Source organism: Bradyrhizobium sp. Kon56, assembly GCF_055807635.1.
On sequence record NZ_JBVVOU010000007.1, the window covers coordinates 53,690 to 108,671 of the forward strand.

The following is a 54,982-nucleotide window of genomic DNA, read 5'->3' on the forward strand; positions in this document are numbered from 1 at the left end:
GAGATGAGCACGTTGAAACCGCTTCAGATCGACGTCGTTTCCGACGTGGTGTGCCCCTGGTGCTATATCGGCAAGCACCGGATCGAGAGTGCGCTGGCGCTGGTGCCAGATGTTCCGGTCAAGCTCAATTTCCGTCCCTTCTTCCTCAATCCCTGGGTGCCGTCCGAGGGCATCAGCCGGGAGGAGTATCTCACCAAGAAGTTCGGCTCGGTCGAGGCCTACAAGGGCATTGCGGGACGCGTCGTTGCGGCCGCGGGCGAAGAGGGGCTCGTCTATCGGCCCGAGCTTGTCGCGCGTCAGCCCAACACCACCGACTGCCACCGCCTGATCCTCTGGGCCGAGGCGATCGGCAAGGCGCCCGAGATGAAGCAGCGCCTGATGGAGCTCTACTTCCGCGACGGCGGCGACCTCACCGATTTGAACGTGCTTGTGCAGGCGGCTGCCGATGTCGGCCTCGATGCCGACGACGTGCGCCGGCGCCTCGCCACCGACGAGGACGTCGCGCGCGTATCGGCGGACGCGCAGGAAGCCGCCGAGAAAGGCATCTCCGGCGTGCCGACCTACGTGTTCGCGCAAAAATACGCCGTCTCCGGCGCGCAGGATCCCAACATGCTCGCGCGCGCCATCCGCGAGGTCTCGGCGGAGATCAACGCCCAGGCGGCGGAGTAGGAGCCATCCTATTTACGAAGCAGGCGAACTGCGCGACGCGCCGCCGCGTAGGCGATGCCGTGCGCCGCGAGCGCTCCGTGAACCAGCGCCACGATGGGGTCGTTCCGCCGCAACGGTATCAGCACGTCGCCGACGGCGAAGCGCCCGCGCCAGATCGGATTGATCATGGGGTGATCGGCGCTCGCCGTGGAATCCGCGCTGGCGATGGCTGGATCGGCGCAGAGGCGGCGGGTGAGCTCGAGCGTGAGCTGCACGCCCGGCGAATATCTTGCAAAGCGCTCGTCGATGCCGAGCTTGAAGAAGAAAGCGCGATCCTGGTGGCGCAGCACGATGCCGGCGGCCACCGGCGTCGCGCCGGCGCGAAGGGTGACGATCTCGCATTGCGCGGTTTCTGCCAGCGCGGAAACGGCGCGGCGGATGAAGGTTGCATCGCCGGCATGCTGGACCAGCGCGGTTCCGCGCTTCCCCTTCCAGCCACTGGCTTCGAGCTGCAAAAATGTCTCGAGCGCCGGCCCGATCTCGTCGGGGCTGCGCGCGACGTCGAACACGATTGCGCCGTGTTCTTCGAGGCGATGCCGTTGGCGGCGTAGCTCCTTGAGCTTTTTGGTGCCGAGCGCGTCGCGTAGCAGCGTCTCACCGTCCTGGGTCGCGTCGAGGCTGGCGCGGATGTAGGAGTTGAGGAGGCGCGGCTTCAGGCCGTCGCGATTCAGAACCTGGCTGAGGGCGGTCATTGCCGCCCCATCGAGCGCGACATCGTTCAGCACGAGCGCATGCGCCCCGGTTGCGCGGGCCTGCTGCAACAGGCGCGCCGCTGCCTCGATCGGGGCATCGCGGTCGATCAGCGGGCTGCACAGCGTACCATAGGGATGCGCGCTCACCAGCGCGGGCAGGGGGATCTTCCATGCCCGCCAGAGCGAGATCACCGGCATCAGCCCGATCAGCCGCGATCCATCGTATGCGGAAAGCGCCGAGGCATCGGTGCGGCCGCACGCGGTTGCACTGACAGCGAGCTCCCAGCCCGGCAGGTAATATCCGTTCGGCTCGATCGCGCGCTGCGCGAGTGCGCGCCACTGGCCAGGTTCAATCGCCGTGAGCGGGACGCGCGCGCGCGCCGTCGCGGCATGCTTTGCCGATGCCGGATTGATCGCAGCCTGGTGCGCGATATCGACCACGTCCCGTCGTCCCCGTTCAGGAGGCCATGCTTAGCGCAAAGATTGGAAAATACAGTTGGGACACCGCCTCAATTCGAGTGGTAATATTAACGTTTCGTTGAGCATCCGGCCGCGAGCCGGCCGGATGCGCCGATGGATACGCCAGAATTGCTCTCGACCCGGAGGATCATCATGGTCGCCACATCTTTTACGCCGATTGCGTCGCTCCTTGGCGGCGCGTTGATCGGCCTGTCCGCCGTGCTGCTGATGTGGACGACGGGACGGATCGCCGGGGTCAGCGGTATCGCGGCGCGGCTGTTTCCGCCTTACGAGGATCGGCAATTCGCCGGCCGGCTCGCCTTCGTCGCGGGCCTTATCGTCGCGCCCGTTCTGGTGCGCCTTGTCACGGGAGGCCTGCCGGCGCAAACGATCGGCGCCGGAACGCCGCTTCTGATCGTCGCGGGATTGCTCACCGGCTTCGGCGCGGTGTGGGGCAGCGGCTGCACCTCGGGCCACGGCGTCTGTGGCTTGTCGCGGTTGTCGGCGCGATCGCTGGTCGCGACCATGACCTTCATGGCGGCCGGCATGGCGACCGTATTCGTGATGCGGCACTGGAGCTGACCGCGATGACAATCCTCATTCAATTCGGGATCGGTGTGGTCTTTGGGCTTGGCCTCATCGTCTCAGGTATGTCGAACCCGGCAAAGGTCCTGAATTTCCTGGACATTGGCGGCATCCCGGCAGGAACGTGGGACGCGAGCCTGGCCTTGGTGATGGCTGGCGCGGTCGCGGTGACCTTCATTGGCTTCAGCCGCGTCTTGAAACTCGCAAGGCCTGTCTTCGCCGACCGCTTCTATGTCCCAACGCGAAACGATATCGATCCGAGAATTATCGCCGGTCCCGCCATCTTCGGTATCGGCTGGGGCCTCGTAGGCTTTTGTCCAGGCCCGGCATTGACCGCGCTCGGATTTGGCTCGGCCTCCGCCTTCATCTTCGTCGTCGCGATGTGTGCCGGCATGGTGCTCGCCCGCTTCATCGCGCAGCTCTCGTCGGCAACGCGTATTGTCACGCCGGGAAAACCGCTCGAGATCTGACATGGACAGGACCGGGCGAGTTATCTCGTCCGGTCCTGCATTTCATGGCTTCATCGACTACCAGCGATCGCCGACACCAACGCCAACACTGACGCCGGGTGCGCGGATGCCGACGCCGCCGCGCGGACCATCGTCCCAGTCGCGATAGGTGCGGCGCTCATAGTAGCGGTCACGCGGCATCGTCGCGTAGGAGTCGCGCACGATCACACGCGAGCCGCCGCGGGTGCGATAGCAATTGCCGGAATCGTCGCAGACCAGCCGCACTTGCTGGACGAGATCGGGGCTGGTGTATTCGCTGGTCGTATAGACGTCGGCGGCCTTCGCGCCGCTCACCGCTGCCAAGGCTCCGACGCCAGCCAGCAACGCAATCGTGAATGTCCTCATCATGTCCTCCTCGAAACTGCCCTCGGCGGTAACAAGAAGGGGAGGCCATGATCGTTCCGGCAAAATTACAGGTTTTTCCCGGAACCGGATCGGACGTCGGCTTGATCCGTTCCTAGATCGGCTCGTAGCTTTCCGATCCGCAGATGTCGTCCGCTTCGGCGCGGCGGCGATCGACCACCTTTCCGCCTGATATGGTCACGATGTAGGTCTGTGGCCCGAGCGGCGATCCGGTCGCCGAGGTGAGCTGCGCGCGGACGCAAGCTGTCCAGCCCGGTCCTCGTACCTCACGATGGGGTGTGGCGACATGCACCTCACGCGGATAGGACGTGCTGAGGAAGACGACTTCGATCTGCTCGCGCACGACGCGTTTGACGTCGGGGGGCGATTCGGGCGGCGGCTGCTCGGCCTCCTTCATGCGCATGAACTCGGGCACCGGTGCGCGGCTGTCGGCAAACCCGCAGGCCCCGAGCGCGAGCGCGCTGGCCAGCAGCGCGGCATGAGCAATAATCCGTAACATCCGTGAAGGTCCCCTGCGGGCCAAAACATAGGCACGAATGCGATCCGACGAAGACCCGGCCGATCAAAATTTGCTGAAGCCAGAATTCCTTGGAGCCAGGATTCTTGGAGAAGATTTCCTGAAGCCCTGGAGCCCGCGGCATTGGCTATTCCATAATTGCCGGCTAGTTTGTACCCCGGACGAGGGGGATTGCGCCCATGAGGATTTTGGTCATAGCGGCCGCCGTGCTTGCGCTGGCGGTTGCCTCCGCGCAGGCGCAGATGGGCGGTGGCAGGCGTCAGCCTAACGAGGGCGGCCAGAAGGCGGACAACAAGCCCAAGGTAGACGAGAAGGCCTACAAGGCCGCACTCGAGCGCATTCCCGAGTCCAAGGAGAAGTACGATCCGTGGAGCGGGGCGCGTCCGCCTGAACCTGGCAAGAAGCCGAAATAAGTGAGGCGGGCCTTGGCGACCCGCTCCTGCTATTTGGCCGCTCTCATCACGCTCCTCTTGTTTTCGTCGCGGCCAGGCATCGCCTGGGAGAGCTGGGGTGGCGATCCCGGTGGCTCGCGCTTCTCGCCATTGCGAGAGATCACGCCCGACAATGTCGGCAACCTGGTTCGGGCCTTCGAATTCCACACGGGCGATCTCGCGGCGCGGCCGCCCGGGGTGATGCGGCGAACCAAATTCCAGGCGACGCCGCTGTTCGTCGAGGACAGCCTGGTCTTCTGCTCGCCTTTCAACGAGGTGATCGCGCTCGATCCCGGTACGGGCGCGCAGAATTGGCGTTACGATCCCAGGATCGCGATGAACCAGCGTCCCGCCAACCGCTACGTCTGCCGCGGCGTCACTTACTGGATCGACGATGAGGCGCCTGTAGATGCGGCATGTCGATCGCGTATCTTCATGGGCACCAACGATGTTCGCCTGATCGCGCTCGATGCGAAGACGGGAATCCCCTGTGCCGGCTTCGGCGAGGGCGGTGAGGTCAGGCCCGACATTGGCATGAAGCTGGAATGGCCCGGCGAATTCCAGATCACCTCGCCGCCGGCGGTCGGCCGCGGGGTCGTCGTGGTCGGCTCCGCGATTGGCGACAACCGCCGCGTCGACGCGCCGAGCGGTGTGGTGCGTGCGTTCGATGCGCGTAGCGGTCAGCCGCGCTGGACGTTCGAGCCGCTCAAGCGCGACGGCATCGAAGCCGGTCACGCCAATGTCTGGGCGCCGATGTCGGTCGACGCGGTGCGCGGACTGGTATTCCTGCCGACGTCCTCGCCGTCGCCGGATTTCTGGGGCGGCAAGCGGCCGGGCAACAACGAACATGCCAATTCGGTGGTCGCGCTGCGCATCGAGACGGGCGAGCTCGTATGGGCATTCCAAACCGTGCATCACGACGTCTGGGATTACGATCTGCCGGCGCAACCGACGCTCACGCGCATCGACACCGGCGATGGTCAGCGCGATGTCGTGATCCAGCCGACCAAGCAAGGCTTTGTCTTCGTGCTCGATCGCGACACCGGCAAGCCGGTATGGGCGGTCGAGGAGCGCAGCGTCCCGCAGGGGGCCGCGGAAGGCGAACGGCTGTCGCCCACGCAGCCATTCCCGACGCATGTGCCGCCTCTGATGTCACAAAAAATCTCGACTGAGGATGCGCTCTCGCTCATTCCTAGCCTGCGTCGCTCAGCTTGCGAGAAGGAGTTTGCGGAGGCACGCAACGAGGGCCTGTACACGCCCCCCTCAACCCAAGGCACGCTGGAGTTTCCGTTCACCGGCGGCGGCGTCAACTGGGGAAGTGCGGCCTTCGACCCCGTCAACCAGGTCCTTTATGCCAACACCAGCCGGGCCGTTCATCTCATCAAGCTGATTCCGCGGGCGGAGGCGGCCGGGTTCGATCCTCCGCCCGGTCATGATTTCGGCCAGCAGACGGGTGCGCCGTTTGCGATGTCGCGTGCGGTGGCAATGTCGCCGCTCGGGCTTCTTTGCAACAAGCCGCCCTGGGGCGAGATGGTCGCGGTCGATCTGAAGGCCGGCAAGATCCTCTGGCGTTCGACGGTCGGCACCACCGAGGATCTCGCCCCGCTCGGCGTGCCGCTGCCGTGGGGTGCGCCGCTCGTCAACGGGCTCGCGGTCACGGCAGGCGGGCTCGTCTTCACCGGAGCGATGGACGCCTATTTGCGCGCCTTCGATGCGCGCAGCGGCAGGGAGCTGTGGCAGGGTCGGCTGCCCGTGCCCGGCGTCGCCAATCCCATGACCTATCTCTGGAAGGGCGAGCAGTATGTCGCGATCGGCGCCGGCGGCCACTCCGAGGCAGGCACCTCGATCGGCGACAGCTTCGTTGCGTTTCGCCTGGCACGGCCGGGCGAGGGGCCGTCGCTGTGGTCGCGTACGATCGATCGCCCCGGTGGACGATTTTTTGCGGCATCATCGGCGATCGCGCTCGCGATCGTCGCGCTCGTGGTTGCAAGCCTGCGCTGGCGTCGCCGACGTCGTGTCGCGCGAACATGACGCAGCGTCGCGCGCGCGATGCGAATGATCGTTCACATCGTATGCACTACTGTACGAAAGCGAGGCCGATGCGCCTGTCGCTACGCCAGACAGGGCGGCATTTCCGCACGAAATTGTCGCGCGCGATCGCGAGCGTGAACGATTGCGGCAATGTGACGAGGGCATCGAGGTCGATTGCGGCGCCGTCCGCCGACATGTTTCGCACCGTGCACGTGATGCCGCTGTTTTCAAAGGTGATCTTTCCACCCTTGAAAACACGGTGACGCTGCGCAGCACGCTTCTCGATCATCCGCGTTAATCCATAATGATCTTTGTGAAGTAGTGCATAGAAATTACGTTGAACTAAACTCAATACTGGCGCTACTTGCAGAGCGCTTCAGATTTCGTTTACGACGTCGAAGCGGAAGTCACTCCGCGGATTTCCCCAAGCCGTTCCTTTGTGGCGCTACGCGCCGATGGAGATATTGATGAAGACCACGTTTTCGCTTCTGTTCGCCGCAGCGCTCTCGCTCTCGTCCATGCCCGCCCACGCCACCAAGCTCGATCTCGCGACCATGAGCTGCAAGCAGTTCCTGGAGAGCGGCGACGACACCATCAAGATGGTGCTGACCTGGATGGACGGCTGGTACAAGGGCGACGAAGAGAATGCGATCATCGACACCAACGTATTCGTCGAGAACGCCAAGCAGTTCGGCAGCTATTGCGGAAAAAATCCCAACGTCAGCATTGTCACCGCGGCTGACGAAGTGCTCGGCAAGTAATTTCTGCCGCGTGTCGGCACGAGCGCGATCACAACCGCGCTTCCCGTCTCGACATGACGCCATTGAGAGCCGCGGTGCGCTTTGCGCTCACGCGGCTTTCTTCTTTCGGATGATGCTCATCCCGGCAGCATCGCGAACGCACTCGACACCATCGCCACCGGCTTGTTGTCGGTGGCCGAGAGCAGCGTGACCCGGCCAAAGCTCATGGTGCGTCCGAGTCGCACCACGCGGGCGTCGGCCAGTACGTCCGACGAGGAGACGGCGCGCATGAAATGCGTGGTCTGGTCGACCGTCGTCATCGGACGATAGCCGCGGTTGGCGGCGAGGTTCGCGATCACCATCGCGGTGTCGGCGAGCGCCATCAGCGCCTGGCCGCAGACCACACCACCGTTGCGGCACAGCCGCTCCGAGAACGGCATGCGCAGGAGCGCTGCCGGCTGCCAGTCCGGCACGTCCGGCGGCGGCAGGTGATCGATGCGCTCGACCGACAGGTTGAGATCCTGGACCCAGGGCGCAAAGACTTCGCCGAGGATGCGTCGGGCCTCACTGATGCCGAACTCGGCTTCTGGCTGCGATGGCATTGCTGTCGTTCCCTCCTGTATTGCCGGATGTTCGGCATTTCGAGCGGACCGGCGCGGCAAAGTCGCCGGTCTGCCGCGGGTCCCGTCGGCTTGAAAATGCCTGACTTCGCCCGGTATGATGCCATGGAGTGGGTATGGGTGGGTGATGTTGCGTAGGTATGTCCTCGTGTTTTGTCTGGCCGGGCTCGGCCTGTTGCTGAACGGGTGCACCAAGTGCGGCCCGATCTGGGACGACTGGCTCCACGCGCCGAAATCGTGCAGATCGGACCGGCTCTAGCGGGCCGAGCGGCCCCTGCGGTTGTGGCAGGGGTGACAAGGCGCGGGCGACCCGCGCCGCCATGGATGATCAAGGAGTCAATGATGAAGCTTTTCCGTATGGCCGCGGTGCTGGCTGTTCTGGCGGGACCGACCGTGCTGGCGGGACCGGCTTATGCGCAAATGCCCAATCTCAATTTGCTGCAGGAGGGGCCTGGCAAGACCCCCGAGGAGAAGGCCGCGGAGGCCGAGCGTGACAGGGCCTACAAGGAAACGCTGAAGAAGATTCCAGACTCCAAGGCGTCCAACGATCCCTGGGGTGGCATGCGCTCCGACCCGCCGAAGGCGTCGGCGGCGCCAAAGGCGTCGGCCGCAACCGGTGCGCCGAAGAAGAAGTCCGGCACGACTGCCAATTGACCTTCCGCCCGATCGGCGGCGGTTGATGCCTCCGGCCGGGACTCCTCTTTGATCGGCCTGCTTCCTACATTGCGCGGGAGTGTATCGCGTCGAGGAGAGCAGAACATGGCCGATCGTCCGCGGGATCTCGCCGAGCGGATGGCGCGCCGGCGCAAGATGGGCGGCAAGCCCGGCCCGAGGGCCGGCGACGGCTATCTGCGCGAGACCTTCACGCTGCCGCGCGCGGCGGCACGGGAGAGGGCGCAGGCTTTCTTCGCCCGCTACCCCAAGGCCGGCTATATGAGCGCGGTCGAGACCTGGCGCGAGCTGCCCGGAGGCGACATTGAATTCACGATGCGGCGGCTGCCCAGCGCGGATTAGGGCCGGCCCCTATTCGAAGGTTTCGGATGTGATGCGGATCCGGAACACGGGCTCCTTGGCCTCGTCCAGCAGCTCCATGTTCCATTCGGAATTTTCCTGGAGCTTGCGGGCGATGCCGGCGGCCATGTCGGCGCAGACGCTTGTCATCTCCTTCCAGGCCAAATCGCGATCGGCAAATTCCGACGCCTGGTCGGCACAGCCGGAATAGCGGCCGTTCCGGATTCGAAAGAAGTAGAGCGGCATGGTTCGCACCGATCGCGCCTGATGGCTCCGTCCCTCGGCCATAATCGCGGGCAGTCCAATCCCAAACCAGCGGCAGATCAATTCCGGGCGGCTACGGAATAGCCCCATGGGCGCGGCTTGCGCCCTGCAAGCCATGCTGCGCTCCGCAAGTCATGCTGCGCTCAAGTCATGGCGGCTGCGGCGCGCCGGGGCGCATGCCGCCGACGATCTCGGCCCGGCCGTTCAGGCGGTTTTGCGCCCGATCGCCTTCAGCTCCCGATCGATGCGCAGCTGCACCCGTCGGATCGCCAAGAGATCGATCTTGGTCTCGGTCCTGCCGGTCCTGATCTGCTCGCCGATGCGGAACTGCCACTGCCAGATGCCGGGAATTGCCGTCTTGGCGACGGTGAACTCGATGCCCCTGTGATTCATGGCCATCTCCCACGATTCACTTCCATCACTGAGAACATACTGGGCGGCATAATATTCCAAGGGAAAGCCAAACCTGTCGTTAAGCCCCGGATCGCTCACGGCTATCGCGCAAACGCACGTGCTCCGGAACATACGAAATCGAAATTCGAAAGACGTCGGCCGCGCGCGTCGGCGCGAGACCTCATGCCCGTGGTTCTCCGGCCAAGAACAGAGTTCCGAGAATGGGTAAGGGCGCCTTCCGGAACGCGGCGGCATGTGCCTTGCTTGGCCCGATGCGGCTAAGCAACATGGACGCGTCATGCCGGGCATTCCCCGCCGCTATTCTCATTTCGTGTTCGGAATCATCCAGTCCGGACTGACCTCGCTGATCGCCGCGGGCATCGCCAGCTTTCCCGCAGGGAACGCGCTGGACTTCCTGGCGCACTGGATGGTGTCGTGGCTGATCGCATGGGCGGCGATGCTGCCGATCGTGCTGCTCGCAGCGCCGGCGATCCGCGCCTTCTCGCTGCGGCTGACGCAGGAGGAGGGCGGTTCGCAAACCGGCCGGCCGGCATGAAAATCGGAATGAAAAAACCCCCGCTTGGGAGAACCAAGCGGGGAGAAGGTTATTGGAGGCTGAGGTGCTGGGCTGCAACACCATAGCCGGGCGACCCTAGCCGGTTCAGCTTACGACAGCCTGACAAGGCGCAATGATGGCAGCAAAAGCCGGAGCGCGGGGGCCGCAGACTGGCCCCGCACCGGTCCCAATTTCGACATCCGTTCGCACAACTCAGGACACAACCGCAGGCGAGATTTCGCGGCGACGGTGCTGCCATAGGGGAAAACGTGGCGTGCCGGCAACGGGGTGGCATCATGGACAACGTAGAGCGGTCATTCGCCGCCGCGACGGCGGCTGGCTTCGTCGTGCTGGTAATCGGCATCGGGTTGCTGGTTCTGCTGTAGGCGCTGTTGGGTGCGGAAGATGGCTCCGAGGGTGGAAAGGCCCGTGCGCGCCTTTCAAAAACGCGAAAACAACCCCATGCACAGTAGCGTGCCTACAAATTTCCCCACCCAATCAATGGCTTACTGGTAGTATTTGGATACCATATCGGCTCAGATTCGCCTTTCACGGCCATCCGAATCCCGATTCCCGTGCCGATTCCCTGAGATCAACGGGCGGCCGCTCCGGCACCGTCGCCAGCGCAGTCCCAGCGGCCTAATGAACCTTGATCGCGTCCAGCGGCAAGCGGAGTTCGGCGGCACGCTCTTCGCGGTCTTTCTTGCGGAACTCGTTTTCCTTACGCTCGAACTTGCTCAGCTCCTCCCGCGCCGCCTCCAGCAGCGGAGTGCGCCGGGTCGTATCGTGATGCGTGTTGTTCGTCATGACTGAAGTCCCCAGAGTTGCGGTCTCGTCCAAGAGCTATCCAGGAGAAGGCCGCAGACCGCGAAAGGTTCGGTGCCGGACGATTGCGGAATTCTGACGGCGCACAGCGCATCCGTCTTTGATGCGCGTCAGGCAGCCAAAATCGCAAAAGAACATATTGCGAACCTAGAACAAATAGGGTACATTGTTTTTATCGCCGCGCCACCTCGCCAATCGTTTGTCCCTCACGCGAATCCTCGTCATAAGGAGCACGACCCGATGTCCACCACTGCCCTGCGTATCGTCGAAGGATCCTCCATGGACAAGAGTAAAGCTCTCGCCGCCGCGCTCTCCCAGATCGAGCGTCAGTTCGGCAAGGGCTCGGTGATGAAGCTTGGCAAGAACGACCGTTCGATGGATGTCGAGGCGGTCTCTTCGGGCTCGTTGGGGCTTGATATCGCGCTCGGGATCGGCGGCCTGCCGAAGGGGCGCGTCGTGGAGATCTACGGGCCGGAATCCTCGGGCAAGACCACGCTGGCGCTGCACACGGTGGCGGAAGGGCAGAAGAAGGGCGGCATCTGCGCCTTCATCGACGCCGAGCACGCGCTCGACCCGGTCTATGCGCGCAAGCTGGGCGTCAATATCGACGAGCTCCTGATCTCCCAGCCGGACACCGGCGAGCAGGCGCTGGAAATCTGCGACACGCTGGTGCGCTCCGGCGCGGTCGACGTGCTGGTGATCGATTCGGTCGCGGCGCTGGTGCCGAAGGCCGAGCTCGAGGGCGAGATGGGCGATGCGCTGCCGGGTCTGCAGGCGCGTCTGATGAGCCAGGCGCTGCGCAAGCTGACGGCGTCCATCAACAAGTCCAATACGATGGTGATCTTCATCAACCAGATCCGCATGAAGATCGGCGTGATGTACGGCTCGCCGGAAACCACCACCGGCGGCAACGCGCTGAAATTCTATGCTTCCGTCCGCCTCGACATCCGCCGCATCGGCGCGATCAAGGAGCGTGACGAAGTGGTCGGCAACACCACGCGCGTCAAGGTCGTCAAGAACAAGCTGGCGCCGCCGTTCAAGCAGGTCGAGTTCGACATCATGTACGGCGAGGGCGTCTCCAAGATGGGCGAGATCCTCGATCTCGGCGTCAAAGCCGGCATCGTCGAAAAATCCGGCGCCTGGTTCTCCTACGACAGCCAGCGTCTTGGCCAGGGCCGCGAGAATTCGAAAGCGTTCCTGAAGGCCAACCCCGACATCACCGCCAAGATCGAGACCTCGATCCGCCAGAACTCCGGCCTGATCGCCGAGCAGATTCTCGCCGGCAGCCCCGAGCGTGACGCCGACGGCGAGGAGCCGGCGGACGAGTAAGCTTCAGCAGTAAAGTTTTTCGCGAGGAGCGGGCGCTGAGGACGTTGAGTTGCCGACGTCTTCGGCGCCTGTTTCGTTTAGGATCGGTCGTGCTCGGGGGGCGCGATGAAGCGGTTGATCTTGACCAGTTCGTCCGGGAGCGAGCTCGCACGATCGGGGTTGGCGGAGCTTGTCATCTCATCCTCGTTTCACTTTGGTTGGGGACCGCTGCCCTCACCCGAGAAGCTCGCAGCCTATTTCGCGGCGCGTTCGGCGAATCTCGGGCCGGGTGATCATTGGTCCGATTGGGGCATCCGCTGGCCCAAGGGTATCAAGGACCGCAAAGACTTGTCCCTGGCAGACTTCTGCGAGCGATATGACGTCGTTGAACTTTGGTTCGACCCAGCTCCCCGGGATCAATTGCAGCTCGTCTGCCTGCTGGACCACCTCAGCTCCTGCTCCTCGCTGGTGCCAAAGCTTCGACTTCGACTTGTGTCATCCGAGCTGACGACAGCACACGGTGAGGATCTCGCTGCGTCCGAGCCGCACATCCATGTCGTGCCTGTTAGGGCCCAGGAGTTCGAGACTGCCCGGTTGGCGTGGTCGGCCTACCGTGCGATGACCCCTGAGGCGTGCGTCGATCTCCTTCACCAGGATCTCAGTGCATTGCTGATGCTGCGCCCGGCCTTGCTCGATCTCTTGGCAGAACTGCCGTCGCCTTTCACGGGTCTCGGTGCGACCGAGATGCGATTTCTGGAGCTCCTTGCCAGAGGGTTTGCAAACACGAATGCGTTGTTTCACCTGCGCTCGCAACGGCGCACATATGTGTTCGGAGAATTTGAGTTGGGTTCGTTGCTCGAGGGGCTCGCGCTCGGCCCCAAGCCCGTAGTGGCCGGGTTGGGCGACGAACTGCGCACGATCGATCGCGAAAATTTAAGAGCTCGGCACGAGGTCTATCTCCGCAGCCGGTTGTCGTTGACCGAGTTCGGCAGGGCCGTCCTGGCCCATCAGGAAGATTTCAGTCGCCACAATCCGATCGACCGCTGGTGGGGCGGCACGCACCTGACCAATGATCGGCTGTGGCGTTACGGTAATGTTTTGACGAAGCCTTGAGGCCACGGCATGACGCGGCTCATTGTCACGACCGACTCGTCCATCGCCGGCGCTATTCAACAGGCGGGCCTTGCCGACCTCGTGATTGCCATCGAGCGCCGGCTGGTCTGGGGACCGTTGCCAGCCGATGCAGAGCTGGACGCATTCTTTGCGCCGCGTACGACACAGCCCCGCGGGCTTCACTGGCTCGACGATACGCCGTCCTGGCGTCTCGAGGAATCAGGCGTGAAGGATCGAGGACTGATTGAACTGCTCGCGGAATATGACACGGTCGAGTTTTGGCGAGGGCCGGAGCCAAATGCGCAATTGATCCTGCTCTGGCTGCTCGATCATTGGGGCCGCCAACACGATGCAAATCCCGACTTTGTCGTGCGCTCCCTGTTCTTGGGTGTCAGGGATGTCGACCCACCGCGAAGCGAACTCTACCCGCCGGCTGTTGCGATCACACCTCGTCAACTCAAATCGGCCAAGCGTGCATGGCGGGCCTATCGCGCGCCGACCCCGCAAAGTTGGAGGGATCTCTTCAAGACCAATTTGAGCTGTTTGCCACAACTCGCCCCTCACGTGAGGGCTCTGCTCAACGAACTTCCGCGTCCCGCCTCAGGCCTTGGAGCCACGGAAGCGCGGATACTCCAGCTCATCGCGCGAGGCGGCATGCAGCCTTTCGATGTCTTTCCGGGCCATCAGAAGTGCAACGGGCTGGATGTGTATGGTTATTGGGAAGTTGGAGCGCTGCTTGACGGCCTTGCGCGGTGCGAGAGGCCGGCCGTGTCGGGACTGGATCAAGGTCCGTTTTCGCTAGAGATGCACGACGATTCAAGTCAGTTCGATCGGTACGAGCGGTCGCAATTGACGCTGACCGAGTTCGGAAAGGCGGTGTTGGGAGGCGACCAGGATTTTCGCCGGCACAACCGGATTGATCGCTGGTGGGGCGGCACTCACCTGACCAACGAGCGACTCTGGCGGTGGGACCCCGAGACCCGCTCGTTGGTTGCGCCCTAAATGCGTGTTCCGTGCCGGAGGGTGGGTTAGCGAAGTGTAGCCCACCTCTTCCATTTCGCCAGAGACAGAAGTGGTGGGTTACGCCAGCGACTGCGCTTCGCGCAGCCGGTGGCTAACCCACCCTACAAAACGGTTACTCCGCCGCCTCCGCGTAATCGCTCACCGGCGGGCAGGAGCACACCAGGTTGCGGTCGCCATAGACGTTGTCCACGCGCCCGACCGGGGACCAATATTTGTCGGTTCGTGAGGTGCCCGCGGGGAAGCAACCCTCGGCGCGGGTGTAGGCGCGCTTCCAATCGTCGTCCGCGATGTCATGCACGGTGTGCGGGGCATGACGCAGCGGCGACGCCTCGATCCTGAAGCGGCCAGCCTCGACCTCGGCGATCTCCTTCCGAATGGCGATCATGGCATCGCAGAAACGATCGAGCTCCGCCCTGGATTCCGATTCGGTCGGCTCGATCATCAGCGTGCCCGGCACCGGGAAGCTCATGGTCGGCGCGTGGAAGCCGTAATCGATCAGGCGCTTGGCGATGTCGTCGACGGTGACGCCTGAGGTCGTCTTCAGCGCGCGGGGGTCGACGATGCACTCATGCGCGACGCGGCCTTTCTCGTTCTTGTAGAGCACCGGGAAATGCGCATCGAGCCTTGCAGCCACGTAGTTGGCGTTGAGGATCGCGATCTCGGTGGCGCGCTTGAGGCCTTCGCCGCCCATCATCAGGATGTAGATGTAGGAGATGGTGAGGATCGAAGCCGAGCCGAACGGCGCGGCCGAGACCGGCCCCACAGGCGCTTTCCCATCCGTCGCCGGATGACCGGGCAGGAACGGCTTGAGGTGCGCCTTGACGCCGATCGGGCCCATGCCCGGGCCGCCGCCGCCATGCGGGATGCAGAAGGTCTTGTGCAGGTTGAGATGGCTGACATCGGCGCCGTAATCGCCGGGCCTGCTAAGGCCGACCTGCGCGTTGAGGTTGGCGCCGTCGAGATAGACCTGTCCGCCATGGCCATGCACGATCTCGCAGATCTCGCGGATGTGCTCCTCGAACACGCCATGGGTCGAGGGATAGGTGATCATGACCGCGGCGAGGTCGTTCGAATACTTCTCGGCCTTGGCGCGGAGATCATTGACGTCGACGTCGCCGTTCTTCTCGCAGGCGACCACCACCACGTCCATGCCGACCATCGCGGCCGAGGCCGGGTTGGTGCCGTGCGCGGAGGAGGGGATCAGGCAGATCTTGCGATGCGTCTCGCCACGCGCCGCGTGATAGCCGCGGATCGCGAGCAGCCCGGCATATTCGCCTTGCGCGCCCGAGTTCGGCTGCAGCGAGATCGCGTCATAGCCGGTGATGTCGCACAGCCATTTTTCCAGCCGCGCGAACAGCGCGTAGTAGCCCTTCGCCTGCTCAGGCGGGGCGAACGGATGCAGGCTGCCGAATTCCGGCCAGGTCAGCGGCATCATCTCGGTGGTCGCGTTCAGCTTCATGGTGCACGAGCCGAGCGGGATCATCGCGCGGTCGAGCGCGAGGTCGCGGTCGCTGAGCTTGCGCATGTAGCGCAGCATCTCGGTTTCCGAGCGATGCGCGTGGAAGACGGGGTGGGTGAGGAAAGAGGTCGCACGCTTGAGCGTCTCCGGCAGCGCCTCGCGCGTGGTGGCGTCGATCTCGGCGTATGCAAGCTGCCCGCCGAAGGCGCGCCAGACTGCTTCCACCGTTGCGGGCGTGGTGGTCTCGTCGAGCGCGATCCGCAATGCAGTTTCGCCAGCGCCGAGATTGATCTTCTCGGCCGCCGCGCGCGCCACGACTTCGGTACGCTTCGCCCCTGCATCCACGCTGAGCGTGTCGAAGAAACTGTCGGACTGCAGCGCAAAGCCGAGCTTGCGCAGGCCGGCCGCCAGCACCGCGGCGCGGCGATGCACATTGCGCGCGATCTGCGAAAGGCCTTCGGGGCCGTGATAGACTGCATACATCGAGGCGATCACGGCGAGCAGCACCTGCGCGGTGCAGATGTTGGAGGTCGCCTTCTCGCGGCGGATGTGCTGCTCGCGGGTCTGCAGCGCGAGACGGTAGGCCGGCATTCCGCGCGAATCCACGGAGAGGCCGACGATGCGGCCGGGCAGCGAGCGCTTGAGCGCATCGCGCACCGCCATATAGGCCGCGTGCGGCCCGCCATAACCCATCGGCACGCCAAAACGTTGCGCCGAGCCGATGGCGATGTCCGCGCCGAGCTCGCCGGGCGAGGCGAGCAGTGTCAGCGCCAGCAGATCGGCGGCGATGATCGCGAGTGCGCCCTTGGCCTTCAGGCTGGCGATCGCGGGCCTGAGGTCGCGCACAGCGCCTGAACTGCCCGGGTATTGCAGCAGTGCACCAAGCACGTCGGTCTTGTCGAGATCGGTGAGGGGATCGCCCACGACCAGGGTCCAGCCCAGCGGCTCCGCGCGGGTGCGCATCACGGCGAGCGTCTGCGGATGCACGTCCTTGTCGACGAAGAAGGCCTTTGCTTCGACCCGTGAGTGCCGCTCCGCGAGCGCCATCGCTTCGGCGGCAGCGGTAGCCTCGTCGAGCAGCGAGGCGTTGGCGACGTCGAGCCCGGTGAGGTCGCAGATCATGGTCTGGAAGTTGAGCAGCGCCTCGAGCCGGCCCTGGCTGATTTCAGGCTGGTAGGGCGTGTAGGCCGTGTACCAGGCCGGGTTCTCCAAAATGTTGCGCTGGATTACCGCGGGCAGGATCGTGCCGGAATAGCCTTGGCCGATCAGCGAGGTGAAGACCTGGTTCTGGGCGGCGAGTTCGCCCATATGCGCGATCGCTTCGGTCTCGCTGAGCGGCTTGCCGAGATCGAGTGGGACGGCCTGCCGGATCGAGGCCGGCAGCGTCTGCGCCATCAGCGTATCGACGCTGTTCGCGCCGACGGCCTCGAGCATCGCGGTGACGTCGCGCGCGGAGGGGCCGATGTGGCGGCGAACGAAGCTGGTGGTGTCGCCGTTGGATTTGCGGTGCGCGGTCATCATGGGTCCTCGCTTCAGATGTTCTTGTCGCCGTCATGCCCCGCGAAGGCGGGGCATCCAGTAAACGCAGCCGCTTCGGCTAGGGCCGATTGGCCGCGGCGTACTGGATCGTCCGCCTTCGCGGACGATGACACCGAATATGAGGTCAGAGTTCGCATCATCTCACGCCGTGTGGGCCTTGTAGGCGGCTTCGTCCATCAGACCGCCGAGCTCGCTCTTGTCGGCAATCTTGATCTTGAAGAACCAGGCCGCGCCTTGCGCATCCGAGTTCACCAGTGCGGGCTCGGCGGCGAGCGCGGCGTTGGTCTCGAGCACTTCGCCCGTCACCGGCGCGTAGACGTCCGATGCGGCCTTCACCGATTCCACGACCGCGGCGGGTTCGGCCTTCTTCAGCGTGCGGCCGAGCTTGGGCAATTCGACGAACACGACGTCGCCAAGCTGCGATTGCGCGTAGTCGGTGATGCCGACGGTGGCGACATCGCCGTCGATCGCGAGCCATTCGTGGTCGGAGGTGTACAGCGTCGTGGTCATTTTCTCGGTCCTCAGCGTTTGTAGGTGTTTTTCACGAAGGGCATGGCGGCGATTTGCACGGCCAGGCGCTGGCCGCGCACCTCGGCGAAGAGTTTTGTGTCGATCGCGCTCGATGCGGTGGGCACATAGCCCATCGCGACCGGCGCATTCAGGCTCGGGCTGAAACCGCCCGAGGTGACCTTTCCGATCGGCTCGGCGGAGGTCGCATCCGCAAACAGCAGCGCGCCTTCGCGCACCGGCGCGCGGCCCTCGGTGCGCAGGCCGACGCGGCGGCGGGATGCGCCATGGTCGAAATGGGCGAGAATCTTTGCCGCGCCGGGGAAGCCCCCGGCACGCGCGCCGCCGGTGCGGCGGCTCTTCTGCACCGACCATTCCAGTGCGGCCTCGACCGGCGTGGTCGCGGTGTCGATGTCGTGGCCGTAAAGACAAAGCCCGGCCTCGAGCCGCAGGCTGTCACGGGCGCCGAGCCCGATCGGCATGACGTCAGGATTGTCCAGCAGGGCCTTGGCGAGCCGTTCGGCATCGCCGGCAGGAACCGAAATCTCGAAGCCGTCCTCGCCGGTATAGCCGGAGCGCGAGACGAAGCAGTCGAGGCCGGCGACCTTGTGCGGACCGGAATCCATGAATTTCATGGCGGGTGCTTCTGCACACAATTTCGTCAGCGCCGATTCCGCCTTCGGCCCCTGCAGCGCGATCAGCGCGCGGTCGGCAAGCGAATCGATCATGCAGTCGTCCGAGAGATTCGCGCGCAGATGCGCCTCGTCCTCGGCCTTGCAGGCGGCGTTGACGACCAGGAAGAGGTGATCGCCGAAATTGGCGACCATCAGATCGTCCAGAATCCCGCCCTCGGCATTGGTGAACTGGGCGTAGCGCTGCCGGCCCGGCGCGATCGCCAAGATATCCTGCGGCACCAGTCCTTCCAGCGCGCGGGCGGCGTCCTCGACCTTGCCGGATTTCGGCCTGAGTGCGATCTGGCCCATGTGGGAGACATCGAACAGGCCGGCTGCGTTGCGGGTATGAAGGTGTTCCTTCAGGACTCCGGCCGGATATTGCACGGGCATGTCATAGCCCGCGAACGGCACCATCTTGCCGCCGAGCGAGACATGCAGGTCGTAAAGGGGGGTGCGTTTCAGGGAGTCTTTGTCGTCGCGCGCAAGCATCGGGGGGCCCTCGGCGGTTCCCCGGGAACGATTTCCCGTGGACACCAGTCGAAGCCCCATCTGTCGCTGTGCCTGAGAGTATTATCCCGTCGGCGGACGCTGTCCGAACCTACCCTTTAAAAGGTCTTGGCCCGTCGGCGCCTCTTTCCAGATGCTGTCAAAGCCACGCGGTCCTTTTGCCTGAGAGTTTCCGGGGCGGTTGCTCCTTCGGCGCCGGCTACCAGTGCCGGTCTCTCCCGACGTGGCCGTACGATACAGATAGGTAAAGACCACAGGCCGGCCAAGCCTGTCAACGCGGCATCGGCGGCTTTCCAACGGATTACGCGACTGCGGCAACGCCTTGATCTGGCTGCACAGTTTCTGGACAGCCAAGCTGGCCTTGTCTAAAAGCGCATTGGCCCGCAGATATCAGCCCAAACTTGCGGTTTGGGTGGCTGGAAGGCGGGTGCAAGCACACCCGATTGGATGAACATGAGCGGCGTCAACGAGATCAGGTCGACCTTTCTGAATTTCTTTGCCGAGAACGGCCACGAGATCGTGTCGTCCTCGCCATTGGTGCCGCGCAACGATCCGACGTTGATGTTCACCAATGCCGGCATGGTGCAGTTCAAGAACGTCTTCACCGGCGTCGAGAAGCGGCCCTATCAGCGCGCCACCACCTCGCAGAAATGCGTGCGCGCCGGCGGCAAGCACAATGACCTCGACAATGTCGGCTACACCGCGCGCCATCTCACCTTCTTCGAGATGCTCGGCAACTTCTCCTTCGGCGACTATTTCAAGGAGCACGCGATCGAGCTGGCCTGGACGCTGATCACGAAGGAATTCGGGCTCAAGAAAGACAAGCTGCTCGTCACGGTCTACCACACCGACGACGAGGCGGCCGGGCTGTGGAAGAAGATCGCGGGCTTCTCCGAGGACCGCATCATCCGCATCCCGACCTCGGACAATTTCTGGGCGATGGGCGACACCGGGCCGTGCGGGCCGTGCTCGGAGATCTTCATCGATCGCGGCGAGCACATCTGGGGCGGGCCTCCGGGCTCGCCTGAGGAGGATGGCGATCGCTTCCTCGAATTCTGGAATCTCGTCTTCATGCAGTACGAGCAGGTGACGAAGGAGGAGCGCGTGGCGCTGCCGCGTCCCTCGATCGACACCGGCATGGGGCTGGAGCGCATGGCCTGCATCATGCAGGGCGTCGACAGCGTGTTCGAGACCGACCTGTTCCGTCATTTGATCGACGCGACGGCGTCTGCTCTCGGAAGCGGACCGGACGAGAAGACCGTGGCCTCGTTCCGCGTCATCGCCGACCATCTGCGTTCGTCGGCCTTCCTCGTCGCCGACGGCGTGCTGCCCTCGAACGAGGGCCGCGGCTATGTGCTGCGCCGGATCATGCGCCGCGCGATGCGCCATGCGCAGCTGCTCGGTGCGCAAGAGCCGCTGATGCATCGCCTGGTCTGGGCGCTGGTGCGCGAGATGGGCCAGGCCTATCCGGATTTGATGCGCGCGGAAAATTTGATCGAGGAAACGCTGCGGCTGGAAGAGACCCGCTTCCGCAAGACGCTGACGCGCGGCCTCGCCATTCTCGACGAGAAGAGCGCGTCCTTGAAGAAGGGCGACATGTTCGACGGCGACGTCGCCTTCACACTGTACGACACCTACGGCTTCCCGCTCGATTTGACGCAGGACGCACTGAAGTCGCGCGGCATCAGCGTCGACCAGGCCTCCTTCACCGATGCGATGGAGCGTCAGAAGGCCAAGGCGCGCGAATCCTGGAAGGGGTCTGGCGAAGCGGCTTCCGAGGCGATCTGGTTCCCGCTGCGTGAGAAGCTGGGCGCAACCGAATTCCTGGGCTACGAGACCGAGAGCGCTGAAGGCGTGGTCACTGCGCTGGTCAAGGACGGCAAGGAAGCCACGAGCCTCAAGGCCGGCGAGCTAGGGGCGATCGTGCTGAACCAGACGCCGTTCTACGCGGAGTCCGGCGGCCAGGTCGGTGACACCGGCGTATTGACCGGCGAGGGCGGCATCAAGTTCCGCGTCACCGACACTCAGAAGAAGCTCGGTGATTTCTTCGTTCACGTCGGCACATTGGAGAGCGGCGAGCTGAAGCTCGGCACCGCGCTGCAGCTCGAAGTGGATCACGGCAGGCGCTTTTCGATCCGCGCGCATCATTCGGCGACCCATCTCATCCACGAGGCGCTGCGCCAGGTGCTCGGCGACCATATCGCCCAGCGCGGCTCGATGGTTGCGCCGGATCGGCTGCGTTTCGACTTCGTGCATCCGAAGCCGATCACGGCGGAGGAGCTCGCGCGCGTCGAGGACATCGCCAACGAGGTGGTGCTGGAGAATGACGAAGTCTCGACCCGCGTCATGGGCGTGGACGAGGCCCGTGAGGCCGGCGCACGCGCCCTGTTCGGCGAGAAATATGGCGACGAGGTTCGCGTCGTCTCGATGGGCCGGACCGCGCGCGAGCGCGGCGCCAACGCACTCGGCTGGTCGGTCGAACTTTGCGGCGGCACGCATGTCAGGCGGACCGGCGACATCGGGCTGATCACGCTGACGGGCGAGAGCGCGGTCGCCTCCGGCGTGCGCCGCATCGAGGCTTTAACCGGCAACTACGCGCGAAAACACGCCAACGACACCATGGCGCTGGCGAAGACCGCGGCCCACGAGCTGCGCACCTCGATCGACGACGTCCCGGCGCGCATTGCCGCTCTGATGGAGGAGCGCAAGAAGCTCGAGCGCGAACTCTCCGACGCCCGCAAGAAGCTGGCGATGGGCGGCGGTGCAGCTTCGAGCAACGGCGCGGCCTCAGGTGTGCGCGAAGTCGGCGACGTCAAGCTGATGGCGCGCGCGGTCGAGGGCATCGAGATGAAGGATCTCAAGAGCCTTGCCGACGACGGCAAGAAGCAGATCGGCTCCGGCGTCGTCGCTATCGTCGGCGTCACCGAGGATGGCAAGGCCGGCGTCGTGGTCGGCGTCACCGCGGACCTCACTTCGCGTTTCAATGCGGTCAATCTGGTGAAGGTCGCCTCCGAAGCGCTCGGCGGCAAGGGCGGCGGCGGGCGGCCCGACATGGCGCAGGCCGGCGGCCCTGATGGCGCCAATGCGCCCGCGGCGCTCACGGCTATCGAAAAAGCCATGGCTGAACAAAAATCGGCCGGCGCGTAGGCAGGTGCGCCCCGTTCCGCGAGGAATTGGGCTCCGCGATCCCAATCTGAGGGATCGCCTCTACGAATTGCTGGAGCATGATCCGCTGGCCTACTCGGTCGGGTCCCGCTTCATCCAGCTGATCATCGCCGTCATCGTGCTCGACGTGATCGCGATGATGCTTGCCTCGGTGCCGGAGCTGGACGCGCAATTCAGCGCGCTGTTTTCGGCGATCACCATCCTGTCCGTGATCGTGTTCGCGCTGGAATATGCGGCGCGGCTGTGGACGGTGGCGGGCCATACCCAGCGCGCAGCGTCCGCGCTGTCCGACCGGCTCAGCTATGTCTTCTCCGCACTCGGCATCATCGATCTGCTCGCGTTCCTGCCGGCCGCGGTCGTGCTGGCCACGGGCCGGCATGCAACGCTGGCAGCGCTCGGCGTGCTGCCGTTCTTCAAGCTGGTGCGCTACTCGCCGGCGATGCGGTCGCTGCTCGCGGCCGTGCACGCGGAGCGGCGGGCGCTGATCGGCTGCATCGTCATCCTGATCGGCGCGGTGCTGACGTTTGCCTCGCTGCTCTATGCCATCGAGCGCGACGTGCAGCCGGACAAGCTCGGAACCATTCCGCAGGCGATGTGGTGGGCGATCGTGACGCTTGGCACCGTCGGTTACGGCGACGTCGTGCCGGTGACGGCGCTCGGAAAGTTCATCTCCGTCTTCACCATCATCAGCGGCTTTGCCATGATCGCGCTGCCGGTCGCGATCATCTCGACGGCGTTTGCGGAAGAGGTGAAGCGGCGCGACTTCGTGGTCACCTGGGGTATGCTGGCGCGGGTGCCGCTGTTCTCGCATCTCAGCGCATCCGAGATCGCCGACATCATGCGGCTGCTGCGGGCGCGCACGATCGAGGAGGGCGAGATCCTGGTGCGGCGGGGCGATGCGGCTTCGTCGATGTATTTCATCACCGCCGGCGAGGTCGAGATCGCGCTGCCGAACCAGCAGGTGCGGCTCGCGGATGGCACGTTCTTCGGCGAGATCGCGCTGCTGCATAAGACAAAACGCAGCGGCACGGTGACGGCGACACGCAAGACCCGGCTGCTGGTGCTCGACGCCCAGGACTTTCACGCCCTGATCGAACGCATGCCGACGCTGGCCGCGCACGTCCACAAGACCGCAAAGGCGCGACTGGAGGGCAGCGGTGACCTTGCGGTGGCGGAGCTGGCGCAGGCGGAGCGCGACGGCACCGACCGCTGAGCGCTCAGCCCTTCTTCAGGAAGACGTAGTCGGCTGAATAGGGCGCGCTCTTGAAGTCGCCGGCCTTGTCGCACGCGCCGTCGAGCTTGCCGCCATGGGTGTTGATGCGCTGAACCGTGGTAACGGGCGTGAGGACGCCGCTGCCGCGGTGGGCGGTCACTTCCAGCTTCAGCCAGGGAATGTCGGCGGCGGTGGTACCCGGCGCATTGCCGGCGGCCTTGGCGGCCACGGCGCTGCCGTCGGCATGCTCCCAGTTCGGTCCGGCATAGTGCCGGCCGATCGTCTTGCCCTCGGACAGCAGCGTCGCGATCGGTTCACGAAAAGCCCAGGCGAGCTTGCCGTCGGTGCCGGCCTTGCATTCATAGACCTGCGCGCCCTCGGCGTGGACGCTGAGCACGATGCTCTCGCCGGGCGCGGCGATGGCGTCGGGAAGCGGGTCGGCGGCCACAGCCGGTCCAGCGAGCAGCAACAGGCAGGGGACGGCAAGCTTGATCGACATGGTCGCATCTCCGCGCAAAGGTCCAAATAAGCGAACGGGCCGCGTTTGCGACGCGGCCCGTGATGATGTCCGTCCCAGTCGGGCGAAATGCGGACGGCTTACGCCGCCAGCGCCTTGCCGAGGTTCTCGGCGACCTTGTCGAGGAAGCCGGTGGTCGAGAGCCAGCGCTGGTCGGCGCCAACCAGGAGCGCGAGGTCCTTGGTCATGTAGCCTTCCTCGACGGTGTCGACGCAGACCTTCTCCAGGGTGTTGGCGAACTTGGCGAGCTCGGCATTGTTGTCGAGCTTGGCGCGGTGCGACAGGCCGCGGGTCCAGGCGAAGATCGACGCGATCGAGTTGGTCGAGGTCTCCTTGCCCTTCTGGTGCTCGCGATAGTGGCGGGTGACCGTGCCGTGGGCAGCTTCGGCTTCTACCGTCTTGCCGTCGGGGGTGAGGAGAACCGAGGTCATCAGGCCGAGCGAGCCGTAGCCCTGCGCCACCGTGTCGGACTGCACGTCGCCGTCGTAGTTCTTGCAGGCCCAGACATAACCGCCGGACCATTTCAGCGCGGAGGCGACCATGTCGTCGATCAGGCGGTGCTCGTAGGTCAGGCCCTTGGCGTCGAATTCCTTCTTGAACTCGCGCTCGTAGATGTCCTGGAAGATGTCCTTGAACCGACCGTCATAGACCTTCATGATCGTGTTCTTGGTCGAGAGATAGACCGGGTAGTTACGCAGCAGGCCGTAATTCAACGATGCGCGGGCGAAGTCGATGATGGAATCGTCGAGATTGTACATCTGCATCGCGACGCCGGCGCCCGGGGTCTTGAACACTTCCTTCTCGATGACGGTGCCGTCCTCGCCGACGAACTTCATCGTCAGCGTACCCTTGCCCGGGAACTTGATGTCGGTGGCGCGATACTGGTCGCCATAGGCGTGGCGGCCGATGATGATCGGCTTGGTCCAGCCGGGAACCAGGCGCGGCACGTTCTTGCAGATGATCGGCTCGCGGAAGATCACGCCGCCGAGGATGTTGCGGATGGTGCCGTTCGGCGACTTCCACATCTGCTTGAGGTTGAACTCCTTCACCCGCGCTTCGTCCGGGGTGATGGTGGCGCACTTGACGCCCACGCCAACCTTCTTGATCGCCTCGGCGGCGTCGATCGTGACCTGATCGTTGGTGTGGTCGCGGTACTCCATTCCCAGGTCGAAATATTGCAGCTCGACATCCAGGAACGGGTTGATCAGCTTGTCCTTGATGTACTGCCAGATGATCCGGGTCATCTCGTCGCCATCGAGTTCGACGACGGGGTTGGACACCTTGATTTTTGCCATGATCGGGGAAGCCTCTTGGGAACGGCGCTTGTGGCGCGCCACGGGAATATCCGCCGCCTCTTAGCACCTGATAGCAGCGGGCGAAAGCCAAGGGATTATGCACTTTTAGCTCATCCAGCCTCCGCAGATGGGGGGCGGGAGGAGCCCTGCCGCGGGGGCCGGGCAGAGGGTTCAGGCAAGATTCAAAAGTCGAATCCAACCCGTTATTTCCCTTGAGAATTTCGTCAGGACAGGCAAACGACAGGCGAACGGGCAGCCGGCCCGAGAGCAGGTCGAGACCAGGTCAGGACCGGCCTTGAATCAGTTCATGAAGAGCGCCTGTCCAAGACCTTGAGAACCAGTGTGAAAGCGAAGCGAGATGTCCGGGACTGACAAGAGCAAAGCGGGCCTTTCCCTCGACGGTCCCATCGTGATCCTGGTCGAGCCGCAGCTTGGCGAAAACATCGGCATGGCCGCGCGCGCCATGGGCAACTTCGCGCTGAGCCGATTGCGCATCGTCAACCCTCGCGACGGCTGGCCCAACATCGCCGCCCAGCGCGCCGCGGCCGGGGCCGACTATATTCTGGACAAGGTCGAATTGTTCGACACGGTCGGTGAGGCCGTCGCCGACCTGGACCTGCTGTTCGCCACCACCGCGCGCCCCCATGACCAAGCCAAGCCGGTGGTGGGGCCGGAAGCCGCAGCTAGCGAGATTTCCGGGCACGTCGCCGCCGGCGGCAAGGCCGGTATCCTGTTCGGCCGGGAGCGCTGGGGCCTGACCAATGAGGAGGTCGGGCTCGCCAACCGCATCATTACCTTCCCGGTCAATCCGGGCTTTGCCTCGCTCAACCTCGCCCAAGCGGTGCTGCTGGTCGGCTACGAATGGTTCAAGCGGGCGACCTCCGGCGAGCTGCCGCACGCCATGCCGGAGCGCTCTGAGCGCGCCTCGCAGCACCAGATGCAGGCCTTCTTCGACAATTTGATCCGCGAACTCGACCGGGTCGAATTTCTGCGCCCGGCCGAGAAGCGCGACACCATGCTGGTGAACCTGCGCAACATCTTCAGCCGGATGGAGCCGACCAAACAGGACATGCACACCCTCCATGGGGTCGTGATGGCGATCGCGGAAGGGCGCAAGGGCCCGGCCAAAGGCGGCGTGCTCGACGGCGAGCAGGCAACGCGGCTGCGTGCGCTTTTGGCCGAGCACGGTCAGGGCGGCGGCGTCCCCGACAGCGGCTCCAGCGTGCGCGGCCTCGCCCGTCTGCTCCGCCGCAACCCAACCGATGCCGAGCGGCTGCTTTGGCAGGCCCTCACACGCGACCGCCGCTTCGCAGGCCAGTTCAAGCGCCAGACTCCTGTGGGGCGGCATATCCCGGACTTCGTCTCGTTCCCGCAACGGATCGCGATCGAACTGGTGAACACGGGCGAGAATGAGACGATCGTCGCGGATCGCGCGTCGCGGCGGGCGTGGCTCGAGGCGCGCGATTATCGCGTGATCGAGATGCGGGCTGCGGACGTGGAGCGGGATCTCGAGGCGGAGCTGGTACGGTTGCAGGGATGATGGCGGAAACAACATAACTTTGGGCACGCCGCCGGTTTGCGAGCGCCGCAACCGAGGGCTGTGCAAGAGCATGACCGGTTGCTAATGTCGTCCCCGGGAATTGAGTTGGGGACTGCATGTTCGGAATGACAGGCCGCGCGCTCGTTTGTGCGGCAGCAGGCGTAAGCGCGTTGGCGTTGGCGACCTTGCTCGAAATATCGGGCGCTCGTGCGGAAATGGCCTTGAGCCAAGTGCAACGCGGCGGCAATTTCAGTGTCGATGACCGCATTGCGGGCTGCACCGCCATGATCGAGGCAGCGACCGGTATGCAGCCAGCTGTGATCATGGCGCATTTCCGCCGCGCCATGTTCTACCGCCAGAAGGGCGAGATCGACTTTGCGATCGCGGACTACAATCAGATCATCGAGCGCGATCCGGGCAATCTGAACGCCCGTATCGCGAGGGCGTCTGCGTTTATTCAAAAGCGACAGCCCGAGGCCGCGCTGTCAAATTACGCCAAGGCAATCGAGCTCGATCCGAAGAGTACCTACGCATATATCGGACGTGCTCACGTCTATTCGGCGAGACGAGACTTCGTCCGCGCCATCGCCGACTATGATCAGGCTCTCCTGATCCATCCGGACAATGTCATAGCGTATGTCGAGCGAGGCCTTGCTTACATTAGCAAGGGGGATCCGGATCGGGCCATGGCCGACTGTGATCGAGCGGTCGAGATCAGCCCCCAAACCGGCGGCGGCCAACTGTGCCGGGGTCGGGTTTACTTCGCCAAGGGCAATAGAGAACGTGCATTGGCCGAACTCGATCAAACCACGCCGATCAGGCCAACGAAGGAGAATTTCTACTACTTCCGAGCCGAGTCCTTCTCTCAGCTGGGCGAACTCGACCGCGCTATCGCCGACTACGACCGGGTCATCGAGCTGAATCCACAAAGCCGGACTGCCTACGGCTGCCGCGGTGTCGTCTATGCTCAAAAGGGCGACTATGATCGCGCCATCGCCGATTACGACCAGGTGATCCGGCTGCTACATCAGGATCAAGGGATCTCGGGTGGTCGGCAGACGCGGATTCAAGGTCAGGACGGTGACCCCATTTCCACGTCCGTCGCGGGTGAATCAATTGCACTCGCTTCAGGGGACGGCCCTGTGCTCCGCGCTCGCGGGGTAGCCTACTACGCGAAAGGCGATCTTGACCGCGCTATCGCAGATTACGATGAGGCGATTCGCCTAAATCCCAAGGACAAGGATGCAATATCGTCTCGCGGCAACGCGTACAGGGCCAAAGGAGACTTCGACCGCTCGCTTGCGGACTACGATCAACTTGTACGACTCGATGCCAGGGATGCGCGCGCCTACTTTCATCGTGCAAGGGTCTATTGGCAGAGCGCTTCTTTTGCAAAATCGTTGGCTGACCTCGATCAGTCAATCCAGCTCAATCCAAAGGATGCCTATCCGGTTTTATGGCGCGAAATCGTTGCAAAGCGCAGCGACCAACAGAGCCGGCTGAGCGAGGCTGCGAAGCAGCTGGACGCGACGAAATGGCCCGCGCCGATCGTCAATCTCTTTCTCGGCAAGATGGCGCCGGAGCAAGTGCTCAGCGCGGCGGACGACGCCGACCCGATGAAGAGAAAGTGGCAGTTCTGCGAGGCAAATTTCTATATTGCCGAGCGCGCACTGCAGGGCGGCTCCAAGGAAGAGGCGCTTAGGCTGTTGGATCAGGCGGCGGCCGATTGCCCGAAGACCTTCATCGAGAAGCAGGCGGCCGACGTTGAGCTCCTTTCGCTGCGAGCGAGCCGCTGACCTCGATCAGGCTTCCTAAGGCGGGCAAAGCGAAGCGTGCCACCATCTCACGTACCGAGACGGAAGTGCTGGGCATGGCGCTGCGCGCCTTCGGCCACCTTACGAAGGACGTCCGAGCTGCACTTCGCGCTGGACCGCAATCCATGTCGCTCGCGCCACCGCCAGCAATCTCCCGGCTTCATCGTGAAGCGCAGCTTCGGCCGCGCGTTTGCGGCCGTCGCGGCCGATGGGCCAGGCCGTGATGATGCAGCGTTCTCCCGGGCGCGGGCGGGCTTCGATCCGTGCTGACATTCGCCCCAGCAGCAGCGGTGCCTTGTCGAAGCCGCCGCTCTGTGGATCGCAATTGCAGGCAAAACCGGTGGGGCAGTCGAGCGCCGACCAGAGGAATTCCGGCGCGACGAGGCCGTCGTCGGCGGCGAGATTCTGATCCGGCGTCCAGCTCGCCGCGAGAACGGCGTTGTGACCACGGAGCGAGCCGGCAAAAATGCGCAAGCCGTCGCCTTTCGCCCTTGCCGGACCGCACACGAAACATGTCGGCAATGGATGCTCGTGCGGCTTGACCGGCGTCAGCAATTCGGCGGCGCAGGCGTCCTCGAAGCTGGCTGTCTCCAGTCGCGAAAGCTCCACGCTTGCCGGCTGCCCGGTCGCGACGATCTTGTTGCCGTCGCGAAGCTCCCATGTGCCGTCGTCGGTTGCGACCGCATCGAGCGGAGTGTCCAGCGCCGGCGGCGCGCGCAGCGTTATCTCCGCGGCGCCGGGAATGTGGCGGGCGAGCCGGCCGCAGACATAGCCGCCGTTGCCGGAGTTCGGAGGACCGCAAAAGCGTTTGTCGATGATGATCTGTGTCATCGGTTTTGTTCTCTCTTTCCGGCTCACCTTACCTGATCTTGAGGACAATTCGCCCCTGAGCCGTTCGGTTGGCCACGGCGCGCATGGCTTCTCCGGCCTCCTCCAAACGAAGGACGCGATCGATGTGCGGACGGATTTTTCCCTCGGCCAGCAATTGCATCAGCGTGGCGTTCATACGCGCGGCATCAGCTGAGAATTTCTCCGCCCAGGCGCCGACGAAGACGCCGAGGATGGAATAGTTCTTCAGCAGCGGAAGGTTCATCGGGAGCTGTGGAATTTCGCCGCTGGTGAAGCCGATCGGCATCAGCCGTCCGCCCCATTTCATCGACCGGGCCATCTGCTCGAATATCGCGCCGCCGACATTGTCGAAGCCGATGTCGATCCCTTCGCCACCGGTGATCGCCTTGATCCGGTCGCGCAGATTCTCTGTGCGATAGTTGATGACCTCGCTGGCACCGTAGGCGCGCACCAGGTTCGCCTTGTCATCGGAGCCGATACCGGCGACGACGCGCAGGCCCAGGTGGCGGCCAAGGTCGACCGCGGCAAGGCCAACTCCGCCGGCCGCACCGGTGACGAACAGCGTTTCGTCGCGCTGCGCCCGGGCCCGCTCGACCAGCGCATAATAGGCCGTGCCGTAATTGTGCAGCACCGTCGCCGCGGCTTCGAATGCGACGCCATCCGGCAGTCGCACGGTTTTCGATTCCTTCGCTATCATCCGTTCGGCGTAGCCGCCGGTCCAGGCGCTGCACGCCACGCGGTCGCCAGGCGCGAATCCCGTGACCTTGTCGCCGACCGCGACGACGACACCGGATGCTTCCGTGCCGGGCACGAAGGGCGTCGGCGGCCGCATCTGATAGAGACCCGAGACCACCAATTGGTCCATGAAACTGACCGAGGCCGCATGGACGGCGATCAGAATCTCGTCGCCGGACGGCTTCGGCTCGTCGATTTCACTAAGGCGCAAATCGCCGGGTCCGGTGAATGAGCTGCATAGAATTGCTCTCATCGTGTCGCTCCAACGGATTGTCTGCATTCGGCAGGTTTGCGTAACGGCGTCGCATATCCCGCGACAAGCTTGACGAAATCTGCCTGTCGCGCTGCACCGGTCTTTTCAAACAGGCGCCGGACATGCGTCTTGATCGTCGTATTGGCGACGCCGAGTGCCGCCGCCACTTCGGGAACGCCGCCGAGTTCGACGATCGCGAGCATCACACGCAGTTCGGCTGGCGTCAGTTTGAACGCGTTACGGAGAGCTTCCGAACGAGGCAATATTGTCAGCGCCGCCTTGCGGACGAACAGTGCGGCAACCGCGCTGCAGGCGGCAGACGCATTGCGGCGCATGCCCGATGTGAGCGACAGGACATGGGCGACGTGGCGTTCTCCGTCCAGCCCGATCATCGAGATCGCGAGTCCGTTGATGCCATGCGCCTGGTCGCCGCGTCCCGCTGCCGCGAAGACTTGCCGCAACGTCTGGCTGACCGTGCTATCGCAGGCCATCAGAACCCCACGGAGCTCGAGGAGGACGTCGCTCGCATCGAGCATGGCCTGCCCGGCGGTATTGGCGTGAATCAGACGTCCGTCTGTGTCGACGAGAAATAGGCTGGCGTCGAGCCCATCGAGGGTATCAGCGAACACGGCGGCGTTTGCTGCCACCTGAACGGGCCCCCGCTCGACCGCAAATGCGCGGCATGGCACTGCGCTCATCGGGGTGCACCAGCGGAGCGAGGGGGCTGGCGCTCGTCCGCCGGGCGGCGCGTGAAGAGACGCGGCACCAGCATCGGAACGCGGTGGCGATATTGCTGATAGGTCATGCCGAACTCGGCGATCAGATCGCGCTCCTCGAACTGCAGGGCGATCAGGATGTAGGCCGTGTTCGCGAGCGCGAACAGCAGATGGCCGGCGGTCATCTCGGGCGTAGCCCAGAACGCGAGCAGGAAACCCAGCATGATTGGGTGCCGCACGATCTTGTAGAGCAGCGGCGTCCTGAAGGATTGACCTGGTATCTCGCTCCCGCGGAACGCAACGAAGGCCTGGCGGAGGCCGAACAGATCGAAATGATCGATCATGTGGGTCGAGGCGAACGCGATCAGCCAGCCGAGCCAATGCACGCCGATCAGCAACCAGGCCACCGTTCCGCTCGCCTCCCAGATGGGCGTCGGGATCGGACGCCACTGCCAGAACAGCAACAGCAGGACCAGGCTGGAGAGCAGCACATAGGTGCTGCGCTGGCAGGCGAGGGGAAGGAATTTGGCCGACCATCGTTTGAAGGCCGGCCGCGCCATCACGCTGTGCTGGATCGCAAACAGGCTCATCAGCAGCAGGTTGACGACGACGGCCACGCTCAGCTCCGTCGGGCTGCCGACATCGATCGACTTATCGATCGACATATCTATCGATTTGGGCACGACATAATTGCCGACGAAACCGAGCGCATAGAGAAATGAGACCGTGAAGATGACGTAGCTCACGATGGCGTAGAGCAGGATCAGGAGGCGCGAGATCATGTTTTTTCCTATTGTGCCTAATGCAGCCGTGCCGCATTCAGGAGCCTGAATTGCTCGCCCGCGAGCAGGCTCGATCTGCCCCGACTGCTATTGCCGGACCGTCCCCTGTGCGTCCCCCGGGGGCGTCGCAAGGGGAGGGAGGACTTTCATGACGGCTTTCTCGCTGGGGACATTCGGGTTCCCTGAGGTCCACGCCGACGGCCGCCCGATCAAGTTGGCCTTGCGCAAGGGCCTCGCGCTGCTGGTCTATCTCGCGGAGGCCAAGGGCGCTGTGGCCCGCGAAATCGTGGCGACGCTGCTGTGGCCTGAAACTGACCGCGAGACCGGCCTTGCGCGGTTGCGGCGGCTGCTTCACCGAATCGAGCTGACGCTCGGTCAGCAGGTGTTCGAGACCGACCGCACCAGTCTGCGATGGTCTCCGGCAGTCGCGCTGCAGGTCGATGCACATCTTTTCGAGAGCGCCTGCGATCGCGGTGACTTTGACGAAGCCTGCCAGATTTATCGCGGAGATTTCCTCGCAGGCTTCTCCCCGGAGGACTGTCCGGAATTCGACGATTGGGCGTTCTTCCGCCGCGAGGCGCTGCGGGGACGGCTGATGCACGCGCTGGAGCGTCTGGTGCAGGACAAGACCGCTGCCGGAGACTACTTCGCCGCGACCGCGCATGCGACCCGTCTGGCCGAGCTCGATCCTTTGAGCGAGGTCTATGGCCGGCATCTGATCCGCAGCCTGCTGCTGGCGGGCGACCGCAGCGCGGCAGAGCGGCACCATGCGGCACTGACGCGGCGGCTGCGTGACGAGCTTGGTGTTACGCCCGAAGCCGAGACCGCGGCGTTGATGAGTCCTGCGGCGGCACACCCCGTACCAGCGACGCGCTACGTCAAGGGCGCCGGTGTGCATCTGGCGTATCAGACCTATGGCAGCGGTCCGCTCGACATCCTGGTCATGCCCGGCTTCGTATCGCATGTGGAACGCGCCTGGGAGCATCCGGCGAGCCGAACCTTTCTGGCCTCACTGACGAAGCTGGGGCGTCTGATCGTGTTCGATCGTCGCGGGATCGGGTTGTCCGACCGGGTTGGGTCGGCGCCTGATATCGACGTCACCGCGGAGGATATCGGCACCGTGCTGCGCGCCGCGGATGCGCGCCGCGTCGTGCTGTTCGGCGCATCCGAGTGCGGGCCGGCCTGCATCAAATTCGCCGTCGACGAGCCGCGTCTCGTGGCCGGACTCATCCTGTTCGGTGCATTGGCCAAGGGCTGCTGGTCGCAGGACTATCCGCACGCGTTGCGCGCCAGCCAGTACGACGCCTGGAGCAAGCACCTCATCGCGCAATGGGGAGGTCCGGTGGGGATTGAGACCTTCGCACCCAGCCTTGCCGGCGATCCCCAGGCCCGCGCCTGGTGGGCGGGGCTATTGCGCGCGGCCTCCAGTCCCGGCGGCATCTCGGCCGTGCTCGAGGCGTTTCGCGACGCCGACGTGCGGCAGCTTTTGCCGCAAATTGCCATGCCGACATTGGTGTTGCATCGTCGGGACGACAAGGCCGTACGGATCGCGGCCGGCCGCGATGTGGCGAGCCGGATCAAAGGTGCGCAATTCGTCGAGCTCGACGGCAATGATCACTGGTTCTTCGCGGGCGATCAGCAGCCGGTGCTCGATGCGATCAGGGGATTTACGGAAGCATTGCCGAGGCGATGAGGCGAGGCACGTAAATCCGTAGCCCCGGTCATTGGCACGTTTCGTGCCTGCCAAAGTGGCACAAAAAAGCGTCGCGTCTATCCGCTGCCTCGAGGAAATGAGCCGGCGCGACATAGTCTTAGCCAAGGAGACCCTGACATGAAACGCGAAGACCTCACCGAGAAGCTGCTCGACATCAAGCGCGAGAAGGGCTGGAGCTGGAAATATATCTGCGAGAAGATCGGCGGCTATTCCGAGGTGCTGATAACAGGCGCGATCCTCGGCCAGATGAAACTGACGAAGCCGCAGGCGGCCAACGCCGGCGAACTGTTCGGCCTGTCGAAGGCGGAGACTGCCATGCTGAACGAGGTGCCGATGCGCGGCACCGGCACGCCGATGCCGCCGACCGACCCGCTGATCTACCGCTTCTACGAGATGGTGATGGTCAACGGCCCGGCCTGGAAGGCGCTGATCGAGGAGGAGTTCGGCGACGGCATCATGTCGGCGATCGACTTCGACATGGCGATCGAGCGCGTGGCGAATCCGAAGGGCGACCGCGTCAAGTTCACGATGAGCGGCAAATTCTTGCCGTACAAATATTACGGCGCCAGCGGCAACGTGCCGGAATATGGGTTCAAGGAGGGATAGCTGGTTGGCATTCCGGGGGCGCGTCGCAGACGTGGCCCCGGAATGATGCTTCGCCTTATTTCCCGGCCTTCACCTCGGCCGCCGCCACCGCGATCAGCTCGTTCATCTTGGCGCGAATCGCCTGTTCGGTGACGGCCACGTTCTTGGCGGCGAAATCGGCCATGACCTTGCGCAAGACGTCGGCGTCACCGGCTTCCTCGAAATCGGCCGCGACCACCTCCTTGGCATAGGCCGTGGCGGCATCACCCGTGATGCCGAGCTTTTCGGCCGCCCACAGCCCGAGCAGCCGGTTGCGGCGGGCTTCCGCCTTGAATTTCTGCTCCTCGTCGAGGGCAAACTTCTTCTCGAAGCCTTCCTCGCGCTTGTCCAACGTGCTCATGCCTTTTCCAATTCCCTGCTGACTGGACCCGGCTGGCCCTCGTTGCGAGAGCCCCGGTGCATGCCTAGATAGGGGGCAGGAATCGGCAAAACAACGAGCCGTTAAGCCGCAGGCAAGGCGGTATAAGTTTGATGCCGGACGGCCGGATCGATTGTGCTGGGACAGCCAATCGGATAGGTTGCCTCAGGCTGGGTTCCCGTTCTGTTTTCTAGGGGTTCCGGGCCGTTCACGGCAGCTCCGCTGTGGGTCGTAGTCTCGTCAACCGGAGCACACCAAATACATGGATTTCAACAAAACACGGTACATCCCCATGAGCCGTCGGCGTCGCATTTATGAAGGCAAGGCAAAGGTTCTTTACGAAGGCCCGGAGCCCGGTACCCTGATCCAGCACTTCAAGGATGACGCCACCGCGTTCAATGCGAAAAAGCATCAGGTGATCGAGGGCAAGGGTGTCCTCAACAACCGGATCTCGGAGTACCTGTTTCAGCACCTCAACGACATCGGGGTGCCGACCCATTTCATCCGCCGCCTCAATATGCGCGAGCAATTGATCCGCGAAGTCGAGATCGTGCCGCTGGAAGTGGTGGTGCGGAACGTTGCCGCCGGCTCGCTGTCGCAGCGCCTCGGCATCGAGGAGGGCACGCAGCTGCCCCGCTCGATCATCGAGTTCTACTACAAGAACGACCAGCTCAACGATCCCATGGTGTCGGAAGAGCACATCACCGCTTTCGGGTGGGCGACACCGCAGGAGATCGACGACATCATGGCACTTGCCATCCGTGTCAACGACTTCCTCACCGGTCTCTTCCTCGGCATCGGCATCCGCCTCGTCGACTTCAAGATGGAGTGCGGCCGGCTGTTCGAGAACGAGATGATGCGGATCATCGTCGCCGACGAGATCTCGCCGGATAGCTGCCGCCTGTGGGACATCAAGTCGAACGAGAAGCTCGACAAGGACCGTTTCCGCAGGGATCTCGGTGGGCTGCTCGAGGCCTATACCGAAGTCGCCAAGCGTCTTGGCATCCTCATGGAGAACGAGCGTCCGGCGGGCTCAGGCCCGGTGCTGGTGAAGAGCTAAGAGGGATCTGACGTGAAGGCACGTGTTACCGTGACGTTGAAAACGGGCATCCTCGATCCGCAGGGCAAGGCGATCGAGGGTGCGTTGAAGTCGCTCGGCGTCGACGGCGTCGCCAGCGTCCGGCAGGGCAAGGTGTTCGACATCGAGCTCGCGGGCACGGACAAGGCGAAGGCGGAGGCGGCGTTGAAGGATGCCGCCGACAAGCTGCTGGCGAATACCGTGATCGAGAACTACCGGGTCGAGCTGATCGGGTGAACGGGATGGCTCACAGCCATCCGACCCGACGAAAACGCCAATACAGCGCGCCGCACGCCGTCAGCATCACGCCGAGCAGCGTGTAATAGCCGTACTCCCAGTCCAGCTCCGGCATGTGCTTGAAGTTCATGCCGTAGATGCCGGCAAGCGCGGTCGGGATCGCGATGATCGCGAGCCAGGAGGCAAGTTTCTTGGAGACCGCCGTCTCCTGGGCCTGGCCGACCAGCAGGCTCGCTTCGAAGGCGAAGGCCAGCACCTCGCGCATGGAATCGATCCGCTCCTGGATGTTGCGGACGTGGTCGGTGACGTCGCGGAACAGCGGCTGCATCGTCGCGCGCACCATCGCAAGCTCGTCGTGCTCCAGACGGCGGCAGACCTCCACCAGCGGCCCGATCGCGGTCCTGAGCCGCAAGAGGTCGCGGCGCAGCATATAGAGCCGCTCGATCTGCGCCTTGCTGATCGCCTTGGAGAGCACGTCATCCTCGATGCTCTCGACCTCTTCGTGAATGCTCTCGAGCACGGGCGAGTAGTTGTCGACGATGAAATCGAGGATGGCGTAGAGGATGTAGTCCTCGCCGCGCGCGAGCGCTCGCGGGCAGCTTTCGCAACGTTCGCGCACCGGCGTGTAGGATGTCGACGCGCCGTGGCGCACCGAGACCAGATAGCCTTCGCCAACGAAGATGTGCGTCTCGCCGAAGGCGATCCGGCCCTCGATCAGTTGCGCGGTTCGCGCCACGATGAACAGGGCCTCGCCATATTGCTCGATCTTCGGTCTCTGATGGGCGTGGTTGGCGTCCTCGATGGCAAGCTCGTGCAGGTCGAACTGCTTCTGCACCGCGCTGAGCAGCGCCATGTCGGGCTCGTGCAGCCCGATCCAGACCACGTGGCCGGGCTTCGCCCGCCAGCTCGAGGCCTCGCTGATGGCAATATTGGCGACGCGCCGGCCGTCGACATAGGCACCGGCGGCGATCACGCCCTCGGTGGACACCGGCTCGGAGAGGGATGCGGGCAGCGAGGGGACATTCATGGCTTTAATCCCGGGCGAATCGATCGGCCGATGGCGGGCTATGGCCTGTGCACAACGCTCGCGGCCGAGGCTAGCACTGGTAAAATCCCCGTCAAATGGATATGTCTGCTCACGATTTGGCAGCCGTGCCAGCCCCATTCAATCTTCGTTCGGAACCTCTGCCATGAAAGCCGCCATCCTCGTCTTTCCCGGAATCAACCGCGAGCGCGACATGGCGCGTGCCTTGAGGCTGATCTCGGGCAGCGAGCCCGCGCTGGTGTGGCATGCCGAGACGTCGCTGCCTGATGGCACCGACCTCGTGGTGGTGCCCGGCGGGTTCTCCTATGGCGATTATCTGCGCTGCGGCGCGATTGCGGCGCGGGCGCCGGTGATGGACGCGGTGCGCGACTATGCGGCCAAGGGCGGCCTCGTGCTCGGCGTCTGCAACGGTTTTCAGATCCTCTGCGAGTCCGGCCTCTTGCCTGGCGTCCTGATGCGCAATGCGCGGCTGAAATTCATCTGCCACGACGTGCATCTGCGCGTGGAGCGCTCCGACACGCCATTCACGCGCGGCTACAATGCCGGGCAGGTGATCCGCGTGCCCATCGCGCATGGCGAGGGCAATTATGCGGCGGACGCGGAGACCATCAAGCGGCTCGAAGGCGAGGGTCGCGTCCTTTACCGCTATTGCTCGGCTGACGGCGCGATCGACGATATCAGCAACATCAACGGCGCCGCGCAATCCATCGCCGGCATCGTCAACGACAAGGGCAACGTGCTCGGCATGATGCCGCATCCGGAAAACCACGTCGAAGACATCATGGGCTGCACCGACGGTCGCGGCCTGTTCGCCGGCCTCACCGCGCATCTGGAAAAAGCCGCGTGATTGCGTTCGTGCTGAAGCGGCTGCCGGCCGCTGTCGCCGTCGTTGCGTTCGCGACGGCCGCGTTCGCACAGGATTTCCCCAAGCGTCCCGTCACCATGATCGTGCCGTTCGCGGCCGGCGGCACGTCCGACGTGATCGCGCGCACGGTTGCCGAGCAGATGGGCATCGCGCTCGGCCAGACCATCGTGATCGAGAATGTCGCCGGCGCCGGCGGCTCGACCGCACTGGCGCGCGCCTCCCGCGCCGAGCCTGACGGCTACACCATTGCGATCGGCAATGCCGGCACCAACGCTGCGACCTATACGATCTATCCAAAGCTGCCGTTCACGCCGGACTCCTTCGTGCCGATCGCCATGGTGGCGAAGACGTTCGGCATCATCGCCGTGCGCAACGATTTTCCGGCAAAGGACCTGAAAGAGCTCATCGCCTACGCCAAGGTCAATCCGGGCAAGATCAATCTCGGCCATGCCGGCGTCGGGTCCTCGAACTACCTGATCTGCAAGAGCTTCGTCACAGCCGCCGGGATCGACGCGACGCTGGTCGGCTATCGCGGCGCCGCCCCCGCGCTCACGGATGCGATCGGCGGCCAGATCGACGGCGTCTGCGATGCGGCAGCCTCCGTCTCGCAGTCGATCAACGAGAAGCTGGCGCGCGGGCTCGTGGTCGGCTCGACCGTGCGGCTCGCGACCCTGCCGGATCTGCCGACGTCGGCCGAAGCCGGCCTGCCCGAATTCGAGGCGCAGGGCTGGAACGGCCTGTTCGCGCCCAAGGGCACTCCGCCGGCGGTCATTGCCAAGCTGAATGCCGCCGCGCGTACGGCCGTGGAAACCGACGCGGTGAAGAAACGGTTCGCCGACCTCTCGACCGTTGTCCCCGATCCCGACGAGCACACGCCCGAGGTGCTGCAAAAGCTCGTGACGCGCGACGTCGAGAAGTACCGCAAGATGCTGGCCGACGACGCCAAGTAATAGCGCGAGGCTCCTGACGGTTGGCATCATCGCCACGAGAACGCTTACCCCGCAGCAGGAATGCGGGCGATCACCTTGATCTCGAAGTCGAACCCGGCAAGCCAATTCACTCCGACTGCCGTCCAGTTCGGATAGGGTGCCTCCCCGATCTCCGCAGCGCGAATTGCCATCACCTTCTCGATCTGCGTGGCCGGATCGGTATGGAACGTGGTGACGTCCACCACATCGTCCAGCGTGCATCCGGCCGCTGCGAGAACGGCACGCAGATTGGCAAACGCGCGTCGGACCTGGTCCTCAAACACCGGTTCGGGCGAGCCGTCCTCGCGACTTCCAACCTGCCCGGAGACGAAGAGCAGGTCGCCGGACCGGATCGCGGCCGAATAGCGGTGCGCTTCATAGAGGGCGTGGCGGCCGGCCGGGAAGATTGCGTCGCGCTTGGGCATGTCTGGATCCTTGATTGATGGAATGGCGGTCGCAGCTGTGGTGGGCAGGGCCTGCCACTGGATTTCCACGAGCTGTTCATATACGTAGCGTATGTGGAATATGGCTCACATACGGACCGTATGTCAATAGGGTCGGCAAATGGAGTTGGGAAGCATGGCGAAGGGCAAGCGCGCCGAGGCGATGGCGGAAAGTCGGGCCAAGCTCATCCGGGCCGCGCGCAGGGCGTTTGCCACACAGGGCTATGCAGCCGCGTCGATGGACGAGTTGACTGCTTCCGTCGGACTGACGCGGGGCGCGCTGTATCACAACTTCGAAGACAAGAAGGGGCTGCTCTGGGCCGTCGTTGAGCAGATCGACAGCGAAATGGCGGAACGGCTCCGCACGGCCCGCGAGCAAGCGCCGAGCTTGTGGCAAGGACTGCTTGCAGAGGGGACCGCCTATATCGAGATGGCGCTCGATCCTGAAATTCAGCGCGTCATGCTTCTGGATGGACCGGCCGTGCTCGGTGATCCATCCAAGTGGCCCGGCGAGAATGCCTGTCTTGAGATTACCATGCGAACCATTCGGTCGCTGATCGAACAGGGGATTGTGAAGCCCGTCGATGTCGAAGCGGCGGGACGCTTGCTGAACGGGGCTGCGCTGAGCGCAGCGCTGTGGGTCGCCGCAGCCGACGATCCGCCAGGCATCCTGACCAAGGCCGTTGACGCCTTCCAAGCGTTGGCGAGCGGATTGTTGCGCAAGCCGCATTGAGTGCCTCGTGCCGAACGGCGGAAGCAGCGGGTCACCGCAGCTTCAACCGCTCCGTCGGCACCGTCATCGCGGCGACGCCCGCCATGACCAGCACCAGTCCCAGCGCCAGGTTCGAGGGCACGCTCTCGCCGAGCAGCAGCACGGAGAGGCCGACGCCAATCGGGATACGCAAATAGCCTTGTGCGTTCGTCGTCAGCGTGCCGAGCCGTCCCAGGCACATGTAGAACAGCATCAGCCCCAGGGCGCTGGACACGATGCCCATGACAATGGTGGCTGTGATCGCGGTCGGCGTCGGGTGCAGCGTCCAGGGCTGGTCGACGATCAGCGAAGGCGGCAGCAGCACGAGGCCGCCGAACAGCAGCGAGCCGGCTGCCACCACCATCGGATCGTATTCGGACAGCCGCAGGCCGAAGATCGTGGCGCAGGCGAACGAGATGGTGGCGAGCAGGATGGCGATCTCGGCCACGATCTCGCTGCCGAAGCCGCGCAGCGCATCCAGGCCCACGATGACGATTGTGCCGGCGAGGCCGAGGAGCGCGCCCAAGAGCTTCAACAGCGTTGCCGGTTCGTGACGCGTGATCAGCGAGGTGATCAGGAAGGCGAAGATCGGCGTGGTCGAGGCCAGCACCACCGTGTTCGAAGCCGGCACATATTGCTGCGACCAGGTGATGATCAGGAACGGAAAGGTCGAGTTGATCAATTGCTGGGTGGCGAACAACTTCCACGCCTTGGCGTCGGTCGGGATCCTGACGCCGCGCATCCACAGGATCGCGAACAGGAAGGCGGCCGCGATCAGCGAGCGCGCCGAGATGAAGGTCACGGGCGGGATCGTATCCAGCGCGAGCTTCGCCAGCGGATAGGTTGAACTCCAGCAGCAGGCCAGCGCGAACAGCAGCGCATAGTCGCGCCAGTTGCGCGCGCCTGTGGCGGGCATGGACGGCAATTGCGAGACTGTGGCCCGCCCCGTCGGCGATGTGCTCTGCGGCACCTTGATGTTGCTCCCCGGCGCGACAGCGCTGGACACAAGTCTGGGCGAGGGGGCGCCAAAAGGGAAGGCGGCGAGCTATGCGTTTGGCTGCGGTGCCGGCTTCCGCTTCACCCGCTTGATCGTACCGGAGAAGGTGAAGAGAGGCCGCCCGCCCGATATCAGCTTGCCGCGCAGGAAGATCAGCGAGCCGCCGGCGCGGGAGACCTCGCCGACGCATTCGATCAACTCGCCTTCGCGCGCCGCGTCGAGGAAGTCGCAGGCGAAATTGGTGGTCACCGCCGGCCCATCCAGTTCGTGGGTGGCGATCGCGAACAGGCAATAGTCGGCAAACGCCATGAAGCAGCCGCCATGGACGTTTCCGGAGCCGTTGAGGTGCTTTTTCTCGACCCGGAACGCCGAGCGGACGCTGCCGTCGTCCTCGATCTTGTGCCAGAACGGGCCGATATGGCTCTCAAAACTGTCACGAATCCAGGTTCGCCAGCCCTGGAATTCCCCATCGGTCGCGACGTGGAGGTCGGGGCGGCGAGGCGGGGGCGCTTTGGTCAATTCATGCAAGGAAATGGGCCTTCAATTGCGGGTCTTTTGTCCTTAAATCCGATCTGTCCGCGCTGTGCAATTCCTGTTCCCGCAGCCCCCGGCCGCAAAACGTGGGACAGCGGGAAAATGCGCCATAAAGGGCTTTTCCAAGCCGTCCGATGTTCCTAAGAACGGCCAACCGCCGTCGAAAGCCCAAATTCCATGAAGAACGAACCCAAGATCACCCCCGAGCTGATTGCCGCCCACGGGCTCAAGCCCGACGAGTATGAGCGCATTCTCAAGCTGATCGGGCGGGAGCCGACCTTCACCGAGCTCGGCATCTTCTCGGCGATGTGGAACGAGCACTGCTCGTACAAATCCTCGCGCCTCCATCTGAAGGGCTTGCCGACCAAGGCGCCCTGGGTGATCCAGGGCCCGGGCGAGAATGCCGGTGTGATCGACATCGGCGACGGCCAGGCCGTGGTCTTCAAGATGGAGAGCCACAACCACCCGAGCTACATCGAGCCTTACCAGGGCGCGACCACCGGTGTCGGTGGCATCTTGCGCGACGTTTTCACCATGGGCGCGCGGCCGATCGCCTGCCTCAACGCGCTGAGCTTTGGCGCACCGGAGCATGCCAGGACGCGGCATCTCGTCTCCGGTGTCGTCGCTGGCGTCGGCGGCTACGGCAACTCGTTCGGCGTGCCGACGGTCGGCGGCCAGGTCCGTTTCCACACCCGCTATGACGGCAACATTCTCGTCAACGCGATGGCGGTCGGCCTCGCCGATACCGACAAGATCTTCTATGCCGCCGCCTCCGGCGTGAACATGCCGATCGTCTATCTCGGCTCCAAGACCGGCCGCGACGGCATCCACGGCGCCTCGATGGCCTCGGCCGAGTTCGACGACAAGTCCGAAGAGAAGCGTCCGACCGTGCAGGTCGGCGATCCCTTTGCCGAAAAGCTGCTGTTAGAGGCTTGTCTCGAGATCATGGAGAAGGGCTGCGTCATCGCGATCCAGGACATGGGCGCGGCGGGCCTGACCTGTTCGGCGGTGGAGATGGGCGCCAAGGGCGACCTCGGCGTCGATCTCGATCTCGACGCGGTGCCGACGCGCGAGCTCGGCATGAGCGCCTACGAGATGATGCTCTCGGAGAGCCAGGAGCGCATGCTCATGGTGCTCAAGCCCGAGAAGGAGAAAGAGGCCGAGGCGATCTTCAAGAAGTGGGGCCTCGATTTCGCCGTGGTCGGCTACACCACGCCGAGCAAGCGCTTCGTGGTCAAGCATGGCGGTGACGTCATGGCCGATTTGCCGATCAAGGAGCTCGGCGACGAGGCGCCGCTCTATGATCGCCCGCATGTCCCCTCCGCCGCGCTGCCGGTCGTGCATGCGCGCGAGGTGGCGGCGCCGATGGGTCTCGGTGCCGCGCTCGAAAAGCTGATCGGAACGCCCGATATGTGCAGCAAGCGCTGGGTCTGGGAGCAGTATGACCACGTCATTCTCGGCAACACCATGCAGCGTCCCGGCGGCGATGCCGCGGTTGTGCGCGTGCAGGACGGCCCGAAGGGCTTGGCGCTGACCGTCGACGTGACGCCGCGCTATTGCGAGGCCGATCCGTTTGAAGGCGGCAAGCAGGCGGTGGCGGAAGCCTGGCGCAACATCACCGCGGTTGGCGGCAAGCCGCTTGCGATCACCGACAATCTCAATTTCGGCAATCCTGAGCGGCCCGAGATCATGGGCCAGTTCGTCGGCTGCCTGAAGGGCATCTCGGAAGCCTGCCGTACGCTCGACTTCCCGGTCGTGTCCGGCAACGTCTCGCTCTACAACGAGACCAACGGCCGCGCGATCTTGCCGACGCCCTCGATCGGCGGCGTCGGCCTGCTCGATGATTTCACCAAGTCCGCGTCGCTCGCCTTCAAGGCCGAAGGCGAGGCGATCCTCCTGATCGGCGAGACTCATGGCTGGCTCGGCCAGTCCGTTTACCTGCGCGACATCTGCGGTCGCGAGGAGGGCGCGCCGCCGCCGGTCGACCTCGCGGCTGAGAAGCGCAACGGCGACTGCGTGCGCGGCATGATCCATGCGGGCACCGCGACCGCCGTGCACGATCTGTCCGACGGGGGCCTGCTGATTGCGCTGGCCGAGATGGCGATGGCGGGCGGCATCGGCGCCAAACTGCTCGCGGCGCCGACCTCCTTGGTGCCTCAGGCCTATTGGTTCGGCGAGGACCAGGCGCGCTATCTCGTCACCGTGCCTGAAACCGAGGCCGGCCGCGTGCTCGCCAAGATGCGCGGCTGCGAGGTGCCCTGCGTGCGGATCGGCACCACCGGCGGCGACGCGATCGCGATCGCGGGCGAGGCGCCTGTAACGATCGAGGCGCTGCGGACCTCGTTCGAGCGCTGGCTGCCGGAATATATGGGCGGGAAGGCAGCCTGAGGGGCTGAACCGGTAGCCCGGTTGAGCGAAGCGATATCCGGGTCTTTGTCGTGAGGTTTCCCGGATATCGCTACGCTCATCCGGGCTACGGGTATCGCGCCTCACAACACGTGCGACGCTCCCGGAATCTTCCGTAAGGCCGCCGTCAGACCCCAGCTCAGGATCACCGTAAGCACGAAGCCGATCGCAGCCTTCACGATCGCCGGCAGGCTGTAGTCGAACAACGCGTACTGGATCCACAACGCGATCGGGTAGTGCACCAGGAAGATGCCGTAGGCATCCGCCTGCATGCGGTCGAGCAGGTTCGGGCCCGGCGACTTCTGGTGCAGGAAGAACGCGAGAATCGCGAGCAGGATCGAGCCTGAGAACAGCACGAAGAACGTACCGTAGATCGCCTGATACCAGTGCGGTTGTGGGTCGGGATTACCGAGGATCTCGCGCTTGATGTAGATCATGCCCCACATCAGGCAGTAGGCGATCAGCGTGGCGATCACCCACAGCCAGCGCTGTTTCGGCAACTGCCCGCCGGCGCTGAGGATGCCGCGATCGAAGTTGGCCGCTCCAACGCTGACGCCGATAAAGAAATAGGCGAAGTAGAGCAGGATGCGGCTCGCCTGCACCGAGAACGGCCCGAGCTCGAACCATTTGCTGCCGCCGAAATAGAGCAGCGCCGGCACGTAGGCGATTGCCGTGACGACGACGAGCAGCAGCCAGAATACGGCCGGCTGGTCGAATCCGCGCAGCGACACCCGGTTGCCCGGGTCGACCAGACGCGCGGAGACCCGGTAGAGCAGGCTCGCGGTCAGGTCGAATGCCAGCAGCACCCACACGAACCAGATCGGGCCGCTCGGCCACGGGCCAACCGTGATCGTCTTCCACCAGAACGCCGTGAAGCTCAGCCCGGGATCGTGCCGCAGCGCGATCGCGTAATAGGCGAGCGGGATGACGGTGAACGCCGCGATCGCGAACGGCAGCCCGAGCCGCAACAGGCGGTCGCGGAGAAAAACTGACGGCGCCTTGCGCGCGATGCCCGGCCAGGTGAACAGTCCCGACAGGAAGAAGAACATTGCCATGAAGAAGCTGTCGGTGGCCAGCACGACCACGTCGAAACCGGCCCAGGACGCCGGATCGGTGTGCCCGAAATAGGTGTAGGGAATCACGGCGTGGTGCAGCAGCACCACCAGCGTCAGGAAGGTGCGGGCGCGATCGAGCGACAGATTGCGCGCCTTGGCCCTCGGCGCCGCGTGCGCCTCTGCCCCGATCGTCGCTGAATGTGACATCGTCATCGTGGCCGCCCCGGTCGCGCTTCGGTCCCGCCCGGACTTTGCCGCCGGGAACCGGATTCAGCAAGGGTCGTTTGGGACGCCCGCGGGTCCCTGAGACCGCCAGGAACCAGTTCCCTGCGACGAAGTTAGCGTTCGCCAAAAGGGCCTGAGGACCGCGGCAGGCGGTACAATTTCGGAGCTGGCGATGACGATCCTGAAATGGGCACTGATCTTCTTACTTGTCTCGATCGTAGCCGGCGTGCTCGGCTTCACCGGCATCTCGGCCGCCTCCGCCGACATCGCCCGCTTCCTGTTCTACGTGTTCGTCGCGATCTTCCTGGTGCTGCTGATCCTGGGGCTGACGATATTCAGGGCGTAGCGGGGCGCTGCCCACGCACACAGTCGTCATGCCCGGGCTTGCCGTCTTCGCTGAAGCTTCGCCGGCCCAACACCTATAGCCCGGCGAAGCCTCGGCGGAGCCGGGTCCCGGGCATCGACGTTGTTCTGTATCCGCGATTGCCCAAAAACGTGGATGGCCGGGACGAGCCCGGCCATGACGGAAGCAGCTACCCCAATTCCTCGATCTTCACCTTGTCCGGATAGAAGGCGAGATGGCCCGAAATCTCGGTCATCGCGGGAAAGGGGGCCTCATAGGTCCAGATCGCGTTGTCCAGTGTCTTGCCGTCCCCCTTGACGCTGTAATAGCTCGCATCCCCCTTGTAGGGGCAGTGGGTGACGCGGTCGGTGCGCTCCAGCAGCGCCATGTTGGCGTCCTGCCGCGGCACATATTGCACCGCCGGATATTTCGCCTCTTTCAGCGTCAGCGCTTTGGTGGTCTCGGCGATCACGATATCGCCGGCTGTGACGCGGACGCGCCGGGGATTTGGGGTGATGGTGATGGGGTGGTCGGGCCCTGGAAGCTTCATGATTTCACGCCTTTTTCGATCACTCTGCCGCGCGCGGCACTTTGTCGTGGCTTTATCCAGATCGGATCACCGATATAGTGCCGGAAGGCGTGACGTAGAAGGCCGTTCACGCTAAGTTTGGCCGCGCCGGAAGGTTGGCTTTGTAGAACCGGACCCCGGCAGCGATTCGACGACAAGACTGATTGCAGCCGAGACAGGAGCACGACCCGAATGCCAATGGACGCCCACGATATCGAGGCGATGATCAAGGCGGCGATCCCCGATGCCGAGGTGACCATCCGTGACCTCGCCGGGGACGGCGATCACTATGCCGCGACCGTGATCTCGGAGACCTTCCGCGGCAAGTCCCGCGTCCAGCAGCACCAGATCGTCTATCAGTCCCTCCGCGGCCAAATGGGCGGCGTGCTGCATGCGCTGGCGCTGCAAACCGGGGTGCCGGGCGCTTGATCTGATCGTGACGGGGGGATGACGATGGCTGCGGACAATCCGCGCGGCGCGATGTTTCGCGTCATCCTGCCAAACCAGCACAGCCGCGTCACCAATGCCGAGCTGTTCTTCGACCTGGTCTTCGTTTTCGCGATCACGCAGGTCTCGCACACACTGCTGCACCATTTCACGCCGCTCGGTGCCGTGCACGTCGCGGTGCTGTTTCTCGCGGTATGGTGGGTGTGGGTCTACACCGCCTGGGTCACCAACTGGCTCGATCCCGAGCTGACGCCGGTCCGGATCCTGCTCTTCCTGATGATGCTGGGCGGCCTCGTGCTGTCGACGACGATCCCGACCGCCTTCGAGGGGCGGGGCCTGTGGTTTGCGATCGCTTACGCAACGATGCAGGTCGGGCGCACCGCCTTCTGGATGTTTGCAACGCCGCGGCATCGAACTGCGGTCCGGCACAATGCGATCCGCATCCTGACGTGGCTCTCGGTCTCCGCGATCTTCTGGATCCTCGGCGGCCTCGCCCATGACGAGGCGCGGCTATGGTTCTGGATCGTGGCGCTGACGATCGAATATGTCTCGCCGGCGGTGCGCTTCTGGATCCCCAAGCTGGGCTTCTCGTCGGTCGAGGCCTGGGCCGTCGAAGGCGGCCACATGGCCGAGCGCTGCTCGCTGTTCGTCATCATCGCGCTTGGCGAGGCCGTTGTCGTCAACGGTGCGACGTTTGCCGAGCTTGACTGGACCGCTGACAACATTTCGGCCTTCGTCTCCGCGCTGGTCGGCAGCATCGCGATGTGGTGGGTCTATTTCCACAAGGGCGCCGAGGCCGGAGCCGAGCGCATCTCGAGATCCGCCGAATCCGGCCGCTTGGCGCGGCTCGCCTACACCTACCTGCATATGCCGATCGTCGCCGGCATCATCCTGACCGCGGTCTCCGACGAACTCGTGCTGAAGCATCCGGTGGGGCATTCAGATGTCAGGATCATCGTGAGCACGATCGGCGGGCCGCTGCTGTTCCTGGTCGGCACCATCCTGTTCAAGCACGCGATCCGCGGCTTCCTCCAGCTCTCGCACGGGATTGGCATCATCGCGCTCGCGGCACTGTGGTGGTTTGCCGCCGAACTGTCGCCGCTATGGCTGTCGGTCGCCGCGACGGTGATCATGATCGTTGTTGCGGTATGGGAGTCGGTTTCGCTGGGATCGACGCCGGAAGAAGCCGAGGAGCATTGAGCCGCCGCCATTGGCGCCGGAGCGCTTACTCCGCCACCTCCAGCGCGTGCACTGAGAACATCTTCGCCGCATCCGTCCAGCTCTCGCGCACCCGCCAACCCGCGCCTTGCGCCAGCGTCGCGAAGCGCTCGATGCTGTATTTGTAGCTGTTCTCGGTGTGGATGCTCTCGCCGGCGCGGAACGAAAAGCTGGTGCCGAGCAGGCGCACGGTCTGGCTCTTCTTGCTGATCAGGTGCATCTCGATGCGGTGCCGCTCGCGATTGTAGATCGCGCGATGGGTGAAGGCGGAAAGGTCGAAATTGCCGCCGAGCTCGCGGTTGATCCGCACCAGCACATTGAGATTGAAGCGAGCGGTGACTCCGGCGGCATCGTTATAGGCGTCGTGGAGCAGGCGCTCCTCCTTCTCGAGATCGGCGCCGATGATCATCTGCGCGCCGCGGCCCAGAATGGCGCGTGCGCTCTTCAGGAAGGCCTGCGCTTCATGCGGTTCGAAATTGCCGATGGTCGAGCCTGGGAAGAACCCGACCTTGGGCATGGTCGCCACCGCCTTGGGCAGCTCGAACGGCGTGGTGAAGTCGGCCGCCACCGGGTAGATGCCGAGTGACGGAAAATCCCGCTTCAGTCCGTTTGCCTGCGCCGTCAGGAAGTCGCCGGAGATGTCGACGGGCACATAGGCCGCGAACTTGCAGTGGTTGAGCAGCAGGCGGACCTTTGTGGTCGCGCCTGCGCCGAATTCGACGAGGGCCGCGTGCTCCGGAATGATTTTCGCGATCTCGCTGCCGCGCTCCTTCAGGATCGCTAGCTCCGTGCGCGTCGGGTAATATTCCGGCAGCCGCGTGATGGCCTCGAACAATTCAGATCCGGCCGCATCGTAGAAATATTTCGGCGACAGCTTTTTAGGCTGCTGCGACAGGTCCTCGATGGCCTCGCGGGCAAAGGCGGTGGTCTGTTCGTCGGGAAGATGGGCTTCGGCCAAGGCGCTAGCGTGCACATTCATGATACTCTCCTGAACGCGCTGTCCGGCGCGCATTTGTCGTCGGATGAGAATTTTACTCGTAGTCGGCGAGCCGCAGTCCCGTGAATTGCCAGCGGTGGTGCGGATAGAAGAAGTTGCGATAGGTGATACGGCTGTGCCCCTCCGGAGTTGCAAGCGAAGAGCCGCGCAGCACCAGCTGGTTGACCATGAACTTGCCGTTGTATTCGCCGAGCGCGCCTTCGATCGCGCGATAGCCGGGATAGGGCGAGTAGGACGATCGCGTCCACTGCCAGACGATGCCGAAGGCATCGTTGAGCTGGCCCGAGCGGGCCGCGACCTCCCATTCCATCTCGGTCGGCAGATGTTTTCCGGCCCAGCGCGCAAAGGCGTCAGCCTCGTAATAGCTGACGTGGCAGACGGGCGCGTCGGGATCGACCGGCTTGAGGCCGGCCAGCGTCATCACATGCCATTGGCCGTCGATCTCGCGCCAATGACCGGGGCAGTCCCAGCCCTCGTTGTTCACGGCCGCAAAACCGTCCATCAGCCACAGCGTTGCGGTCCGGTAGCCCCCGTCACGCATGAAGGCGAGCCATTCGCGATTGGTGACGAGATTGCGTGCGAGCTTGACCGGGCCGACGAGGGCGCGGTGCGCCGGCTTCTCGTTGTCGAAATGAAAACTATCATCGACGTGACCGACGGTGTGGATGCCTTCGTTCAGCGTCAGCCAATCCTCGCTGGCCGGCGTCGCGGCCGGGAAGCGCCAGTCCGGATCATAGGCCGGCGGGATCGGGTTCTGCGCGAAGGCGTGCAGGATGTCGGTGAACATCAATTCCTGATGTTGCTGCTCGTGATTGAGGCCGACCTCGACCAGCGGCGCGATCTCGCGAAGCTTGTCCTCGCCGGCGTCGCGGAAGGATTTCACGACGGCAGCGTCGACATGTTTTCGATAAGCGCCGACCTGATCGGCGCTCGGACGGGTGATGTCGCCGCGGTGATTGCGGGAATGGCGCGGACCGGCGCTGACGTAATAGGAATTGAACAGGAAGGCGAAGTCAGGGTGAAAGGGCCGGTAGCCCGCACAGTGCTCGCCGAGCACGAACTGCTCCCAGAACCACGTGGTGTGCGCCCTGTGCCATTTCGTCGGGCTCGCATCCGGCATGGACTGGATCTGCTGGTCCTCCGGCGACAGTGGCGCGGCCCGGCGCTCCGTCTCGTCGCGAACGGCGAGAAACGCGTCTTCCAACCTCTGGGCAAGGCCGCCCAAATCGACCGACAGTGACGGAGCGGGGGCCGGAGCGGAGGCTTGTTTCGTCACGTTTTTCTCCAGACAGGACAAGAGAACGTTGTTGGTGTGGACGGGTTCCAAAACGCCGGGTTCGTCCTAGATAGGGGCTCCGTGACGGTATGAAAGTCCTCCCTGACGATGATATTCGTGGCATCATGCAATGGCCGGTGCAGCCGAGAGCGGTCCACAAGAGGCAGCTCGCCGCCATTTTACTTTGGATGCACAACGGTTTGGGCTACATATATACCCAGGTATCGGGTTAGATCGGCGGAGCCAGCCCGAAGCAATTGGAGTGGGCTCCGCCCCATAAGGACACGGATATGAGCATCGAGGAATTCATCGCCAACGAAGTGAAGTCGAACGACGTGGTTCTGTTCATGAAGGGCACACCGCAATTTCCGCAGTGCGGGTTCTCCGGCCAGGTCGTCCAGATCCTCGACCACATCGGCGTCGGCTATAAGGGCCTCAACGTTCTCGAATCCGCCGAACTGCGCAACGGCATCAAGGACTATTCGAACTGGCCGACCATTCCGCAGCTCTATGTGAAGGGCGAGTTCGTCGGCGGCTGCGACATTGTCCGCGAGATGTTCCAAGCCGGTGAATTGCAGCAGCTCTTCTCCGAAAAGGGCGTCGCTGTCGCGGCCTGATACGTGACCCAGCTGACGCGCCGGATCGGCGGCGCGGAGCTCAAGGTCATCGTTGCTGACATCACCACGCTGAGCGTTGACGCCATCGTCAACGCGGCCAACACGTCGCTCCTGGGTGGGGGCGGCGTGGATGGCGCGATCCATCGGGCGGCCGGGCCCGAGCTTCTAGCCGCGTGCCGGAAGCTCGGAGGATGCCCGACCGGCGATGCCAAGATCACGAAGGGCTACCTTCTCCCTGCGCGTCATGTCATCCATGCAGTCGGTCCGGTCTGGCACGGCGGCACTCGCGGTGAGGCAGAGGCGCTGGGCTCCTGTTATCGCCGTGCGCTTGAGCTCTGCGGGGCCAATCAGCTGACCTCCGTGGCGTTCTCCGCGATTTCGACCGGGGTTTACGGCTTTCCAGCCGACCAGGCCGCGAAGATTGCGGTCCATGCGACCATTGAGGCCCTGCCGGCCGCGCCGTTGGTCGTCGACGTCATATTTTGCTGTTTCTCGGAAAAGAGCGCGGCTCTGCACGCGGACACTTTGGCGCGGTACGGCGGCCCTTGTGCCTGATGACGTGGTCGGTACACTCCGCCGGGCCATGTTCCGGGGAGGGGATATGATTTCACAGTCTGGACTGCGCGCGCTTGTCTGCGCCGCGCTTGTATCGTTAGGTACGATGTCGTTCGCGCGGGCGGAGGGCACCTACGAGATTCCGGCCGGCGCGCATTTCAATCCGGACAAGCTCGCGAGGATCACCGAGTTCTTCAAGAACGAGGTCGCGACCGGCAAGATCGCAGGGGCAAACGTCCTCATCAAGCAACATGGCAAGCCCGTCTACCACGAAGTCTTCGGCGTGCAGGACGCCGTCAGCAAGGCGCCGATCACCGACAAGACGATCTTCCGCCTGTTCTCGATGAGCAAGGCGATCACTTCCGTCGTTGCAGTGAAGTTGATCGAGGAAGGTACGATCAAGCTCGACGATCCCGTCTCGAAATACATTCCCTCCTTCGCCAATGTGAAAGTCGGCGTCGAGAAGAAGGCCGAGGACGGCACCAAGTCGCTCGAGCTCGTGCCGCCCAACCGGCCGATGACGGTGCACGATTTGATGACGCACACCTCGGGCGTCACCTACGGCTTCTATGGCGACAGCCTGGTCCGCAAGGCCTATCGCGACGCCAACATCTATGCCGGCGATTTCGACCTCGCGGAGTTCGCCGAGCGCATCGCAAAACTGCCGCTGCACAACCAGCCGGGCGCGCTGTGGCAATACGGCCATTCCACCGACATCCTGGCGCGGGTCATGGAAGTCGCGGCCGGCAAGCCGCTCATCGAGATCGAACGGGAGAAGCTGCTCGACCCGCTCGGCATGGTCGACACCGGCTTCTTCGTCACCGATCCCGAGAAGCAGAAGCTGCTGGCGCAGCCGGTGCCGAACGACAGCGATTTCCGGGTCGGGCGGATCAACGATCCGACAGTCGTCAAGAAGATCCAGTTCGCCAGCGGCGGTATGGTCACGACCATGGCCGATTATGAGCGCTTTACGCAGATGCTGCTCCAGGGCGGCAATCTCGACGGCAAGACGATTCTCAAGCCCGAGACGTTCAAGCTGATGGTGACTGACCAGATCGGCCTCAAGTCGGGCGTCGATCGCGATTATTTTTATTTCCCCGGTGACGGTTTTGGTTTCGGTCTCGGACTTGCGGTGCGCACCGACCCCGGCAACGCAAAACCGCCGCCGCCCGGCGATCTCGGCGAATTGAAATGGGATGGCGCCTCCGGCTGCTATTTCGTGGTCGACCCCAAGCAGGACATGTTCTTCGTGCTGCTGGAGCAGACCCCGACCGAGCGCCAGCGCGTGCAGCGAACATTGAAGCAGCTGGTTTATGAAGCGATGGAGAATTGACATGTTCGGGCGCCGCGCATTGATCGCGGCGCTCGTCCTTCTCGCCGGCGGCATCGTTGCGAAGGCAGGTTCCGAGAGACCTGCGGTCCACACGCTCGCGCCCGCGGGGCTGGCGAAGGTTTCCGACTACATCCGCAACGAGGTGGCCACCGGCAAGATCCCCGGAGCCATCCTGCTGCTTCAGCAGCACGGCAAGCCGGTCTATTATCAGAATTTCGGCGTCCGCGACGTCGCGACCGAACTCTCGATGAGCGCGGACACGATCTTCCGCCTCTACTCGATGTCGAAGCCGGTTACCTCAGTCATGGCGATGATGCTGGTCGAGGAGGGCAAGCTGTCGCTCGACGATCCCGTCTCGAAATACATTCCGGCCTTCGCCGGCATGAAGGTCGGCATCGAGAAGAAGGCCGAGGACGGCAAAGTCGCCCTGGTGCTGGAGCCGCTGGAGCGACCCATCACGATCAAGGATCTGCTGCGCCACACCTCGGGGCTGCCTTACGGCTATTACGGCGGCGGCATGGTGCGCGAGCTCTATGCGAACGCCAATCTCTTCAACAGCGATCTGACCAACGCCGAATTCGCCGCCAAGATCGCCACGCTGCCGCTTGTCGAGCAGCCCGGCACGGTGTGGGATTACGGCTATTCCACCGACGTGCTCGGCCGCGTCGTCGAAATCATTGCGGGAAAGACGCTGCTGCAGTTCGAGAAGGAGCGGCTGCTCGATCCGCTCGGCATGACCGAGATGGCTTTCTTCGTCGCCGATCCCGCCAAATTCCCGCGCATCGCCGAGCCGATGCCGGAGGATCGCAACATCAATCCGACGACGCAGGTCCGCGACATCAGGCGGCCTGCGACCTGGGAATCGGGCGGCGGCGGCATGGTCGGTACGATCGGCGACTACGCCCGCTTCGCCCAGATGCTGCTGAATGGCGGCACCTATGACGGCCGACGCTATCTCAAACCGGAGACCATTGCGCTGATGGCCTCGGATCATATCGGTCCGGAGACGAAGATCGCGCGCGACCAGAACTATTATCCGGGCGGGTCTTCCGGCTTCGGCCTCGGCTTCGCCGTGCGCACCTCGGTGCCTCCTGGAACAACGTGGCCGCTTGGCGAATATCGCTGGGACGGCGTCGGCGGCACGTTCTTCTTCATCGATCCCGAGGACGATCTGTTCGGGATCTTCATGGTGCAGACCCCGACGCAGCGCGGCCGGATTCAACTGGCGCTGAAGACGCTGATCTACCAGGCGATGGGGCGGTGATTAACTCCGCGCACGATCTCGCGGATATATCCGATCGTCTCCTCGACCTGGCTCGCATTGACGTCGAGATGCGTGCAGGCGCGGATGCGGCCATCCATCATCGCAAGCGTCACGCCGCGCTGGCGCAGCGCCGCGACCATCTTGTCGCCGGGAATGCCGGTACCATCGGGCTTGAAGAACACCAAGTTGGTTTCGGGCTCCTGCACCTCGATGCCTGCGATCTGCGACAGTCCGCGGGCGAGCGCGCGCGCGTTGGCGTGATCGTCGGCGAGCCGATCGACATGATGGTCGAGCGCGTAGATGCAAGCCGCCGCGCAGATTCCGGCCTGTCGCATCGAGCCGCCGAGGCGCTGCTTCCACTGCCAGACCGCATCGATGAAGGCGCGCGAGCCCGCGAGCACGCCTCCGATCGGCGCGCCCAAGCCCTTCGAAAAGTCGATCCAGGCCGAATCCCACCCCGCGGTCATGTCGCGCGGAGAGATGCCGCTCGCAACTGTGGCATTGAGCAGGCGCGCGCCGTCCATGTGGGTGACGAGGCCATGTTGTTTCGCGATCGCGACGATCTCGTCGAGCGCGGCCTTCTTCCAGACCGTACCGCCGCCGATATTGGCGGTCTGCTCGACGCTGACCACCGTCTGCGGCGGCTGGTAGCGGGTACGCGGATGCAGCGCTCTGCGAAAGGTCTCCGGCGTGAACTGGCCGTCGGGTCCCTTCAGCTGCGTGACCTGAAAGCCGCCGATCGCGGCATGCGCGCCGCCTTCGCGCGCGATGATGTGGGCGCTCTCATGGGCGAGGATCTCGTCGCCGGGGCGGCAATGCACCAGCGTCGCGGTGACGTTGCACATCGTGCCTGACGGCATGTACACCGCGGCTTCCTTGCCGAGCAGCTCGGCCACGCGCTCGCACAGGGCGTTCACGGTCGGATCGTCGCCGACCTGCTCGTCGCCGACCTCCGCCCGCGCCATCGCCTCGCGCATCGCAGGTGTCGGCTTTGTCTGCGTGTCCGAGAGCAGATTGATGCGCACCGGCGGCGCCTTGGGATCGATCGGGGGAGGGGTATAGAGCATGCGACGCCTCCTGAAGGTAAACGGCCGCTGAAGTGTGGCTCTTTAAGCAAAAAAGGCCCCGGCGAACCGGGGCCTTTCGATATTCAGATCTTAGCGCGAATAGAATTCGACGACCAGATGCGGCTCCATCTGCACCGGGAACGGCACGTCGGAGAGGTGCGGGATGCGAATGTATTTCGCAGTCATCTTGCCATGGTCGACTTCGAGATAGTCGGGGGTGTCACGCTCGGAGAGCTGGCTGGCTTCGAGGACGTGGGCAAGCT

59 protein-coding genes and 1 riboswitch (1 of these 60 only partly in view) are annotated in these 54,982 nt (G+C 64.0%); of the genes, 31 read left to right on the top strand and 28 right to left on the bottom strand.

What is annotated here, in order from left to right:
- Nucleotides 1-3: 3 nt before the first annotated feature.
- Nucleotides 4-669 (top strand): DsbA family oxidoreductase, encoded by a 666-nt coding sequence (locus AC0L3B_RS13320; RefSeq protein ID WP_085349430.1) that lies wholly within the window; start codon nt 4-6, stop codon nt 667-669.
- Nucleotides 670-677: 8 nt separating this feature from the next.
- On the opposite strand, the gene AC0L3B_RS13325 is transcribed toward AC0L3B_RS13320, so the two are convergent.
- Nucleotides 678-1,841: a GNAT family N-acetyltransferase gene (locus tag AC0L3B_RS13325; RefSeq protein WP_473380508.1), complete on the bottom strand. Its 1,164-nt coding sequence runs from the start codon at nt 1,839-1,841 to the stop codon at nt 678-680.
- 171 nt (nt 1,842-2,012) lie between these two features.
- Here AC0L3B_RS13325 and AC0L3B_RS13330 point away from each other — a divergent pair, with 171 nt between their 5' ends.
- Nucleotides 2,013-2,441, top strand: a complete 429-nt coding sequence (locus AC0L3B_RS13330) for a YeeE/YedE family protein (RefSeq protein WP_085349429.1) — start codon at nt 2,013-2,015, stop codon at nt 2,439-2,441.
- Nucleotides 2,442-2,446: 5 nt separating this feature from the next.
- Nucleotides 2,447-2,914: a DUF6691 family protein gene (locus AC0L3B_RS13335; protein ID WP_473380509.1), complete on the top strand. Its 468-nt coding sequence runs from the start codon at nt 2,447-2,449 to the stop codon at nt 2,912-2,914.
- A 57-nt stretch (nt 2,915-2,971) separates the two neighbouring features.
- Here AC0L3B_RS13335 and AC0L3B_RS13340 read toward each other — a convergent pair whose 3' ends face one another.
- Complete coding sequence (locus AC0L3B_RS13340) at nt 2,972-3,301, bottom strand: hypothetical protein (RefSeq protein WP_018456387.1); 330 nt, start codon at nt 3,299-3,301, stop codon at nt 2,972-2,974.
- A 109-nt stretch (nt 3,302-3,410) separates the two neighbouring features.
- Nucleotides 3,411-3,815: a hypothetical protein gene (locus tag AC0L3B_RS13345; protein WP_018456386.1), complete on the bottom strand. Its 405-nt coding sequence runs from the start codon at nt 3,813-3,815 to the stop codon at nt 3,411-3,413.
- 197 nt (nt 3,816-4,012) lie between these two features.
- Between AC0L3B_RS13345 and AC0L3B_RS13350 the strand changes: the two genes are divergently transcribed.
- Nucleotides 4,013-4,246, top strand: a complete 234-nt coding sequence (locus AC0L3B_RS13350) for a hypothetical protein (RefSeq protein ID WP_018456385.1) — start codon at nt 4,013-4,015, stop codon at nt 4,244-4,246.
- A 33-nt stretch (nt 4,247-4,279) separates the two neighbouring features.
- Complete coding sequence (locus AC0L3B_RS13355; RefSeq protein WP_473380625.1) at nt 4,280-6,295, top strand: pyrroloquinoline quinone-dependent dehydrogenase; 2,016 nt, start codon at nt 4,280-4,282, stop codon at nt 6,293-6,295.
- 46 nt (nt 6,296-6,341) lie between these two features.
- Here AC0L3B_RS13355 and AC0L3B_RS13360 read toward each other — a convergent pair whose 3' ends face one another.
- The gene (locus AC0L3B_RS13360) at nt 6,342-6,584 is read right to left on the bottom strand and encodes a PilZ domain-containing protein (protein WP_085384306.1); all 243 of its coding nucleotides are present in this window, start codon (nt 6,582-6,584) and stop codon (nt 6,342-6,344) included.
- Between the two features lie 178 nt (nt 6,585-6,762).
- On the opposite strand from AC0L3B_RS13360, the gene AC0L3B_RS13365 reads away from it, so the two are divergent.
- Entirely contained in the window at nt 6,763-7,056 is a 294-nt protein-coding gene (locus tag AC0L3B_RS13365; RefSeq protein WP_085384333.1) for an HdeA/HdeB family chaperone, read from the top strand.
- A 116-nt stretch (nt 7,057-7,172) separates the two neighbouring features.
- Here AC0L3B_RS13365 and AC0L3B_RS13370 read toward each other — a convergent pair whose 3' ends face one another.
- Entirely contained in the window at nt 7,173-7,637 is a 465-nt protein-coding gene (locus AC0L3B_RS13370) for a PaaI family thioesterase (RefSeq protein WP_018456381.1), read from the bottom strand.
- 360 nt (nt 7,638-7,997) lie between these two features.
- Here AC0L3B_RS13370 and AC0L3B_RS13375 point away from each other — a divergent pair, with 360 nt between their 5' ends.
- A complete protein-coding gene (locus tag AC0L3B_RS13375; protein ID WP_085349428.1) occupies nt 7,998-8,309 on the top strand; it encodes a hypothetical protein in 312 nt (103 codons plus the stop codon).
- A gap of 105 nt (nt 8,310-8,414) precedes the next feature.
- A complete protein-coding gene (locus AC0L3B_RS13380) occupies nt 8,415-8,669 on the top strand; it encodes a hypothetical protein (protein ID WP_085349380.1) in 255 nt (84 codons plus the stop codon).
- A gap of 9 nt (nt 8,670-8,678) precedes the next feature.
- Here the strand turns inward: AC0L3B_RS13380 and AC0L3B_RS13385 are convergent, their stop codons facing one another.
- Together AC0L3B_RS13385 and AC0L3B_RS13390 are read right to left on the bottom strand one after the other, a co-directional pair.
- Nucleotides 8,679-8,912 (bottom strand): DUF6894 family protein, encoded by a 234-nt coding sequence (locus AC0L3B_RS13385; RefSeq protein WP_018456379.1) that lies wholly within the window; start codon nt 8,910-8,912, stop codon nt 8,679-8,681.
- A gap of 222 nt (nt 8,913-9,134) precedes the next feature.
- A complete protein-coding gene (locus AC0L3B_RS13390; protein WP_473380510.1) occupies nt 9,135-9,323 on the bottom strand; it encodes a hypothetical protein in 189 nt (62 codons plus the stop codon).
- A 298-nt stretch (nt 9,324-9,621) separates the two neighbouring features.
- Between AC0L3B_RS13390 and AC0L3B_RS13395 the strand changes: the two genes are divergently transcribed.
- A complete protein-coding gene (locus AC0L3B_RS13395; protein ID WP_018456377.1) occupies nt 9,622-9,879 on the top strand; it encodes a DUF2798 domain-containing protein in 258 nt (85 codons plus the stop codon).
- Between the two features lie 639 nt (nt 9,880-10,518).
- Here AC0L3B_RS13395 and AC0L3B_RS13400 read toward each other — a convergent pair.
- Nucleotides 10,519-10,686, bottom strand: a complete 168-nt coding sequence (locus tag AC0L3B_RS13400) for a hypothetical protein (protein WP_204511666.1) — start codon at nt 10,684-10,686, stop codon at nt 10,519-10,521.
- Nucleotides 10,687-10,944: 258 nt separating this feature from the next.
- Here AC0L3B_RS13400 and recA point away from each other — a divergent pair, with 258 nt between their 5' ends.
- The 3 genes from recA to AC0L3B_RS13415 all read left to right on the top strand — a co-directional run bounded on the left by recA (nt 10,945) and on the right by AC0L3B_RS13415 (nt 14,127).
- Complete coding sequence (recA, locus tag AC0L3B_RS13405) at nt 10,945-12,033, top strand: recombinase RecA (protein ID WP_026233157.1); 1,089 nt, start codon at nt 10,945-10,947, stop codon at nt 12,031-12,033.
- Nucleotides 12,034-12,138: 105 nt separating this feature from the next.
- Nucleotides 12,139-13,125: a hypothetical protein gene (locus AC0L3B_RS13410; protein ID WP_473332434.1), complete on the top strand. Its 987-nt coding sequence runs from the start codon at nt 12,139-12,141 to the stop codon at nt 13,123-13,125.
- 9 nt (nt 13,126-13,134) lie between these two features.
- The gene (locus AC0L3B_RS13415) at nt 13,135-14,127 is read left to right on the top strand and encodes a hypothetical protein (protein WP_085396053.1); all 993 of its coding nucleotides are present in this window, start codon (nt 13,135-13,137) and stop codon (nt 14,125-14,127) included.
- 133 nt (nt 14,128-14,260) lie between these two features.
- Here AC0L3B_RS13415 and gcvP read toward each other — a convergent pair whose 3' ends face one another.
- From gcvP to gcvT, 3 genes are all read right to left on the bottom strand, one after another.
- Complete coding sequence (gcvP, locus tag AC0L3B_RS13420) at nt 14,261-17,125, bottom strand: aminomethyl-transferring glycine dehydrogenase (RefSeq protein WP_473380626.1); 2,865 nt, start codon at nt 17,123-17,125, stop codon at nt 14,261-14,263.
- Nucleotides 17,126-17,287: 162 nt separating this feature from the next.
- A complete protein-coding gene (gcvH, locus tag AC0L3B_RS13425; RefSeq protein ID WP_027567642.1) occupies nt 17,288-17,656 on the bottom strand; it encodes a glycine cleavage system protein GcvH in 369 nt (122 codons plus the stop codon).
- Nucleotides 17,657-17,667: 11 nt separating this feature from the next.
- Nucleotides 17,668-18,816, bottom strand: a complete 1,149-nt coding sequence (gene gcvT, locus AC0L3B_RS13430) for a glycine cleavage system aminomethyltransferase GcvT (RefSeq protein ID WP_247456835.1) — start codon at nt 18,814-18,816, stop codon at nt 17,668-17,670.
- Nucleotides 18,817-18,975: 159 nt separating this feature from the next.
- Nucleotides 18,976-19,065, bottom strand: a riboswitch (glycine riboswitch).
- 222 nt (nt 19,066-19,287) lie between these two features.
- On the opposite strand from gcvT, the gene alaS reads away from it, so the two are divergent.
- Both alaS and AC0L3B_RS13440 read left to right on the top strand, forming a co-directional pair.
- On the top strand, nt 19,288-21,981 hold the full coding sequence (alaS, locus tag AC0L3B_RS13435) for an alanine--tRNA ligase (protein WP_473332436.1): 2,694 nt from the start codon (nt 19,288-19,290) through the stop codon (nt 21,979-21,981).
- Between the two features lie 4 nt (nt 21,982-21,985).
- Complete coding sequence (locus tag AC0L3B_RS13440) at nt 21,986-23,212, top strand: cyclic nucleotide-gated ion channel (protein ID WP_473332438.1); 1,227 nt, start codon at nt 21,986-21,988, stop codon at nt 23,210-23,212.
- Nucleotides 23,213-23,216: 4 nt separating this feature from the next.
- Here AC0L3B_RS13440 and AC0L3B_RS13445 read toward each other — a convergent pair whose 3' ends face one another.
- Nucleotides 23,217-23,711, bottom strand: coding sequence for a DUF3455 domain-containing protein (locus AC0L3B_RS13445; RefSeq protein ID WP_473332439.1), 495 nt, complete (start codon nt 23,709-23,711; stop codon nt 23,217-23,219).
- Nucleotides 23,712-23,809: 98 nt separating this feature from the next.
- Nucleotides 23,810-25,024 (bottom strand): NADP-dependent isocitrate dehydrogenase, encoded by a 1,215-nt coding sequence (locus AC0L3B_RS13450; RefSeq protein ID WP_018456365.1) that lies wholly within the window; start codon nt 25,022-25,024, stop codon nt 23,810-23,812.
- 358 nt (nt 25,025-25,382) lie between these two features.
- Between AC0L3B_RS13450 and AC0L3B_RS13455 the strand changes: the two genes are divergently transcribed.
- Nucleotides 25,383-26,564 (top strand): TrmJ/YjtD family RNA methyltransferase, encoded by a 1,182-nt coding sequence (locus AC0L3B_RS13455; RefSeq protein WP_473380511.1) that lies wholly within the window; start codon nt 25,383-25,385, stop codon nt 26,562-26,564.
- A gap of 116 nt (nt 26,565-26,680) precedes the next feature.
- Nucleotides 26,681-28,360 carry a tetratricopeptide repeat protein gene (locus AC0L3B_RS13460; protein WP_473380512.1) on the top strand — a complete coding sequence of 560 codons (1,680 nt, stop codon included), beginning with the start codon at nt 26,681-26,683 and terminating at the stop codon, nt 28,358-28,360.
- A gap of 99 nt (nt 28,361-28,459) precedes the next feature.
- On the opposite strand, the gene AC0L3B_RS13465 is transcribed toward AC0L3B_RS13460, so the two are convergent.
- From AC0L3B_RS13465 to mddA, 4 genes are read right to left on the bottom strand one after another with little or no spacing between them, the layout of a single operon-like run.
- Complete coding sequence (locus AC0L3B_RS13465) at nt 28,460-29,209, bottom strand: PaaI family thioesterase (protein ID WP_368507646.1); 750 nt, start codon at nt 29,207-29,209, stop codon at nt 28,460-28,462.
- 28 nt (nt 29,210-29,237) lie between these two features.
- Nucleotides 29,238-30,215, bottom strand: a complete 978-nt coding sequence (locus AC0L3B_RS13470; protein WP_473332443.1) for an NADPH:quinone oxidoreductase family protein — start codon at nt 30,213-30,215, stop codon at nt 29,238-29,240.
- On the bottom strand, nt 30,212-30,862 hold the full coding sequence (locus AC0L3B_RS13475; RefSeq protein ID WP_018455517.1) for a helix-turn-helix transcriptional regulator: 651 nt from the start codon (nt 30,860-30,862) through the stop codon (nt 30,212-30,214). Before AC0L3B_RS13475 ends, AC0L3B_RS13470 begins: the two co-directional genes overlap by 4 nt.
- A 47-nt stretch (nt 30,863-30,909) precedes the next feature.
- On the bottom strand, nt 30,910-31,713 hold the full coding sequence (gene mddA / locus AC0L3B_RS13480; protein WP_473332445.1) for a methanethiol S-methyltransferase: 804 nt from the start codon (nt 31,711-31,713) through the stop codon (nt 30,910-30,912).
- Nucleotides 31,714-31,861: 148 nt separating this feature from the next.
- Here mddA and AC0L3B_RS13485 point away from each other — a divergent pair, with 148 nt between their 5' ends.
- Both AC0L3B_RS13485 and cynS read left to right on the top strand, forming a co-directional pair.
- Entirely contained in the window at nt 31,862-33,406 is a 1,545-nt protein-coding gene (locus tag AC0L3B_RS13485) for a bifunctional AfsR/SARP family transcriptional regulator/alpha/beta hydrolase (RefSeq protein WP_085349365.1), read from the top strand.
- A 138-nt stretch (nt 33,407-33,544) separates the two neighbouring features.
- Nucleotides 33,545-34,033, top strand: coding sequence for a cyanase (gene cynS / locus AC0L3B_RS13490; RefSeq protein ID WP_018455520.1), 489 nt, complete (start codon nt 33,545-33,547; stop codon nt 34,031-34,033).
- A gap of 55 nt (nt 34,034-34,088) precedes the next feature.
- Here the strand turns inward: cynS and AC0L3B_RS13495 are convergent, their stop codons facing one another.
- Entirely contained in the window at nt 34,089-34,412 is a 324-nt protein-coding gene (locus AC0L3B_RS13495; RefSeq protein WP_018455521.1) for a DUF1476 domain-containing protein, read from the bottom strand.
- 310 nt (nt 34,413-34,722) lie between these two features.
- Between AC0L3B_RS13495 and purC the strand changes: the two genes are divergently transcribed.
- Together purC and purS are read left to right on the top strand one after the other, a co-directional pair.
- A complete protein-coding gene (gene purC / locus AC0L3B_RS13500) occupies nt 34,723-35,490 on the top strand; it encodes a phosphoribosylaminoimidazolesuccinocarboxamide synthase (protein ID WP_008974302.1) in 768 nt (255 codons plus the stop codon).
- A gap of 12 nt (nt 35,491-35,502) precedes the next feature.
- Nucleotides 35,503-35,745 (top strand): phosphoribosylformylglycinamidine synthase subunit PurS, encoded by a 243-nt coding sequence (purS, locus tag AC0L3B_RS13505; RefSeq protein WP_026232966.1) that lies wholly within the window; start codon nt 35,503-35,505, stop codon nt 35,743-35,745.
- 10 nt (nt 35,746-35,755) lie between these two features.
- Here purS and AC0L3B_RS13510 read toward each other — a convergent pair whose 3' ends face one another.
- Nucleotides 35,756-36,772 carry a magnesium and cobalt transport protein CorA gene (locus AC0L3B_RS13510; protein ID WP_018455523.1) on the bottom strand — a complete coding sequence of 339 codons (1,017 nt, stop codon included), beginning with the start codon at nt 36,770-36,772 and terminating at the stop codon, nt 35,756-35,758.
- Between the two features lie 163 nt (nt 36,773-36,935).
- On the opposite strand from AC0L3B_RS13510, the gene purQ reads away from it, so the two are divergent.
- Both purQ and AC0L3B_RS13520 read left to right on the top strand, forming a co-directional pair.
- A complete protein-coding gene (gene purQ / locus AC0L3B_RS13515) occupies nt 36,936-37,637 on the top strand; it encodes a phosphoribosylformylglycinamidine synthase subunit PurQ (RefSeq protein ID WP_247368158.1) in 702 nt (233 codons plus the stop codon).
- Nucleotides 37,634-38,605 (top strand): tripartite tricarboxylate transporter substrate binding protein BugD, encoded by a 972-nt coding sequence (locus AC0L3B_RS13520; protein WP_473380513.1) that lies wholly within the window; start codon nt 37,634-37,636, stop codon nt 38,603-38,605. Before purQ ends, AC0L3B_RS13520 begins: the two co-directional genes overlap by 4 nt.
- Before the next feature lie 44 nt (nt 38,606-38,649).
- Here the strand turns inward: AC0L3B_RS13520 and AC0L3B_RS13525 are convergent, their stop codons facing one another.
- Entirely contained in the window at nt 38,650-39,048 is a 399-nt protein-coding gene (locus AC0L3B_RS13525) for a RidA family protein (protein ID WP_018455526.1), read from the bottom strand.
- Nucleotides 39,049-39,202: 154 nt separating this feature from the next.
- Between AC0L3B_RS13525 and AC0L3B_RS13530 the strand changes: the two genes are divergently transcribed.
- Entirely contained in the window at nt 39,203-39,799 is a 597-nt protein-coding gene (locus tag AC0L3B_RS13530) for a TetR/AcrR family transcriptional regulator (RefSeq protein WP_473332449.1), read from the top strand.
- Nucleotides 39,800-39,830: 31 nt separating this feature from the next.
- Here the strand turns inward: AC0L3B_RS13530 and AC0L3B_RS13535 are convergent, their stop codons facing one another.
- Together AC0L3B_RS13535 and AC0L3B_RS13540 are read right to left on the bottom strand one after the other, a co-directional pair.
- Nucleotides 39,831-40,787 (bottom strand): DMT family transporter, encoded by a 957-nt coding sequence (locus AC0L3B_RS13535; RefSeq protein WP_026232967.1) that lies wholly within the window; start codon nt 40,785-40,787, stop codon nt 39,831-39,833.
- Nucleotides 40,788-40,862: 75 nt separating this feature from the next.
- On the bottom strand, nt 40,863-41,342 hold the full coding sequence (locus tag AC0L3B_RS13540; protein ID WP_085384292.1) for a PaaI family thioesterase: 480 nt from the start codon (nt 41,340-41,342) through the stop codon (nt 40,863-40,865).
- Between the two features lie 183 nt (nt 41,343-41,525).
- Between AC0L3B_RS13540 and purL the strand changes: the two genes are divergently transcribed.
- Nucleotides 41,526-43,736: a phosphoribosylformylglycinamidine synthase subunit PurL gene (gene purL, locus AC0L3B_RS13545; protein ID WP_247297271.1), complete on the top strand. Its 2,211-nt coding sequence runs from the start codon at nt 41,526-41,528 to the stop codon at nt 43,734-43,736.
- Nucleotides 43,737-43,837: 101 nt separating this feature from the next.
- Here the strand turns inward: purL and AC0L3B_RS13550 are convergent, their stop codons facing one another.
- Complete coding sequence (locus AC0L3B_RS13550) at nt 43,838-45,016, bottom strand: acyltransferase family protein (protein ID WP_085349361.1); 1,179 nt, start codon at nt 45,014-45,016, stop codon at nt 43,838-43,840.
- Between the two features lie 190 nt (nt 45,017-45,206).
- Between AC0L3B_RS13550 and AC0L3B_RS13555 the strand changes: the two genes are divergently transcribed.
- Nucleotides 45,207-45,380 (top strand): DUF1328 domain-containing protein, encoded by a 174-nt coding sequence (locus AC0L3B_RS13555; protein ID WP_007602280.1) that lies wholly within the window; start codon nt 45,207-45,209, stop codon nt 45,378-45,380.
- A 187-nt stretch (nt 45,381-45,567) separates the two neighbouring features.
- On the opposite strand, the gene AC0L3B_RS13560 is transcribed toward AC0L3B_RS13555, so the two are convergent.
- Nucleotides 45,568-45,927 carry a DUF427 domain-containing protein gene (locus AC0L3B_RS13560; RefSeq protein WP_473380514.1) on the bottom strand — a complete coding sequence of 120 codons (360 nt, stop codon included), beginning with the start codon at nt 45,925-45,927 and terminating at the stop codon, nt 45,568-45,570.
- Nucleotides 45,928-46,137: 210 nt separating this feature from the next.
- On the opposite strand from AC0L3B_RS13560, the gene AC0L3B_RS13565 reads away from it, so the two are divergent.
- On the top strand, nt 46,138-46,374 hold the full coding sequence (locus AC0L3B_RS13565) for a BolA/IbaG family iron-sulfur metabolism protein (protein WP_007602284.1): 237 nt from the start codon (nt 46,138-46,140) through the stop codon (nt 46,372-46,374).
- Between the two features lie 24 nt (nt 46,375-46,398).
- Nucleotides 46,399-47,592: a low temperature requirement protein A gene (locus tag AC0L3B_RS13570; RefSeq protein WP_026232969.1), complete on the top strand. Its 1,194-nt coding sequence runs from the start codon at nt 46,399-46,401 to the stop codon at nt 47,590-47,592.
- Nucleotides 47,593-47,617: 25 nt separating this feature from the next.
- Here the strand turns inward: AC0L3B_RS13570 and egtD are convergent, their stop codons facing one another.
- Nucleotides 47,618-48,589 carry an L-histidine N(alpha)-methyltransferase gene (egtD, locus tag AC0L3B_RS13575; protein ID WP_085384329.1) on the bottom strand — a complete coding sequence of 324 codons (972 nt, stop codon included), beginning with the start codon at nt 48,587-48,589 and terminating at the stop codon, nt 47,618-47,620.
- Nucleotides 48,590-48,641: 52 nt separating this feature from the next.
- Nucleotides 48,642-49,934, bottom strand: coding sequence for an ergothioneine biosynthesis protein EgtB (gene egtB, locus AC0L3B_RS13580; protein ID WP_473380515.1), 1,293 nt, complete (start codon nt 49,932-49,934; stop codon nt 48,642-48,644).
- A gap of 239 nt (nt 49,935-50,173) precedes the next feature.
- Between egtB and grxD the strand changes: the two genes are divergently transcribed.
- From grxD to AC0L3B_RS13600, 4 genes are read left to right on the top strand one after another with little or no spacing between them, the layout of a single operon-like run.
- On the top strand, nt 50,174-50,500 hold the full coding sequence (gene grxD, locus AC0L3B_RS13585; RefSeq protein ID WP_007602294.1) for a Grx4 family monothiol glutaredoxin: 327 nt from the start codon (nt 50,174-50,176) through the stop codon (nt 50,498-50,500).
- Between the two features lie 3 nt (nt 50,501-50,503).
- Nucleotides 50,504-51,055 (top strand): O-acetyl-ADP-ribose deacetylase, encoded by a 552-nt coding sequence (locus tag AC0L3B_RS13590; RefSeq protein ID WP_473380516.1) that lies wholly within the window; start codon nt 50,504-50,506, stop codon nt 51,053-51,055.
- 46 nt (nt 51,056-51,101) lie between these two features.
- Entirely contained in the window at nt 51,102-52,388 is a 1,287-nt protein-coding gene (locus AC0L3B_RS13595; protein ID WP_026232971.1) for a serine hydrolase domain-containing protein, read from the top strand.
- Nucleotide 52,389: 1 nt separating this feature from the next.
- Entirely contained in the window at nt 52,390-53,652 is a 1,263-nt protein-coding gene (locus AC0L3B_RS13600; protein ID WP_247337335.1) for a serine hydrolase domain-containing protein, read from the top strand.
- Here AC0L3B_RS13600 and AC0L3B_RS13605 read toward each other — a convergent pair.
- A complete protein-coding gene (locus AC0L3B_RS13605; RefSeq protein WP_473332459.1) occupies nt 53,631-54,719 on the bottom strand; it encodes a threonine aldolase family protein in 1,089 nt (362 codons plus the stop codon). The two genes, AC0L3B_RS13600 and AC0L3B_RS13605, sit on opposite strands and share 22 nt — an antisense overlap.
- A 90-nt stretch (nt 54,720-54,809) precedes the next feature.
- Nucleotides 54,810-54,982, bottom strand: partial view of a 30S ribosomal protein S4 gene (rpsD, locus tag AC0L3B_RS13610; protein ID WP_007602315.1) — the 3' end only. The gene runs 445 nt beyond the window's last position; 173 of the gene's 618 nt are visible here — the last part of the coding sequence; its start codon lies beyond the right edge, outside the window; the stop codon is at nt 54,810-54,812.

Coding starts and splice junctions, on each gene's coding strand:
- AC0L3B_RS13320 (WP_085349430.1), top strand. CDS start 4: ATGAGCACGTTGAAACCGCTTCAGATCGACGTCGTTTCCGACGTGGTG.
- AC0L3B_RS13330 (WP_085349429.1), top strand. CDS start 2,013: ATGGTCGCCACATCTTTTACGCCGATTGCGTCGCTCCTTGGCGGCGCG.
- AC0L3B_RS13335 (WP_473380509.1), top strand. CDS start 2,447: ATGACAATCCTCATTCAATTCGGGATCGGTGTGGTCTTTGGGCTTGGC.
- AC0L3B_RS13340 (WP_018456387.1), bottom strand. CDS start 3,301: ATGATGAGGACATTCACGATTGCGTTGCTGGCTGGCGTCGGAGCCTTG.
- AC0L3B_RS13345 (WP_018456386.1), bottom strand. CDS start 3,815: ATGTTACGGATTATTGCTCATGCCGCGCTGCTGGCCAGCGCGCTCGCG.
- AC0L3B_RS13350 (WP_018456385.1), top strand. CDS start 4,013: ATGAGGATTTTGGTCATAGCGGCCGCCGTGCTTGCGCTGGCGGTTGCC.
- AC0L3B_RS13360 (WP_085384306.1), bottom strand. CDS start 6,584: ATGATCGAGAAGCGTGCTGCGCAGCGTCACCGTGTTTTCAAGGGTGGA.
- AC0L3B_RS13365 (WP_085384333.1), top strand. CDS start 6,763: ATGAAGACCACGTTTTCGCTTCTGTTCGCCGCAGCGCTCTCGCTCTCG.
- AC0L3B_RS13370 (WP_018456381.1), bottom strand. CDS start 7,637: ATGCCATCGCAGCCAGAAGCCGAGTTCGGCATCAGTGAGGCCCGACGC.
- AC0L3B_RS13375 (WP_085349428.1), top strand. CDS start 7,998: ATGAAGCTTTTCCGTATGGCCGCGGTGCTGGCTGTTCTGGCGGGACCG.
- AC0L3B_RS13380 (WP_085349380.1), top strand. CDS start 8,415: ATGGCCGATCGTCCGCGGGATCTCGCCGAGCGGATGGCGCGCCGGCGC.
- AC0L3B_RS13385 (WP_018456379.1), bottom strand. CDS start 8,912: ATGCCGCTCTACTTCTTTCGAATCCGGAACGGCCGCTATTCCGGCTGT.
- AC0L3B_RS13390 (WP_473380510.1), bottom strand. CDS start 9,323: ATGAATCACAGGGGCATCGAGTTCACCGTCGCCAAGACGGCAATTCCC.
- AC0L3B_RS13395 (WP_018456377.1), top strand. CDS start 9,622: ATGCCGGGCATTCCCCGCCGCTATTCTCATTTCGTGTTCGGAATCATC.
- AC0L3B_RS13400 (WP_204511666.1), bottom strand. CDS start 10,686: ATGACGAACAACACGCATCACGATACGACCCGGCGCACTCCGCTGCTG.
- recA (WP_026233157.1), top strand. CDS start 10,945: ATGTCCACCACTGCCCTGCGTATCGTCGAAGGATCCTCCATGGACAAG.
- AC0L3B_RS13410 (WP_473332434.1), top strand. CDS start 12,139: ATGAAGCGGTTGATCTTGACCAGTTCGTCCGGGAGCGAGCTCGCACGA.
- AC0L3B_RS13415 (WP_085396053.1), top strand. CDS start 13,135: ATGACGCGGCTCATTGTCACGACCGACTCGTCCATCGCCGGCGCTATT.
- gcvP (WP_473380626.1), bottom strand. CDS start 17,125: ATGACCGCGCACCGCAAATCCAACGGCGACACCACCAGCTTCGTTCGC.
- gcvH (WP_027567642.1), bottom strand. CDS start 17,656: ATGACCACGACGCTGTACACCTCCGACCACGAATGGCTCGCGATCGAC.
- gcvT (WP_247456835.1), bottom strand. CDS start 18,816: ATGCTTGCGCGCGACGACAAAGACTCCCTGAAACGCACCCCCCTTTAC.
- alaS (WP_473332436.1), top strand. CDS start 19,288: ATGAGCGGCGTCAACGAGATCAGGTCGACCTTTCTGAATTTCTTTGCC.
- AC0L3B_RS13445 (WP_473332439.1), bottom strand. CDS start 23,711: ATGTCGATCAAGCTTGCCGTCCCCTGCCTGTTGCTGCTCGCTGGACCG.
- AC0L3B_RS13450 (WP_018456365.1), bottom strand. CDS start 25,024: ATGGCAAAAATCAAGGTGTCCAACCCCGTCGTCGAACTCGATGGCGAC.
- AC0L3B_RS13455 (WP_473380511.1), top strand. CDS start 25,383: ATGTCCGGGACTGACAAGAGCAAAGCGGGCCTTTCCCTCGACGGTCCC.
- AC0L3B_RS13460 (WP_473380512.1), top strand. CDS start 26,681: ATGTTCGGAATGACAGGCCGCGCGCTCGTTTGTGCGGCAGCAGGCGTA.
- AC0L3B_RS13465 (WP_368507646.1), bottom strand. CDS start 29,209: ATGACACAGATCATCATCGACAAACGCTTTTGCGGTCCTCCGAACTCC.
- AC0L3B_RS13470 (WP_473332443.1), bottom strand. CDS start 30,215: ATGAGAGCAATTCTATGCAGCTCATTCACCGGACCCGGCGATTTGCGC.
- mddA (WP_473332445.1), bottom strand. CDS start 31,713: ATGATCTCGCGCCTCCTGATCCTGCTCTACGCCATCGTGAGCTACGTC.
- AC0L3B_RS13485 (WP_085349365.1), top strand. CDS start 31,862: ATGACGGCTTTCTCGCTGGGGACATTCGGGTTCCCTGAGGTCCACGCC.
- cynS (WP_018455520.1), top strand. CDS start 33,545: ATGAAACGCGAAGACCTCACCGAGAAGCTGCTCGACATCAAGCGCGAG.
- AC0L3B_RS13495 (WP_018455521.1), bottom strand. CDS start 34,412: ATGAGCACGTTGGACAAGCGCGAGGAAGGCTTCGAGAAGAAGTTTGCC.
- purC (WP_008974302.1), top strand. CDS start 34,723: ATGAGCCGTCGGCGTCGCATTTATGAAGGCAAGGCAAAGGTTCTTTAC.
- AC0L3B_RS13510 (WP_018455523.1), bottom strand. CDS start 36,772: ATGAATGTCCCCTCGCTGCCCGCATCCCTCTCCGAGCCGGTGTCCACC.
- purQ (WP_247368158.1), top strand. CDS start 36,936: ATGAAAGCCGCCATCCTCGTCTTTCCCGGAATCAACCGCGAGCGCGAC.
- AC0L3B_RS13525 (WP_018455526.1), bottom strand. CDS start 39,048: ATGCCCAAGCGCGACGCAATCTTCCCGGCCGGCCGCCACGCCCTCTAT.
- AC0L3B_RS13530 (WP_473332449.1), top strand. CDS start 39,203: ATGGCGAAGGGCAAGCGCGCCGAGGCGATGGCGGAAAGTCGGGCCAAG.
- purL (WP_247297271.1), top strand. CDS start 41,526: ATGAAGAACGAACCCAAGATCACCCCCGAGCTGATTGCCGCCCACGGG.
- AC0L3B_RS13550 (WP_085349361.1), bottom strand. CDS start 45,016: ATGTCACATTCAGCGACGATCGGGGCAGAGGCGCACGCGGCGCCGAGG.
- AC0L3B_RS13555 (WP_007602280.1), top strand. CDS start 45,207: ATGACGATCCTGAAATGGGCACTGATCTTCTTACTTGTCTCGATCGTA.
- AC0L3B_RS13560 (WP_473380514.1), bottom strand. CDS start 45,927: ATGAAGCTTCCAGGGCCCGACCACCCCATCACCATCACCCCAAATCCC.
- AC0L3B_RS13565 (WP_007602284.1), top strand. CDS start 46,138: ATGCCAATGGACGCCCACGATATCGAGGCGATGATCAAGGCGGCGATC.
- AC0L3B_RS13570 (WP_026232969.1), top strand. CDS start 46,399: ATGGCTGCGGACAATCCGCGCGGCGCGATGTTTCGCGTCATCCTGCCA.
- egtD (WP_085384329.1), bottom strand. CDS start 48,589: ATGAATGTGCACGCTAGCGCCTTGGCCGAAGCCCATCTTCCCGACGAA.
- grxD (WP_007602294.1), top strand. CDS start 50,174: ATGAGCATCGAGGAATTCATCGCCAACGAAGTGAAGTCGAACGACGTG.
- AC0L3B_RS13595 (WP_026232971.1), top strand. CDS start 51,102: ATGATTTCACAGTCTGGACTGCGCGCGCTTGTCTGCGCCGCGCTTGTA.
- AC0L3B_RS13600 (WP_247337335.1), top strand. CDS start 52,390: ATGTTCGGGCGCCGCGCATTGATCGCGGCGCTCGTCCTTCTCGCCGGC.
- AC0L3B_RS13605 (WP_473332459.1), bottom strand. CDS start 54,719: ATGCTCTATACCCCTCCCCCGATCGATCCCAAGGCGCCGCCGGTGCGC.